56 protein-coding genes (2 of these 56 cut by a window edge) are annotated in these 56,347 nt (G+C 65.0%); 41 read left to right on the top strand and 15 right to left on the bottom strand.

Features of this window, described 5'->3' with window-relative positions; translation table 11 throughout:
* The 18 genes from B3098_RS07305 to B3098_RS07220 form a co-directional block, all read left to right on the top strand.
* Positions 1-501, top strand: partial view of a YceD family protein gene (locus tag B3098_RS07305; protein ID WP_286894245.1) — the 3' portion only. Its footprint begins 174 nt before the window's first position; only the last 501 of its 675 coding nucleotides appear in the window; the start codon falls outside the window, past its left edge; the stop codon is at positions 499-501.
* 52 nt (positions 502-553) lie between these two features.
* Positions 554-736 (top strand): 50S ribosomal protein L32, encoded by a 183-nt coding sequence (gene rpmF / locus B3098_RS07300; RefSeq protein WP_006218037.1) that lies wholly within the window; start codon positions 554-556, stop codon positions 734-736.
* A gap of 59 nt (positions 737-795) precedes the next feature.
* Positions 796-1,863, top strand: a complete 1,068-nt coding sequence (gene plsX / locus B3098_RS07295; RefSeq protein ID WP_286894242.1) for a phosphate acyltransferase PlsX — start codon at positions 796-798, stop codon at positions 1,861-1,863.
* Positions 1,863-2,849 carry a beta-ketoacyl-ACP synthase III gene (locus tag B3098_RS07290; protein ID WP_175122955.1) on the top strand — a complete coding sequence of 329 codons (987 nt, stop codon included), beginning with the start codon at positions 1,863-1,865 and terminating at the stop codon, positions 2,847-2,849. The genes plsX and B3098_RS07290 overlap by 1 nt, the downstream gene beginning before the upstream one ends.
* A gap of 96 nt (positions 2,850-2,945) precedes the next feature.
* Complete coding sequence (gene fabD, locus B3098_RS07285) at positions 2,946-3,881, top strand: ACP S-malonyltransferase (protein WP_279971755.1); 936 nt, start codon at positions 2,946-2,948, stop codon at positions 3,879-3,881.
* A gap of 3 nt (positions 3,882-3,884) precedes the next feature.
* Positions 3,885-4,637 (top strand): 3-oxoacyl-ACP reductase FabG, encoded by a 753-nt coding sequence (fabG, locus tag B3098_RS07280; RefSeq protein WP_175122953.1) that lies wholly within the window; start codon positions 3,885-3,887, stop codon positions 4,635-4,637.
* Between the two features lie 191 nt (positions 4,638-4,828).
* Complete coding sequence (gene acpP / locus B3098_RS07275) at positions 4,829-5,068, top strand: acyl carrier protein (RefSeq protein WP_003813816.1); 240 nt, start codon at positions 4,829-4,831, stop codon at positions 5,066-5,068.
* 183 nt (positions 5,069-5,251) lie between these two features.
* Positions 5,252-6,481 (top strand): beta-ketoacyl-ACP synthase II, encoded by a 1,230-nt coding sequence (gene fabF, locus B3098_RS07270; protein ID WP_175122952.1) that lies wholly within the window; start codon positions 5,252-5,254, stop codon positions 6,479-6,481.
* A 492-nt stretch (positions 6,482-6,973) separates the two neighbouring features.
* Positions 6,974-7,573: an RNA polymerase sigma factor RpoE gene (gene rpoE, locus B3098_RS07265; protein ID WP_008161984.1), complete on the top strand. Its 600-nt coding sequence runs from the start codon at positions 6,974-6,976 to the stop codon at positions 7,571-7,573.
* 12 nt (positions 7,574-7,585) lie between these two features.
* On the top strand, positions 7,586-8,092 hold the full coding sequence (locus tag B3098_RS07260; protein WP_105237797.1) for a sigma-E factor negative regulatory protein: 507 nt from the start codon (positions 7,586-7,588) through the stop codon (positions 8,090-8,092).
* The gene (locus tag B3098_RS07255; protein WP_279971751.1) at positions 8,092-9,180 is read left to right on the top strand and encodes a MucB/RseB C-terminal domain-containing protein; all 1,089 of its coding nucleotides are present in this window, start codon (positions 8,092-8,094) and stop codon (positions 9,178-9,180) included. Before B3098_RS07260 ends, B3098_RS07255 begins: the two co-directional genes overlap by 1 nt.
* 38 nt (positions 9,181-9,218) lie before the next feature.
* On the top strand, positions 9,219-10,703 hold the full coding sequence (locus B3098_RS07250) for a DegQ family serine endoprotease (protein ID WP_286893472.1): 1,485 nt from the start codon (positions 9,219-9,221) through the stop codon (positions 10,701-10,703).
* 292 nt (positions 10,704-10,995) lie between these two features.
* Positions 10,996-12,789: a translation elongation factor 4 gene (gene lepA / locus B3098_RS07245; RefSeq protein WP_175122949.1), complete on the top strand. Its 1,794-nt coding sequence runs from the start codon at positions 10,996-10,998 to the stop codon at positions 12,787-12,789.
* Between the two features lie 22 nt (positions 12,790-12,811).
* Entirely contained in the window at positions 12,812-13,699 is an 888-nt protein-coding gene (gene lepB / locus B3098_RS07240; RefSeq protein WP_218345225.1) for a signal peptidase I, read from the top strand.
* Between the two features lie 2 nt (positions 13,700-13,701).
* Positions 13,702-14,463 carry a ribonuclease III gene (gene rnc, locus B3098_RS07235; protein WP_175122947.1) on the top strand — a complete coding sequence of 254 codons (762 nt, stop codon included), beginning with the start codon at positions 13,702-13,704 and terminating at the stop codon, positions 14,461-14,463.
* The gene (gene era, locus B3098_RS07230; RefSeq protein WP_056321933.1) at positions 14,460-15,350 is read left to right on the top strand and encodes a GTPase Era; all 891 of its coding nucleotides are present in this window, start codon (positions 14,460-14,462) and stop codon (positions 15,348-15,350) included. Before rnc ends, era begins: the two co-directional genes overlap by 4 nt.
* Positions 15,343-15,930 carry a DNA repair protein RecO gene (gene recO / locus B3098_RS07225; RefSeq protein ID WP_175122946.1) on the top strand — a complete coding sequence of 196 codons (588 nt, stop codon included), beginning with the start codon at positions 15,343-15,345 and terminating at the stop codon, positions 15,928-15,930. The genes era and recO overlap by 8 nt, the downstream gene beginning before the upstream one ends.
* Positions 15,931-15,946: 16 nt before the next feature.
* Entirely contained in the window at positions 15,947-16,855 is a 909-nt protein-coding gene (locus tag B3098_RS07220) for a LysR family transcriptional regulator (RefSeq protein WP_286893466.1), read from the top strand.
* A gap of 8 nt (positions 16,856-16,863) precedes the next feature.
* On the opposite strand, the gene B3098_RS07215 is transcribed toward B3098_RS07220, so the two are convergent.
* The 9 genes from B3098_RS07215 to B3098_RS07175 form a co-directional block, all read right to left on the bottom strand.
* Positions 16,864-17,964, bottom strand: a complete 1,101-nt coding sequence (locus tag B3098_RS07215) for a pyridoxal-phosphate dependent enzyme (RefSeq protein WP_286893465.1) — start codon at positions 17,962-17,964, stop codon at positions 16,864-16,866.
* Positions 17,965-17,967: 3 nt separating this feature from the next.
* Positions 17,968-18,957 carry a succinylglutamate desuccinylase/aspartoacylase domain-containing protein gene (locus tag B3098_RS07210; RefSeq protein WP_286893463.1) on the bottom strand — a complete coding sequence of 330 codons (990 nt, stop codon included), beginning with the start codon at positions 18,955-18,957 and terminating at the stop codon, positions 17,968-17,970.
* 31 nt (positions 18,958-18,988) lie between these two features.
* A complete protein-coding gene (locus B3098_RS07205) occupies positions 18,989-19,945 on the bottom strand; it encodes a Bug family tripartite tricarboxylate transporter substrate binding protein (protein ID WP_175122942.1) in 957 nt (318 codons plus the stop codon).
* 90 nt (positions 19,946-20,035) lie between these two features.
* Complete coding sequence (locus B3098_RS07200) at positions 20,036-21,325, bottom strand: NTP/NDP exchange transporter (RefSeq protein WP_279971738.1); 1,290 nt, start codon at positions 21,323-21,325, stop codon at positions 20,036-20,038.
* Between the two features lie 4 nt (positions 21,326-21,329).
* A complete protein-coding gene (locus tag B3098_RS07195; RefSeq protein ID WP_286893460.1) occupies positions 21,330-22,247 on the bottom strand; it encodes an aldo/keto reductase in 918 nt (305 codons plus the stop codon).
* 158 nt (positions 22,248-22,405) lie between these two features.
* Positions 22,406-23,116, bottom strand: a complete 711-nt coding sequence (locus tag B3098_RS07190) for a Bax inhibitor-1/YccA family protein (RefSeq protein WP_175122939.1) — start codon at positions 23,114-23,116, stop codon at positions 22,406-22,408.
* A 145-nt stretch (positions 23,117-23,261) separates the two neighbouring features.
* A complete protein-coding gene (locus B3098_RS07185) occupies positions 23,262-23,729 on the bottom strand; it encodes a hypothetical protein (protein ID WP_286893458.1) in 468 nt (155 codons plus the stop codon).
* A 52-nt stretch (positions 23,730-23,781) separates the two neighbouring features.
* On the bottom strand, positions 23,782-24,243 hold the full coding sequence (locus B3098_RS07180; RefSeq protein WP_191576738.1) for a DNA polymerase III subunit chi: 462 nt from the start codon (positions 24,241-24,243) through the stop codon (positions 23,782-23,784).
* Positions 24,244-24,265: 22 nt separating this feature from the next.
* The gene (locus B3098_RS07175; RefSeq protein WP_218345216.1) at positions 24,266-25,774 is read right to left on the bottom strand and encodes a leucyl aminopeptidase; all 1,509 of its coding nucleotides are present in this window, start codon (positions 25,772-25,774) and stop codon (positions 24,266-24,268) included.
* Positions 25,775-25,831: 57 nt separating this feature from the next.
* Here B3098_RS07175 and lptF point away from each other — a divergent pair, with 57 nt between their 5' ends.
* Positions 25,832-26,935 (top strand): LPS export ABC transporter permease LptF, encoded by a 1,104-nt coding sequence (gene lptF / locus B3098_RS07170; protein WP_286893455.1) that lies wholly within the window; start codon positions 25,832-25,834, stop codon positions 26,933-26,935.
* A 27-nt stretch (positions 26,936-26,962) separates the two neighbouring features.
* Here the strand turns inward: lptF and B3098_RS07165 are convergent, their stop codons facing one another.
* On the bottom strand, positions 26,963-27,883 hold the full coding sequence (locus B3098_RS07165) for a LysR family transcriptional regulator (RefSeq protein WP_175122934.1): 921 nt from the start codon (positions 27,881-27,883) through the stop codon (positions 26,963-26,965).
* A 214-nt stretch (positions 27,884-28,097) separates the two neighbouring features.
* On the opposite strand from B3098_RS07165, the gene B3098_RS07160 reads away from it, so the two are divergent.
* From B3098_RS07160 to B3098_RS07145, 4 genes are all read left to right on the top strand, one after another.
* Positions 28,098-29,315, top strand: a complete 1,218-nt coding sequence (locus B3098_RS07160; RefSeq protein WP_286893452.1) for an ABC transporter substrate-binding protein — start codon at positions 28,098-28,100, stop codon at positions 29,313-29,315.
* 93 nt (positions 29,316-29,408) lie between these two features.
* Entirely contained in the window at positions 29,409-30,902 is a 1,494-nt protein-coding gene (locus tag B3098_RS07155) for a CoA-acylating methylmalonate-semialdehyde dehydrogenase (protein WP_218345215.1), read from the top strand.
* A 95-nt stretch (positions 30,903-30,997) separates the two neighbouring features.
* Positions 30,998-31,942 (top strand): CysB family HTH-type transcriptional regulator, encoded by a 945-nt coding sequence (locus B3098_RS07150; RefSeq protein ID WP_008161940.1) that lies wholly within the window; start codon positions 30,998-31,000, stop codon positions 31,940-31,942.
* A 214-nt stretch (positions 31,943-32,156) separates the two neighbouring features.
* Complete coding sequence (locus tag B3098_RS07145) at positions 32,157-32,480, top strand: DUF2325 domain-containing protein (RefSeq protein WP_035212827.1); 324 nt, start codon at positions 32,157-32,159, stop codon at positions 32,478-32,480.
* A gap of 189 nt (positions 32,481-32,669) precedes the next feature.
* Here B3098_RS07145 and B3098_RS07140 read toward each other — a convergent pair whose 3' ends face one another.
* A complete protein-coding gene (locus B3098_RS07140) occupies positions 32,670-33,329 on the bottom strand; it encodes a C40 family peptidase (protein ID WP_286893428.1) in 660 nt (219 codons plus the stop codon).
* 248 nt (positions 33,330-33,577) lie between these two features.
* On the opposite strand from B3098_RS07140, the gene B3098_RS07135 reads away from it, so the two are divergent.
* The 6 genes from B3098_RS07135 (at position 33,578) to ltaE (ending at position 41,623) form a co-directional block, all read left to right on the top strand.
* A complete protein-coding gene (locus B3098_RS07135; RefSeq protein WP_286894706.1) occupies positions 33,578-35,506 on the top strand; it encodes a propionate--CoA ligase in 1,929 nt (642 codons plus the stop codon).
* Positions 35,503-35,910: a heme-binding protein gene (locus tag B3098_RS07130; protein ID WP_056567970.1), complete on the top strand. Its 408-nt coding sequence runs from the start codon at positions 35,503-35,505 to the stop codon at positions 35,908-35,910. The genes B3098_RS07135 and B3098_RS07130 overlap by 4 nt, the downstream gene beginning before the upstream one ends.
* Positions 35,907-37,247 (top strand): MFS transporter, encoded by a 1,341-nt coding sequence (locus B3098_RS07125; protein WP_175122929.1) that lies wholly within the window; start codon positions 35,907-35,909, stop codon positions 37,245-37,247. The genes B3098_RS07130 and B3098_RS07125 overlap by 4 nt, the downstream gene beginning before the upstream one ends.
* A 327-nt stretch (positions 37,248-37,574) precedes the next feature.
* Complete coding sequence (gene acs, locus B3098_RS07120) at positions 37,575-39,554, top strand: acetate--CoA ligase (RefSeq protein ID WP_286893424.1); 1,980 nt, start codon at positions 37,575-37,577, stop codon at positions 39,552-39,554.
* A gap of 167 nt (positions 39,555-39,721) precedes the next feature.
* Complete coding sequence (locus B3098_RS07115; protein ID WP_239213130.1) at positions 39,722-40,570, top strand: DMT family transporter; 849 nt, start codon at positions 39,722-39,724, stop codon at positions 40,568-40,570.
* Positions 40,571-40,612: 42 nt separating this feature from the next.
* Positions 40,613-41,623, top strand: a complete 1,011-nt coding sequence (ltaE, locus tag B3098_RS07110; protein WP_286893421.1) for a low-specificity L-threonine aldolase — start codon at positions 40,613-40,615, stop codon at positions 41,621-41,623.
* Between the two features lie 38 nt (positions 41,624-41,661).
* Here the strand turns inward: ltaE and B3098_RS07105 are convergent, their stop codons facing one another.
* The 3 genes from B3098_RS07105 to B3098_RS07095 form a co-directional block, all read right to left on the bottom strand.
* Entirely contained in the window at positions 41,662-42,006 is a 345-nt protein-coding gene (locus B3098_RS07105; protein WP_175122926.1) for an antibiotic biosynthesis monooxygenase family protein, read from the bottom strand.
* Between the two features lie 192 nt (positions 42,007-42,198).
* Positions 42,199-43,050, bottom strand: coding sequence for an NAD-dependent epimerase/dehydratase family protein (locus B3098_RS07100; protein WP_286893419.1), 852 nt, complete (start codon positions 43,048-43,050; stop codon positions 42,199-42,201).
* 76 nt (positions 43,051-43,126) lie between these two features.
* Positions 43,127-44,773: an electron transfer flavoprotein-ubiquinone oxidoreductase gene (locus B3098_RS07095; RefSeq protein WP_286893417.1), complete on the bottom strand. Its 1,647-nt coding sequence runs from the start codon at positions 44,771-44,773 to the stop codon at positions 43,127-43,129.
* A gap of 110 nt (positions 44,774-44,883) precedes the next feature.
* Here B3098_RS07095 and B3098_RS07090 point away from each other — a divergent pair, with 110 nt between their 5' ends.
* From B3098_RS07090 to B3098_RS07070, 5 genes are all read left to right on the top strand, one after another.
* Positions 44,884-45,336 carry an acyl-CoA thioesterase gene (locus B3098_RS07090; protein WP_255596284.1) on the top strand — a complete coding sequence of 151 codons (453 nt, stop codon included), beginning with the start codon at positions 44,884-44,886 and terminating at the stop codon, positions 45,334-45,336.
* A gap of 285 nt (positions 45,337-45,621) precedes the next feature.
* Entirely contained in the window at positions 45,622-46,320 is a 699-nt protein-coding gene (locus B3098_RS07085) for a CoA transferase subunit A (protein WP_175122922.1), read from the top strand.
* A gap of 12 nt (positions 46,321-46,332) precedes the next feature.
* Positions 46,333-46,986, top strand: coding sequence for a CoA transferase subunit B (locus tag B3098_RS07080; protein ID WP_056567942.1), 654 nt, complete (start codon positions 46,333-46,335; stop codon positions 46,984-46,986).
* 216 nt (positions 46,987-47,202) lie between these two features.
* Positions 47,203-47,688, top strand: coding sequence for a PAAR domain-containing protein (locus tag B3098_RS07075; protein WP_286893413.1), 486 nt, complete (start codon positions 47,203-47,205; stop codon positions 47,686-47,688).
* Positions 47,664-48,071, top strand: a complete 408-nt coding sequence (locus tag B3098_RS07070; protein ID WP_286893411.1) for a hypothetical protein — start codon at positions 47,664-47,666, stop codon at positions 48,069-48,071. The genes B3098_RS07075 and B3098_RS07070 overlap by 25 nt, the downstream gene beginning before the upstream one ends.
* Before the next feature lie 30 nt (positions 48,072-48,101).
* Here B3098_RS07070 and B3098_RS07065 read toward each other — a convergent pair whose 3' ends face one another.
* Positions 48,102-48,563 carry a GNAT family N-acetyltransferase gene (locus tag B3098_RS07065; RefSeq protein WP_279971968.1) on the bottom strand — a complete coding sequence of 154 codons (462 nt, stop codon included), beginning with the start codon at positions 48,561-48,563 and terminating at the stop codon, positions 48,102-48,104.
* A gap of 202 nt (positions 48,564-48,765) precedes the next feature.
* Between B3098_RS07065 and B3098_RS07060 the strand changes: the two genes are divergently transcribed.
* From B3098_RS07060 to B3098_RS07030, 7 genes are all read left to right on the top strand, one after another.
* Positions 48,766-49,641, top strand: coding sequence for a MurR/RpiR family transcriptional regulator (locus B3098_RS07060; protein WP_279971709.1), 876 nt, complete (start codon positions 48,766-48,768; stop codon positions 49,639-49,641).
* Positions 49,638-50,618, top strand: a complete 981-nt coding sequence (locus tag B3098_RS07055) for an isoaspartyl peptidase/L-asparaginase family protein (RefSeq protein WP_279971707.1) — start codon at positions 49,638-49,640, stop codon at positions 50,616-50,618. The genes B3098_RS07060 and B3098_RS07055 overlap by 4 nt, the downstream gene beginning before the upstream one ends.
* A gap of 44 nt (positions 50,619-50,662) precedes the next feature.
* Positions 50,663-52,549 carry a dipeptide ABC transporter ATP-binding protein gene (locus tag B3098_RS07050; RefSeq protein ID WP_175122916.1) on the top strand — a complete coding sequence of 629 codons (1,887 nt, stop codon included), beginning with the start codon at positions 50,663-50,665 and terminating at the stop codon, positions 52,547-52,549.
* A gap of 37 nt (positions 52,550-52,586) precedes the next feature.
* Complete coding sequence (gsiB, locus tag B3098_RS07045) at positions 52,587-54,140, top strand: glutathione ABC transporter substrate-binding protein GsiB (protein ID WP_191576724.1); 1,554 nt, start codon at positions 52,587-52,589, stop codon at positions 54,138-54,140.
* A gap of 89 nt (positions 54,141-54,229) precedes the next feature.
* Complete coding sequence (gsiC, locus tag B3098_RS07040; protein WP_056322028.1) at positions 54,230-55,150, top strand: glutathione ABC transporter permease GsiC; 921 nt, start codon at positions 54,230-54,232, stop codon at positions 55,148-55,150.
* 7 nt (positions 55,151-55,157) lie between these two features.
* Positions 55,158-56,057 (top strand): glutathione ABC transporter permease GsiD, encoded by a 900-nt coding sequence (gene gsiD / locus B3098_RS07035; RefSeq protein WP_175122914.1) that lies wholly within the window; start codon positions 55,158-55,160, stop codon positions 56,055-56,057.
* A 145-nt stretch (positions 56,058-56,202) separates the two neighbouring features.
* On the top strand, positions 56,203-56,347 hold the 5' end (the start) of the coding sequence (locus B3098_RS07030; protein ID WP_286893399.1) for a P1 family peptidase. It continues 950 nt past the right edge of the window; the window shows 145 of its 1,095 coding nt (coding positions 1-145); it begins with the start codon at positions 56,203-56,205; its stop codon lies beyond the right edge, outside the window.

The raw sequence follows: 56,347 nt of genomic DNA, 5'->3' as shown, positions 1-56,347 counted from the left end.
GGCCTGCCCGAGCAACCGCTGGGCGAAGCCGGACTTGTGACCTGGTCCGTGCAAGGCGAAGAAGGCAAAACTGGCTTGCTGATGGACCAACCGCTTTTGCGCCTGCATGTGAAGGCGAATCCGGTGGTTGTGTGCCAGCGGTGCAATGCGCCGTTTGCGTATCCGGTCGACAGCGAAGTCGTGCTGCAACTGGTCAAATCCGAAGACGACCTCGACGATGATCATTCCTTTGCCGATCAAGGCGACGATGACGACGACGAGGACGACGAAGGCGTAGGAAGGGATTCTGTGGCCCAGCTACCTGAAAAGGTGGTGGGTTCGCATCATTTTGATCTGTTGGCCCAGATCGAAGATGAGCTCATTCTGAGCATTCCGTATGTGCCCAAGCATGATGTATGCCCGGGCGCGCAGGCCAAGGCCAGCGAAGCTTCTGAAGAGGAGCCCGCTGTCAAGCGTCCGTCGCCGTTTGCGGTGCTGGAACAACTGAAGCACAAAGATTGAGATCAACATCGGGCCGCATCGCGTACAATGCGCCCCGTTTCTAGGAGTCATCATGGCCGTTCAACAAAACAAGAAGTCCCCCTCCAAGCGCGGTATGCACCGTTCGCACGATTTTCTGGTGGCCCCGTCGACCGCCATCGAACCGAACACCGGTGAAACGCACCTGCGTCACCACATCAGCCCCAACGGCTTCTACCGTGGCCGCAAGGTCCTGAAGACCAAGGCCGACGAATAAGGCCCCCGGGCCGAACTCGTACTCGGACCATTTCGGCTGAGCGCTGATACCTGGCACCCGTGATACGCATCGCCATAGACTGTATGGGCGGAGACTTCGGTCTGCCCGTCACGATTCCGGCTGCGATCGAGTTCGCCCGGCAATTTCCGGACACCCGGCTATTGCTGGTCGGGCTTCCCGACGCTATCGAAGCGGCGCTCTCCGAGCACCGCAACGTGGCGCGCGATCGCTTTGAGATCGTGGCGGCTTCCGAAGTCGTCGCCATGGACGACCCGGTCGAGGTCGCCCTGCGCCGCAAAAAAGACTCCTCCATGCGCCTCGCTGCCCAGTCCGTCAAGGACGGGCGGGCGGACGCCTGCATTTCCGCGGGCAACACGGGCGCCTGGATGGCCATCTCACGTTATGTGCTCAAGACGCTGGATGGCATTGATCGCCCGGCGATCGCCACGTCCATTCCGAACCAGACGGGCCGCGCCACCACGGTGCTGGACCTTGGCGCGAATGTGGACTGCACGGCCGAGCACCTGCTGCAATTCGCCATCATGGGCGCCGCGCTGTCGCAGGCGGTGGACCATCGCGACAACCCCACCGTGGGCTTGCTGAACATTGGCGAAGAAGTCATCAAGGGCAACGAAGTCGTCAAGGAAGCCGCCGAGCTTCTGCGCGGCAGCCCGCTGAACTTCTACGGCAACGTCGAAGGCAATGACATCTTCAAGGGCACGGTCGACGTCGTCGTCTGCGACGGCTTTGTCGGCAACGTCGTGCTCAAGTCCGTGGAAGGACTGGCGAAGATGCTGTCCAGCATCATTCGCGAAGAGTTCAAGCGCAACCTGATCACGCTGATCGCCGGCGCGGTGGCCAAGCCCGTGCTGAACCGCCTGCGCAACCGCGTGGACAACCGCCGCTACAACGGCGCGGCTTTGCTCGGCTTGCGTGGCGTCGTCATCAAGAGCCACGGATCCGCGGACGTTTACGCCTTCGGTTTTGCCTTGCAACGCGCGCGCGAAGCCGTAGTGAGTAAACTGCTGGAGCGCACCGCGCAGACGGTCGCTCAAATTACCAAGCGCGTTCAATCCGGCGATCGCCCATCGGCGGCGTCGCCCAACGTGGCTGGGGATACCGCTTGATGGATACCGCAATGAAATACTCCGTGATCGCGGGCACCGGCAGCTTCCTGCCGGAACGCGTGGTTTCGAATGACGAACTGGCTGCGGAACTGGCGACGCGCGATATCGCCACCTCCGACGAATGGATTGTCGAGCGCACGGGCATCCGTCAGCGCCATCTGGCCGAGCGTGGCGTGACCACCAGCCAGCTGGCCACCGAGGCCTCGCGCCGCGCGCTGGCCGATGCGGGCGTGGATGCTTCCGAAATCGATCTCGTCATCGTGGCCACGTCCACGCCCGATTTTGTGTTTCCCAGCACGGCCTGCCTGGTGCAGGCCAACCTCGGCGCCAAGGGTTCGGCCGCGTTCGACGTGCAGGCCGTGTGCAGCGGCTTCGTCTACGCGCTCACCACCGCCGACAGCTTCATCCGCGCGGGCCGCGCGCGCTGCGCGCTGGTGATCGGCGCCGAAGTGTTCTCGCGCATCCTCGACTGGAACGACCGCAGCACCTGCGTGCTGTTCGGTGACGGCGCCGGCGCTGTTGTGCTGAAGGCCTCCGACACGCCCGGCATCCTGGCCGCGCAACTGCATGCCGACGGCAGCCAGATGAAGATCCTCAGCGCCGCGGGCAACGTGGCCTACGGCGACGTCACGGGCGATCCCTTCCTGCGCATGGACGGCCAGGCCGTCTTCAAGCAGGCCGTCACCGTTCTGGACCGCTCGGCGCGCGACACCTGCGCCGAAGCCGGCGTCACCGTTGCCGACGTCGATTGGCTGATCCCGCATCAAGCCAACGTGCGCATCCTGAATTTCCTGGCTCGCAAGCTGGACGTGCCCGTCGAGAAGGTCGTCATCACCGTCGACAGCCACGCCAACACGTCCGCGGCCAGCGTGCCGCTTGCGCTCGATGCTGCGCGCCGCGACGGCCGCGTCAAGCCGGGCCAGCTCATCCTGATGCAGGGCGTGGGCGGCGGATTCACCTGGGGCTCGGTACTGGCTCGCATGTAAGGGTGTGCCCTGGCCGCGGCGGCACGTGTGCCGCGGGCGGCCGGAGAGCGCGCCTGGCATTCCACACAGACACTGAATCAATCCACACGCTCAATCATGAAAATCGCTTTTGTCTTTCCTGGCCAGGGTTCGCAAGCTGTCGGCATGCTGGACGCCTGGTCCGGCGTGGCGGCGGTCACCGACACCGTCGCACGGGCCTCGCAGGCGCTGGGTCAGGACCTGGGCGCGCTGATCGCGCAGGGTCCCCTCGAACAGCTCAACCTGACCACCAATACGCAGCCGGCGATGCTGACCGCCGGCGTTGCCTTCTACAACGCCTGGATCGCCGCGGGCGGCCGCAAGCCTGATGTCGTGGCCGGCCACAGCCTGGGCGAATACGCCGCGCTGACCGCTGCCGGTTCGCTGGCGCTGGAAGATGCCGTGCGCCTGGTGCGCGTGCGGGCCGACGCCATGCAGGCCGCGGTGCCGGTCGGCACCGGCGCCATGGCCGCCATCCTGGGCCTGGACGACGACGCTGTGCGCACCGCGTGTGCGCAAGCCGCACAAGGCGAAGTGGTCGAAGCCGTCAACTTCAATGCGCCCGCGCAAGTCGTGATCGCCGGCCACAAGGCCGCGGTCGAACGCGCCTGCGAACTGGCCAAGGCTGCCGGCGCCAAGCGCGCCTTGCTGCTGCCCGTATCCGCGCCGTTCCACTCCAGCCTGCTCAAGCCCGCCGCCGACGTGCTGGCTGGCGCGCTCGCTGGCGCCGCTGTGTCCGCGCCGCAAGTGCAGGTCATCAACAACGTCGATGTGGCTTCGCCCACCGATCCCGACGCGATCCGCGATGCGCTGGTTCGTCAGGCGTGGCATCCTGTGCGCTGGGTCGAAACCCTGCGCGCCATGAAGGCGCAAGGCGTCACGCACGTCATCGAATGCGGTCCGGGCAAGGTCCTTGCGGGTCTGACCAAGCGCATCGACCCCGAACTCACCGGCCTGGCCATCACCGATCCTGCTTCGCTGGAAGCGGCGATGGCAGCCGTAAACGGAAACTGATCAATGGACAACACCTCGACCGAACTGCAGGGCAAGATTGCGCTCGTCACGGGCGCGACCCGCGGCATTGGCCGCGCGATCGCCCTGGAACTGGCCGGGCGCGGCGCAACCGTCGTCGGCACCGCCACGTCCGAATCGGGCGCGGCTGGCATCACTGAAGCGCTGGCGCCGTTCGGCGGCCGCGGTGTGGTGCTGGACGTGACCGACGCCGCTGCCTGCGATGCGCTGATCGACGCGCTGGGCAAGGAAGGCGGTGGTCCGCACATCCTCGTCAATAACGCCGGCATCACCCGTGATACGCTGGCGATGCGCATGAAGGACGACGATTGGTCGGCCGTCATCGACACCAACCTGGCTTCGGTCTTCCGCCTGTCGCGCGCCGTGTTGCGCAGCATGATGAAGGCCCGGTGGGGACGCATCATCAACGTGACTTCCGTGGTGGGTTCCAGCGGCAACGCGGGCCAAGCCAATTACGCTGCCGCGAAGGCGGGCGTGGCGGGCATGGCGCGTGCTCTGGCTCGTGAACTGGGCAGCCGCAACATCACCGTGAACTGCGTGGCGCCTGGCTTCATTGACACCGACATGACGCGTGCGCTGGGTGAAAACCAGACCGCGGCGCTGCTGCAACAGATTCCGCTGGGCCGTTTGGGCTCGCCGGCTGACATTGCGCATGCCGTGGCCTTTTTGTCCGGACCGCAGGCGGGTTACATTACCGGCACCACCCTGCACGTCAACGGCGGGATGTACATGCAATAAATCACGAATCACGCGCCGCCGCCGGGCAGCCGGCAAGGCGGCGCGCGATTCTCCGGAAACGCCGCACATGGTCAACCTGCGCCGGTCTCGGCGACAGAACAAATGCGCGGTGTTATTTTTGTCACGGTCAGGCGTTGCATCACTCCGCGCTTGGCTATAATTCGCGGGATTTTTCCCAATTGGAGATCTGCATGGAAAGCATCGAACAGCGCGTCAAGAAGATCGTCGCTGAACAACTTGGCGTCAACGAAGCCGAGATCAAGAACGAGTCCTCCTTCCTTGACGACCTCGGTGCCGATTCGCTCGACATGGTCGAACTGGTCATGGCCCTCGAAGACGAATTCGAGACCGAGATCCCCGACGAAGAGGCCGAAAAGATCACGACCGTGCAACAAGCGATTGACTACATCAATTCGCACGGTAAGCAGTAAGCTCAGCCTATATCGTCCTGGTTGCCCGATTTCGTCGGCCAACCTGGAATCAGGGCGGTTTCAGGAGTGCCGTGTGGTCCACCGGCAGGTCGGGCGTTGTAATGCCTCACCTGCCTTCATGTGGTCCACACGCGCAGCGCATCCCGAAAACCGCCTTTCTTTTGTCTGTTTGAGGAGTCATCCGTGAAGCGACGTGTCGTCATCACCGGCCTGGGTATCGTTTCCCCCGTAGGAAATGATCTGACCACCGCTTGGGACAATATCGTCAACGGACGTTCTGGCATCAGCCGCATCACCCGTTTCGATCCCTCGGCCATCACCACCCACATTGCTGGCGAAGTCAAAGACTTCGACATCAGTACCTATATTTCGGCCAAGGAAGCCCGCCAGATGGATACGTTCATCCATTACGGCCTGGCTGCCGGAATGCAGGCCTGGCGCGATTGCGGCCTGGAAGTCACCGAAGAAAACGCCGAGCGTATCGGCGTGATCGTGGGCTCCGGCATCGGCGGTCTGCCGCGCATCGAAGAAACCCAGGTCGATTACCTTGCCAAGGGACCTCGGCGCATTTCGCCGTTCTTCGTGCCGGGTTCGCTGATCAACCTGATTTCCGGGCATCTGTCGATCGCCTACGGCATGAAGGGCCCCAGCTACGCCGTGGTGTCGGCTTGCACGACCGGTCTGCATTGCATTGGCGATGCCGCACGCCTTATCGAATACGGCGATGCCGACGTCATGGTGGCTGGCGGCGCCGAATCCACCGTGTCGCCGCTGGGCATTGGCGGCTTTGCCGCCATGCGCGCGCTGTCGACCCGCAACGATGATCCTCAGACCGCATCGCGTCCCTGGGACCGCGACCGCGACGGCTTTGTGCTGGGCGAGGGCGCTGGCGTCCTGGTGCTGGAAGAGTACGAGCACGCCAAGAAGCGCGGCGCGCGTATCTACGGTGAACTGGCTGGCTACGGCATGAGCTCCGATGCCCACCACATCACCGCACCGGACAAGGACGGCCCGCGCCGCGGCGTGATCAACGCGCTGCGCAACGGCGGCCTGAATGCCGAAGACGTCCAGTACGTCAACGCGCATGGCACGTCCACCCCGCTGGGCGACAAGAACGAAACCGACGCGCTGAAGCTGGCGTTCGGCGACCACGCCAAGAAGCTGGTGGTCAACTCGACCAAGTCGATGACCGGCCACCTGCTGGGCGCGGCCGGCGGCATCGAAGCCGTGTTCACGACGCTGGCTGTGTACAACCAGGTCTCGCCTCCGACGATCAACATCTTCAATCAGGATCCCGAATGCGATCTGGATTACTGCGCGAACGAAGCGCGGCAGATGAAGATCGACGTGGGTCTGTCCAATTCGTTCGGCTTTGGCGGCACCAACGGCTCGATGGCCGTTCGCCGGGTCTGATTTGGACGACTTGGTCGGGGGGCGTTGGTCGTTCCGCCTACCTGTCTCGCAGCCCAGGGGAGCCGTCGCGCTTTTCGGGCTGGCGCTGGCCGCTGCGGCGGCCAGCGTGCTGACAGCGGCAGCGTGGCATGGTTATGCCTGGGCTGCGGCCGCGCTCCTGGCCCTTCTATTCCTCTTGGCCGGGCTGTTACACTCGGCTCGGAACGCCCCGTCCCCGGTAACGGCGCTACGTACCGCGACCGGGACTGGCCACTGGCAGCTACGCCGGCCGCAAGGCTGGCAGGACGCGCTGCTCCTGGACCAGCAACGGGGCCCAGCGTGGCTGACGCTTATCCTGCAGCCCTTGCCCACCGGGAGTACGGCCTTTACCACTAGCAAAATCACCCTCACCGTCTGGAAGCACACGCTGCGACCCGAATCCTGGCGCCGTCTGCGCCTCGTCGCTGGCACGGCGCGGCAGGCACGCCCGGCGCGTCCTTTGCGGGAGGCCTCATGAGCGAGCGCGAAGTCGACGCCGAGCTTGTCGCCCGCGTGCAGCGGGGCGACAAGAAGGCATTTGATCTTCTGGTGCTCAAGTACCAGCGCAAGATCCTCCGTCTGCTGGCCCGGATGATCCGCGATCCCGCCGAAATCGAGGATGTGGCGCAGGAGGCCTTCATCAAGGCTTACCGCGCCTTGCCCCAGTTCCGCGGCGAAAGCGCCTTCTACACCTGGCTGTACCGCATCGCCATCAATACGGCGCGCAACTGGCTTGCCTCGCAGGGGCGGCGCCCCAGCGCGCCCAACGCGATTGAAACGGAAGACGGTGAAACTTTTAACGAAACCGACAACCTAACGGATATAAGCACGCCGGAATCCATGGTTGCCAGCCGCGAAATCGCCGAGACGGTGAACGCGGCCATTGAGGAACTACCTGAAGAATTGCGCACCGCAATTGTCCTGCGTGAAATCGAAGGTATGAGTTACGAAGACATCGCCCAGAGCATGGATTGCCCGATCGGTACGGTGCGCTCCCGCATTTTTCGTGCGCGTGAAGCCATTGCGACCAAGTTGCGTCCGTTGCTCGACACCGATGTCGAGCGTCGCTGGTAAGGAGTGGCAGTCATGCAAACAGCAGCCAAATCCGTTGAGATCGCCGAGTCCTCCTGGGAGGAATCGGTCTCCGCCTGGATGGACGGAGAAGATTCCGACGATATTCTTCCCAGTCTGTTGTCCAAAGAGGGACGTCAGACCTGGGACACCTATCATTTGATTGGTGATTCCCTGCGCAATTCCGATCTGGCGCTGACGCCCAGCGCGGCCTTCTCGGCCCGCCTGGCGCGCGCGCTGGACGCGGAACTGCCCATCGTAGCGGCGCCTCGGCGCCGCTCGCCGTTGCGCATGGGCCTGTCCGGCCTGGCCGTTGCCGCCGCAGTGGCCACGGTCGCGTGGGTGGCGCAGCCGTACGTCACCGGCTCGCCGGCGACGGATGTGCGCGTGCTGGCCGACGCCAGCTCGCCGGCTTCGGCCTCCGACGACTCGGGCCTGCGCGACTACCTGGAGGCCCATCGCCAGATGGCCGGCCCCAGCGCGGTCCGGCAGGTGTCGTTCGATGTCGGAGCGGGACGTTGATGGCGCTTGTGCTTCCATCACGCTGGCCGGTGCTGGGACGTGCTGCCTCGTGGCAGGCTCACCGCGCTGGCTGGTTCGCCGCCACGCTCCTCACCGCTTTCCTTGCCGCGCACGGCCCCGCGGCCGCCGCTGGCGCCACGCCGGCCGGCCAGACCGAAGACGTCGTGCAGCTGCTCACGCGCATCCAGCAGGCGGCCCGCAAGCAGGACTACGCCGGCGTCTTCATGTATCAGCAGGGCGACGTTATCCAGTCCTCGCGCTTGGTGCACGTCCTGGATGGCACCGGCGAGCGCGAACGCCTCGAGATCCTTGACGGCCAGCCGCGCGAATACCTGCGTCACAACGACGACGTGCAGTGCCTGATCCCCGAACGCAAGACCGTGCTTGTCGAGCGCCGCCGCGGAGATCGCTTCCCCGGCTTGTTGCTGGGCGATCCGGCCAACCTGTCGGAACACTACAAGATCCGCACGGAACCCACGCCGCACCGCGTTGCTGGCCGCGAATGCCGGCTGATCACGATCGAACCGCTGGACAAGCTGCGTTACGGCTATCGCCTGTGCGCGGACGTCGAAACCAATCTGCTGCTGAAGGCCCAGACGCTCAATGCCGCGCGTGGCGTGGTCGAGCAGGTGTCGTTCACCTCGCTGCGATTGGGCTCCGAAGTCGATCCGCAATCGCTGTCCTCGCGCTGGAATACCCGCGACTGGAAGGTGCTCGAGGCCAACATGCAGCCCGTGGACCTGGCGGCTCAGGGTTGGCGCATTCCGGCGCCCGACGGCTTCAAGACGATCATGCAGGTCTCGCGTGCCATGAAGCGCGGATCGCCGGTCAGCCAGATGGTGCTGTCCGACGGCTTGGCGGCAATCTCGGTCTTCATCGAGCCCTATGACAGCCAGCGCAATCACCAGCCGGCGCACGGCGCGTCCCAGCGCGGCGCGATCAATGTATATGGCGCGCGCATTGCGGATTTCTGGCTGACCGCGGTGGGCGAAGTGCCCGCCGCCACGCTGGAACAACTTGCGCAGGCCACTGAGTACGTGCCTCCCGCACCCGCGGCATCCGCACCCGCGGAGGGCGGGGCCAAATAATTCCCGCCGTTCCGCAAGCAGCAATTTCGGAGTGACATATGAAAGCAATGACGGTCTCGAACGCTTTTTTCCGGCGCTTTCTGGCGGCTGTCGCGGCGGGGGCCATGCTGTCCACCGCCTACGTGCCGGTGACGGTGGCGCAGACGGCGCCTGCCGCGGTTGGATTGCCCGACTTCACGGCCATCGTTGAAAAGGCCGATCCGGCCGTCGTCAACATCCGCACGACCGCCACGGTTCCGGTGCGCGGCGGCGGCAATGGTCCTGGCGGCAGCGATCCCTACGAACTGTTCCGCTGGTTCTTCGGTCCCGAATTCCAGCCGCCCGGACAGCAATCGCCCAATCCGCGCCAGCGTCCGCAGCCGACGCCGCCTGAAGAGCGCACCGTGCCGCGCGGCGTGGGTTCGGGCTTCTTCGTGTCGGCCGACGGCTACATCCTGACCAACAACCACGTGGTCGTCGACGCGACGGACATCTACGTCACCCTGACCGACGGACGCGAATTCAAGGCCAAGGTCATCGGCACGGACGAGCGCACGGACGTGGCGCTCATCAAGATCGAAGCCAAAGACATGACGCCGCTGGTGATCGGTGATCCCAAGAAGCTCAAGAAGGGTCAGTGGGTGCTCGCCATCGGCTCGCCGTTCGGCCTGGATTCCACCGTCACTTCCGGCATCGTCAGCGCCATCGGCCGCGATACCGGCGAATACCTGCCGTTCATCCAGACCGACGTGGCGGTCAACCCCGGCAATTCGGGCGGCCCGCTGATCAACCTGGACGGCGAGGTCGTGGGCATCAATTCCCAGATCATCTCGCGCAGCGGCGGGTTCATGGGCATCTCGCTGGCCATTCCGATCGACGAAGCCATGCGCGTGGTGGACCAACTGCGCACTACCGGCAAGGTCACGCGTGGCCGGGTTGGCGTGCAGATCGGTGAAGTCGGCAAGGATGTGGCCGAGGCCATCGGCCTGCCCAAGGCAGAAGGCGCGCTGGTCAGCAGCGTTGAAGCCGAAGGCCCTGCCGAGCAGGCGGGTGTGCAGCCGGGCGACGTGATCCTGAAGTTCAACAAGGAACCGATCAAGCGCTGGTCCGACCTGCCGCGCATCGTCGGCGAGACCAAGCCGGGCACGCGCGCCGACATGGAAATCTGGCGCAAGGGCAAGAGCATGACGCTGTCGGTCAAGGTGGGCGAGATCCCCACCGAGAAGGCCGCTGCCGCGGGCAAGAAGCCTGCGCCGGAACCCGAGGTCACCAACGCGCTGGGCCTGGGCGTCATCGACGTCCCCGCCGATATCCAGAAGAAGCTGCGCATCAAGGGCGGCGTCCAGGTGAAGGTTGCCGATGGCGCGGCCGCGAAGGCGGGCCTGCAGGAAGGCGACATCGTGTTGGCGCTGAACGACACCGATGTCACCGGCGCAAAGCAGTTCGGCGAACTGGTCGCCAAGCTGGACAAGAGCCGCGCGACGGGCCTGCTGGTGCGCCGTGGCGACCAGACGCAATGGGTAGCGGTGCCTGCGTCCAAGTGATGACGGCCCGGACCGGCGGGCGCCTGTCCGGCGCCGCCACCAGGCAGCCAGCATGGCGGGAAACCGCCAGGTGCGGCCACCCTAGGGCGCTTTTTGTCCCGGGGCGCGCCCCGGGCAAAAAAAATGGCTCAAGACCGGCTAAAATGGCTGGTTGCCGCAAGAGGGGGCGCTTGGCGCCCCCTCAGTTTTGTACGGGCCTAGCCCGTCAGCGCCTCACACGTCGGCCGTGCACATTCCGGCGGCGGTGTCTCCCGGCCGTGTGCCGTCTGTTCCGTCCCTTATAAATTCAAGCATGCAGCATATCCGCAACTTTTCCATCATTGCCCACATCGATCACGGCAAGTCGACCCTGGCCGATCGCCTGATCCAGCGCTGCGGCGGACTGGCGGATCGCGAGATGTCGGCGCAGGTCCTCGATTCCATGGAAATCGAGCGCGAGCGCGGCATCACCATCAAGGCCCAGACGGCCGCCCTGCACTACAAGGCGCAGGACGGCAAGATCTACAACCTGAACCTGATCGACACCCCGGGGCACGTGGACTTCTCGTATGAAGTCAGCCGGTCCCTGTCCGCCTGCGAAGGCGCACTGCTGGTGGTGGACGCATCGCAGGGCGTGGAAGCGCAGACGGTGGCCAACTGCTACACCGCCATCGAACTGGGCGTGGAAGTCGTGCCGGTGCTGAACAAGATGGACCTGCCGCAGGCCGATCCCGAAGGCGCCCGCCAGGAAGTCGAGGACGTGATCGGCATCGACGCCTCGGACGCCGTGCTGGCCAGCGCCAAGACCGGCATGGGCATCGACGAAATCCTCGAAACCATCGTGGCCCGCGTGCCCGCCCCGGAAGGCGATCCCGAAGCGCCGCTGCAGGCGCTGATCATCGATTCGTGGTTCGACAACTACGTCGGCGTGGTCATGCTGGTGCGCATCATCAATGGCGTGCTCAAGCCCAAAGACAAGATCCTCCTGATGGCGTCCGGCGCCACCCACCTGTGCGAGCAGACCGGCGTGTTCACGCCCAAGTCGCAGCAGCGTCCACATCTGTCGGCGGGCGAGGTGGGCTTCATCATCGCCGGCATCAAGCAGCTTGAAGACGCCAAGGTCGGCGACACCGTCACGCTGGCCAACAAGCCCGCCGCCAACCCGTTGCCGGGCTTCAAGGAAGTCAAGCCGCAGGTGTTCGCCGGGCTGTATCCGGTCGAAAGCTCCGAATACGACCAACTGCGTGATTCGCTCGAAAAGCTCAAGCTCAACGACGCCGCGCTGATGTTCGAACCCGAAGTCTCGCAAGCGCTGGGCTTCGGTTTCCGCTGCGGTTTCCTTGGCCTCTTGCACATGGAAATCGTGCAGGAGCGCCTGGAACGCGAATTCGACATGGACATCATCACCACCGCGCCGTCGGTGGTGTACGAAGTCGAGCAGCGCGATGGCTCCGTGATCACCGTGGAAAGCCCGTCGCGCATGCCCGAGATCGGCAAGATCCAGGACATCCGCGAACCCATCGTGAAGGTCACGCTGTTCATGCCGCAGGACTACGTCGGTCCGGTCATGACGCTGTGCAACAACAAGCGCGGCGTGCAGGTCAACATGAGCTATCACGGCCGCCAGGTTCACCTGGTGTACGAGATTCCGCTGGCCGAGATCGTGCTGGACTTCTTCGACAAGCTGAAGTCCGTGTCGCGCGGCTATGCCTCGATGGACTACGAGTTCCTGGAATACCGCTCCGCTGACGTGGTGCGTGTCGACCTGCTGATCAACAACGACCGCGTCGACGCGCTGGCCGTCATCGTCCACCGCAGCAACGCGCGCCACCGCGCGCGCGACGTGGTGACCCGCATGCGCGGCCTGATTCCGCGCCAGATGTTCGACGTGGTCATCCAGGCGGCCATCGGCGCCGAAATCATCGCGCGCGAGAACGTGAAGGCGCTGCGCAAGAACGTGCTGGCCAAGTGCTACGGCGGCGACATCTCGCGCAAGAAGAAGCTGCTGGAAAAGCAGAAGGCGGGCAAGAAGCGCATGAAGCAGGTGGGTAGCGTGGAAATTCCGCAGGAGGCGTTCCTTGCCATCCTGCAGGTGGAAGACAAATAGAACCCCAGAAGGCGATTAGCTGATGAGTTGGAACTTTGCCCTGATCCTTTTTATTCTGCTGGTGGTTACCGGCGTTATCTGGGTGCTCGATCTGGCCGTATTGCGCAAGGGGCGCGAGCGCCGCGCTCAGGCCGCGATGGCGCAATACGACGCGGCACTGGTGGGCGATGCGCAAGAGGCCGAGCGCCTGCGGCGCGAAGCCGGCGACGCCGCGCGGCGCGTGCCCTGGTGGGTCGAATACGCGGTCAGCTTCTTTCCCGTCATCCTGTTCGTGTTCATGCTGCGCTCGTTCGTGGTCGAGCCGTTCCGCATTCCGTCCGGCTCGATGCTGCCCACGCTGCAGTCCGGCGACCTGATCCTCGTGAACAAGTTCAGCTATGGTCTGCGCCTGCCGGTGATCGACAAGAAGGTCATCCCCGTCGGCGAGCCGAAGCGCGGCGACGTGTTCGTGTTCCGGTACCCCGTTGATCCGAACGTCGACTACATCAAGCGCGTTGTGGGCCTGCCGGGCGACGAAGTCGCATACATCGACAAGAAGCTTTATGTCAATGGCGAACTGGTCCCGCACGTGCGTGATGGTGACTATTTCGAGCCGGATCGTGTTTCGTACATCGCGCAATATAAAGAGAAGTTGGGCGACGTTGAGCACAAGATCCTGCTGGAAGAGAAGGTCCCGCAGGTATATTCCCCGGAAAGGTGGACTTTTCCATACCGTGAAAACTGCCAATACAGCCACAATGGGGTACGCTGCAAAGTACCCGAGGGCAATTATTTCGCCATGGGCGATAATCGGGACAACAGCGCGGACAGCCGGTATTGGGGCTTCGTTCCGGAAGCCAACATCGTCGGCCGTGCTTTCTTCATCTGGATGAACTTCAGCGATCTGAGCCGTATCGGCCGATTCAACTGATTATGTCGCTAGCCACGCTAGAAAACCGCCTGGATTACCACTTCGGTGATGCGGCCTTGCTTGAACAGGCGCTGACGCACCGTAGCCACGGTGCGCGCCATAACGAGCGGTTGGAATTCCTTGGGGATTCCGTGCTGAACTTCGTCGTGGCGGCGATGCTGTTCGAACGCTATTCAAAAATCGACGAAGGCGATCTGTCGCGTTTGCGGGCCAACCTGGTCAAGCAGGCGTCGCTGGCAGATATCGCCCAGCGGCTGGAACTGTCCCAGTACCTGCGTCTGGGCGAAGGCGAACTCAAGAGCGGCGGATTCCGCCGCCCGTCCATTCTGGCCGACACGGTCGAAGCGATCTTCGGCGCTGTCTTCCTGGATGCGGGTTTCGAGGCAGCGCGCCGCGTGATCGTGCGCCAGTACCAGCCGGTGCTGGCATCCGTGGATCCCAAAACACTCGGCAAGGACGCCAAGACCTTGCTGCAGGAATTTTTGCAGGGCCGCAAGCTGGCCCTGCCGCTGTATACGGTGGTGGCCACGCACGGCGCGGCCCACAGCCAGCAGTTCGAAGTCGAGTGCGCCATTCCGGCGCTCGATATCAAGGTAATGGCGCCCGGCGCCAGCCGCCGCGCCGCCGAGCAGTCGGCCGCCAAGCTGGCGCTCGAGGCCGCGCTGGCCGTCAGCCCGGCCACCAAGGCTGCCCGCAAGTCGGGCAAGGCGCGCAAAACCGCGCAATTGTCGCTGCCCGTGGCAGTGGCTCAAGAGACTAAATGAGCGATACCCCTTTTCGTACCGGCTTCGTTGCCATCGTCGGCCGCCCCAACGTGGGCAAGTCCACGCTGACGAACGCCCTGATCGGTTCCAAGATTTCCATCGTGTCGCGCAAGGCGCAGACCACGCGCCACCGCATCCACGGTGTGCTGACGCGCGAGCACGAGCAGTTCGTGTTCGTCGACACCCCGGGCTTCCAGACGCGCCACGGTGGCGCGATGAACCGCATGATGAACCGCGTCGTCACGCAGGCCCTGGCCGACGTGGACGTGGTGGTGCATGTGGTTGAAGCGGGCAAGTGGTCCGAAGGCGACGCCAAGTTGCTGCCGCTGTTGCCCAACCCCGAACGCACGATCCTGGTCGTCTCCAAGATCGATGCGCTGAAGAACCGCGACGATCTGTTCGCGTTCGTGTCCAAGATCATGGCGCAGCATCCGTTTGGCGCCGTGGTGCCGGTCAGCGCCACCAAGAATCAGCAACTGGACCAGTTGCTCGACGAAATCGCATCGCGCCTGCCGGAAGGCGAGCCGATGTTCGAGGAAGACACGCTGACCGACCGTCCCATGCGCTTCATCGCCGCCGAACTGGTGCGCGAGAAGATCTTCCGCCTGGTGGGCGACGAACTGCCTTACGGCTGCACGGTCGTCATCGAGCAATGGGAAGAGACCGCCAAGGGCGCCACCATCAACGCCTGTGTCGTCGTCGAGCGCGACAGCCACAAGCCCATCCTGCTGGGCACGGGCGGCATGCACATGAAGCGGATCGCCACCGAGGCGCGGCAGGACATTGCCAAGCTGCTGGACAAACCCGTGCATCTGGAGGTCTACATCAAGGTGCGCAAGGGCTGGTCCGACCGCGAGGGTGCGCTGCGCGACTTGGGTTATGAGTAGACGGGCGCCACGCGTCCAGGATCGACCGGGGTTCATGCTTCACGCCACCGCGTGGCGTGAAACCTCCCTGATTGTCCAGACTTTTTCTCGCGATCATGGCTGCGTGGCCATGGTCGCCAAGGGCGCCAAGCGCCCTTATTCCGTCTTGCGCCCCGTGTTGTCGGCTTTCCAGCCGCTGCTGCTGTCCTGGACGGGCAACGGCGAGGTCAAGACGCTGACGCGCGCCGAGATCGCCGGTATCCGGCCGCTGGCCGGCGCCGCGCTGATGTCGGCGTGGTACATGAACGAACTGCTGCTGCGCCTGCTGCCGCGCGAGGACGCGCATCCGCTGTTGTTCGACGCATACGACATGGCCTTGCAGCAACTGTCTGCCGGCACCCGCGCGGCCGGGGCGCTGCGCCGCTTCGAATGGACCTTGCTGCGCGAAACGGGTTACGGCGTCGACGAGGCGCCGCCCGATTTCGACGATCCTGCCATCGAGCCCGCCTTGCGCACCGACTTGCGCGCGCGACTGGCCGAGATTCTGGCGGGCCGTCCGCTGTCCACGCGGCGCGTGCTGCTGGATCTGCAACGCATCTGATTGCGGCGCCGGCCTCATGACGTTCACGCTCAAACAGGTCGAAACCTTCCGCACCGTCTACGAGACGGAAAGCGTCACCGCCGCCGCACGGCGCCTGGACGTGTCGCCTGCGACCGTCAGCGCAACACTGGCCGCACTGGAAGCCAGCATCGAGCTGCGCCTTTTCGAGCGCGTCCGCCAGCGGATGCAGCGCACGCCTGAAGCGACCCTGCTGTATGAAGAGATCCGCCGCTTGAATGTGGGCCTGGAAAGCCTGGGACGCAAGATCCGGGCGATCCGCGGCGCGGCGCAGCCGCGGCTGCGCATCGGCTGCATCCACGCCTACAGCGGCGCGATCGTCAGCGATGCGATATCGCGTTTTCGCGTGCGCTATCCGGATACGCCGCTATACCTGCAGATCCGCGATTCCAACACCCTGCGCGACATGGTGGTGTCCGGGGAATTGGATCTGGCGGCGGTGGCCGATGAATCCGAACTCGAAGGGCTGCGCGGGCATCGTCTGGCCAGCTTGCGCGCGGTGGCCGTGTTTCCCGCCAGCCATGCGCTGGCCCGCCTGGAATCGGTGAATTTCTCCCATCTGGCCGAAGTCGATGTGATTGCGCTGAACGCCGAAGACGGATCGCGCAAGCGGCTGGATGCGCTCTTGCACCAGGCCGGCCAAAGCCTGCGCGTGGCGATCGAGACGCCGTATTCCAGCACCGTGTGTCAGCTTGCGCTGGCCGGGCATGGGGTGGGTATCGCCAACCCGGCTACGGCGCTGGGCATGGAGGCCATGGGCCTCACCTACCGGCCGCTCGAGGCGCCCGTGCATTTCGAATGCCACATGATCGTACACGGCAGCCGCCCGTTGTCCGAAGCCGGCAAGTTCTGGGCGACGTGCCTGCGCGGCGCACTGGCGCCGCTGGTCGAACGGTTTGGTGTGTAGCCCGGGAATCAGCCCCGGCGGCCGTCGGACGTCAGCATCAGCACCACGTTGGATTCCGCATCCAGCTTGCCTGCCCGCCTGAGCCGCGCGACGGCCGCCAGCGCGGCGGCCGACGACAGTTCCGCGCCCAGTCCCATGCGCTCCAGGCGTTGCCGAGCCTGCGCGGCCTGCGCGTCGGAGGTCTCCACCGGCATGCCTTCCGACCGCGACAGGGCTTCCAATGCTTGCAGCGTGCACGTGCCGCCCGCAATGGAATACTGCTGGGTCGCGCTTTCCCATTGGCCACGGGCATCGCCGGTTTCCAGCGCGCGCGACAGGCGGGCGTAGGGTTCCACGGCGTGCAGCCGGGGCAGTCGGGCGATGCGTCCGGTCTGAAGCAGGTGCTGCCAGCCCAGGAAGATGCCCCACAGCAGGTCGCCGCGCGCGGTCGGGACGATGATGTCCGTGGGCAGGCCGCAGTCGTCCAGGATTTCCTGAGCGATCGGCTTGTAGCCCTCGACGCCGTACGGATGCGTGCCCACCGGCGGATTCAGGTAATTGGTGCCCGCGAACGCGCCGTGGTTGCGGCACAGGTCGGCCACGTACGGCCAGCGGCCCAGGCTGTCTTCGAAGGCGCGCAGCCGTGCGCCGAAGCGCTCCATCGCCTCGCGCTGCAGCGGGGGGCAGTTATGGGTGATGGCGATGTCGGCCTGCAAGCCGGCCGCCGCGCAGTAGGCAGCCAGCGACACGCCCGCATTGCCGCTGGAGGCCGCCGCGACGCGCGTGGCGCCGGCCAGCCGAGCGCGCGAGACCAGTTGCGCCGACATGCGGTCCTTGTGGCTGCCGGTGGGATTGGCGCTTTCGCACTTGAGCCACAGCGTGCCCACGCCTTCTTCAAGCGCCAGGTCGGGCGCGGACAGGCATGGGGTGCCGCCTTCGCCCAACGTCACGGCCGACAGCACCGGCAGGGGCATGGCGCCGTCCCGCGACGGCGCGTCGTATTGGCACTCCAGGGTGGCGGGGTGCCCAGCCGCCAGGCACGAAGGGCAGCCTTCGGGATAGTCGCCCGCGGGCCAGAGGGTTGCGCAGCGGATGCAGCGCAGGCCGGACAATCTGGGGTTCATCTGCATGGGTCAGTATCTTGAAGCAAGAGATTCCAAGGAAAGAGCGGGCGCGACCTGCAGCAGGCAATCGCCGTCGTCACTGCGCGCGATGGGACGCAGGCAGACTACGGTGCCCGCCTGTGGGCTGAGCAATGGGCGCGGAGGGACGTCGGGCCGTGCCGGTTCGATCAGGCGGCCGATGGGCTGCTGCGCGGCCACGGATTGTCCCAGCTCCACGGCGGGAACGAATACGCCGGACTCGCGGGCACGCAGCGTCGCGGCGGGGGGGGCCAGGTCGTAGAGGCGGACCTGCGCATCCTGGGCGGGGTGTGCAGACTCGGGACGGGACAGCAACCCCAACTCTGCCAGGCAGCCCAGCAGCCCGTCGCGGCAGCTGTCCGCCAGCGATTGGCTCGTTTCCCGGCCGCCGCCGATCTCGGCCGAAAGCCGCAGCACGCCGTGACGGCTGGCCGCCGCCGGCATGGAACCGGCCTCGCCACCGCGAAAGAACACGCAGTCGGGCAGTCCGAATGCCCGCGCGAGCGCCGGCAGACGCTCGTCATACGCATCGTCGCCGTAGCGGGTGATGACCGATGACGGCAGGTAGCGCAGCGACGCGCCGCCGCTGTGCACGTCCACCATGGCCTGCACCCGGGGAAGCAGCCGCGCCTCCAAGGCCGCCGCGATGCTTTCGGTGTAGCCGCGCGCCGGTTCGCCCAGGAAAGCGCGGTTCAGGTTGCCGCCATCAGATGGCGACAGCCGCGTGCCGGACAGCGACGCTTCCGCATTGACGGCGGGAAGCAGATAGACCGTGCCGCGTTGCAGAATCTCCGGCAACTGATGCCACAGATCCAGAATGGCGGCCTGGCCTTCCCATTCGTCGCCGTGCACGCCTGCGATGAGCGCGACGGCAGGCCCCGGGCCCGCCTCGATCCGCAACATCGGGATCGTGACGCGCCGGTAAGCCGACGCATTGGTAGCGGCGGCCACGGAGAAATCCTCGCGGGTTACGTTGGCCATGCGCGGGCTCCGTCGGGTGTTCGGGCGCGGTTCAATCCAGCGTGGCGGCCTTGATGATGCTTTCCCACTTGGGCAGCTCCTTTTTGATCTGGGCCTGGACATCCTGCGGCGTGCCACCCAGGGGTTCCTGCGAGCGGCTGCGCAACTCGCGGCTCACCGCGTCCGAGCGCAACGCCTGATTCATCGCGGCGTTCAACCGCGAGATCGCGGCAACGGGCGTGCCTGCCGGTGCAACCAGGGCGCTCCACGCGGACTGCTCGTACTCCGGATAGCCTTGTTCGGCGACCGTCGGCACGTCCGGGTTGGACGCGGCGCGCTTGCGGGTGGTGACGGCGAGCGCGCGCAGGCGGCCGTCCTTCAGGTTGCCGATCAAGGGCGGCAGGTTTTCCATCATGGAGTCCACGTGGCCGCCCAGCAGGTCCGAGAGCTGCGCGGCCGTGGCCTTGTAGGGGATCTGCCGAACCGCGGCGCCGGTCTGGGCGATGAACAGCTTGACGCCGACTTCGCTGGTCGTGCCCGGATCGGCCGAGGTCATGGTCAGGCGGTCCGGCTGCGCCCGGCTGGCTTCGATGAATCCTTTCAGATCGCGGTACGGCGACGCGGCATTCACGACGATCACATTCGGGGTCTCGGCGACCAGGCCGATGGGCTTGAGGTCACGGTCCAGGTCGTAGAGCTGCTGCTTGAACAGGTACCGATGCAGCACCAGCGTGCCGACGTGGGCATAACCGATGGTGTAGCCGTCCGCGGGGGCCCGGACCACGGCCTGCGTGCCGATGCGGCCGCCGGCGCCCACGCGGTTTTCGACGACGACTGGCTGGCCGAGCAGCCGGCTCATCTCCTGACCGATCAGGCGGGCGGTGATGTCGGCATTGCCGCCCGCGGCGGCCGGCACGATCAGCGTGATGGCGCGTTCGGGGTAATCGGCTTGCGCGTGCGGCGCGGCAAGGCAAAGCAACAGGGCGGCAAGGCAGGCAGAGCGTTTCATGACGATTCCCGAGGCGTTGAGGGCTGCGCCATTGTGCGTCCGGGAATCGGCGTTTCCGTTTGGATGAATAAGATGGTTATTCAGAAAAAGTTAAGGCAAGTCGCCGTTGCGCCGATCAGCCTGCTTGCCCAATCCATAGCCGACGGCGGCCGCACCCAACGCCACCACGGCGCCCAGCAGCGCGATCAACGCCGCGCCGTAGCCCAGCATGTCGATGCCCGCCTTCACCCAACCGCTGGCGGCATCGCCGCCGCGATAGACCACGGTGTCGATGACGTTCTTCGTCTTGTACTTGTCTTCCGGCGTGACGGCCGTGAACAGCATTTCGCGCCCTGGACGGATCAGCGCGTACTCGCCGGCGCGGCGCAGGATCATGGCGGCCGCCAGCACGGCGAACACGGGGAACGCGGCCAGCGCCAGGAACGCCAGCGCCACCGCAAGCGGCACCGCGGTCAGCAGGAACCGCAAACCCAGGCGTGCGGCCACGCGCCCGGTGATGAAGATCTGCGACAGCAATGCCAGCGTCTGCACGGTGAAATCCAGGGCGCTGAAAACCCGGATGCGCTGGGCGGTGTCGGGGAACGCATCGGCGACCAGCCGCGCCTGTTCCATGTACAAAAACGTGTTCAGCGTGGCGAGCAGCACGACCAGCAGCGAAATGCCCAACAGGTAGCGGGACTGAAAGATGCGCGCCAGCCCGGCAAGAATGCCGCCTTCGATGGGACGCTGCATGTCCTGCAGGCCCACTTCTGGCCGGGAAGCGGCGCGCCACGCCAGCAGCCATTGCTTGAGCGGCAGCGTGGCGGTCAGCAGCAGGGCCGACAACACCAGCAGGCCCGCCGGACCCAACACGCCAGCGAGCAGCGCGCCGAGCAGGGGGCCGCACAGGCCGCCCGCGCTGGCGCCCGCCGCGATCAGCGCGAAGAGCCGCTTGGCCGATTCCATGCGAAACACATCGGCCATCAGGCTCCAGGCGATGGACACGACGAACAGGTTGAACACCGACAGCCAGACATAGAACGCGCGCGCCGCCCAGACGCTACCGGGCTGCTGGTGGAGCAGGGCGGCAAAGCCCACCATGGTCAGGGCGAAGATGGCATAGACCCAGGTCACCAGCGTCGCGCGCGGCACGCGGGTGGAGATCCAGCCAAACAGCGGCACGACGGCCAGGGTGGCAAGAAACGTGGCGGTGAACAGCCATTGCAACTGGTTTACGCCCGCCTGGATCCCCATCGTCTCGCGGATCGGGCGCAGCATGAAATAGCCGCAAAAGAGGAAGAAGAAAAACGCGAAGCCGCAGGCGGCGGGAGCGAGTTCGTCCTCCTGGATGCCCAGCGCCCGCGACATGCGGGCGCGCCAGGACAGGGGGGCGGGCGCCATGGCGTCAGGCGAGCAGCGCGGCGATGCGGTCGCGCAGCGCGGCATCGGGCTGTCGGCCAAAGCCGGCGCGCGCGTTGTCCGCCATGTTGGCGGGCTTGGACGTGGCGGGGATGACGGCCGTGACGGCGGGGTGGCCGATGATGAACTTCAGGAAGATCTGCGCCCAGGAAGTGCAGTCGATCTCGGCGGCCAGCTTGGGCAGCGCCACCCCCTTGACCTGGCGGAACAGCGCGCCGTCCTCGAACGGCCGGTTGATCAGCACGGCGACGCCGTTGGCCTGGCACGCGGGCAGCAGCCGCTTTTCAGCGCTGCGCGAGGCGATCGACAGGTTCACCTGCAGGAAGTCGGGCTTTTCCTTTTCAACCAGCTCGGTCAGATCGTCGTGGGCATGGTCCGTGTAATGCGTGATGCCGATGTAGCGCGTCACGCCCTGCTGTTTCAGGTCGCGCAGCAGCGCGAGCTGGTTGCGCGTGTCGATCAGGTTGTGCACCTGGATCAGGTCCAGCTTGTCGCTGCGCAGCGCCTCCTGCGACTGCCGCACCTGGCGCATCGCGGATTCGTGGCCGCGCGTGCTGATCTTGGTGGCCAGGAACACGCGCTTGCGCAGGCCGCCCTCGCGAGCCAGCAACGCGCCTGTGACGGCCTCGGCCTCGCCGTAGCTGGGCGCCGTGTCGATCAGCGTGCCGCCCGCCTTCAGCAGCGTTTCAAGCACCTGGGCCAGCGGCGCCATGGCCATCGCATCGCTCGGGGATACGTTGAAGGTGTCCGCGGTGCCCAGTCCCACGACGGGCAGCATTTCACCCGTCGACGGGATCGCGCGTTTGAGCATGGCTTGCGCCGGCTCAGCCGCCCATGCCGGCCACACGGTTCCGAGGAGGGCGGCGCTGGCGGTGGTCTGGAGGAAGCGGCGGCGATCGGGCATGGCGTAGCTCCGGGCAGGAAAAAGGTGAACAGGCGGGCCAAAGGAAGAGGGCCAAAGGAAGAGGGCCAAAGGAAGAGGGCCAAACAAAGCTGGCCAAAGAAAAAGGGCCTACATGTTGTGCATGCAGGCCCTTTCGGTGCTGGTCTGGCGACGGCGCGTTACTCGCGGTTGCCGCCGAAGATGCCCAGCAGCATCAGCAGGTTCGAGAAGACGTTGTAGACGTCCAGGTAAATGGCCAGGGTGGCGGACACGTAGTTGGTCTCGCCGCCGTTGACCACGCGCTGCAGGTCAACCAGCATGAATGCCGAGAAGATCACGATGGCGAGCACCGAGATGGTCAGCATCAGGGCCGGCAGTTGCAGGAAGATGTTGGCCAGCGCGGCAACCAGGATCACGACGGCGCCGATGAACAGGAATTTCTGCAAACCCGACAGATCGCGCTTGATGGTCGTGGCGAGCGTGGCCATGGTGCCGAACACGATTGCGGTACCGCCGAACGCCGTCATGACGAGCTGCGAGCCGTTGCTCATGCCCATCACGAAGCCCAGCAGGCGCGACAGCATGACGCCCATGAAAAACGTGAAGGCCAGCAGCAGGACGACGCCCAGCGAGCTGTTCTTGTTCTTTTCAATGGCGAACATCAGGCCGAAGGCGCCGACCAGGAAGACGATGGCCGACAGGCCGGGGCTGGCGCCCATGACGCGGTTGATGCCGGTGTAGAGGCCGACCGCCGCGCCCAGCACTGTCGGGATCAGCGACAGGGCCAGAAGCCAGTACGTGTTGCGCAGGACCTGGTTGCGAGCGACCTCGCCCGGCGCGCCGGCGACAGAGCCGGAACGGTTAAAAGGGGACGGACGATATTCGTTCATGGAGAACTCCTGTATACGGCAAATATGGTGATTGCCTAGAAGGCTTAGATGCGAAGGATACCTTACAGTTCCCTGAAGAATCCAGTTTGAGAAAGAAGTAGGACTGCCCGTTTCAGGGCAAATTGATCCTGCGCATGGCGTAGGATCACCCTCGCCGAACCTCATTGAGCACGCGGGAAACAATAGCAGGCAATTCCGCGTCCATGCGCGCCTGAAGCTGCTGGACCGCATCGGCAAGCGCCTGCTGCATGAGCTGTTCGACCTCGGCCTGCAGGCGCGCGGCGAGGACGGTGGCGTCGGGCAGCGGGGCGGGGCGCACGGGGGCGGCGGCCGGTGAAGGCGCCGCCGGCGTGGCCGTTGGCGCGGCAAGCGGGGCCGCCGGCTCGGACGTCCGCGAAACCGGCAACACCGGCGGCTGGTCGTCGCCGGCCACGTCCGTCAGGACGGGAACCGGGTCATGTTCATAGGGGTCGTTTTCGTACACCGGACCCGCCTCGTCGGCCAGTTCGGTCAAGAGCGGCGCATCGGCGTCGTCGTCGGCCGGGTCGTGGAACGAGGGTTCTGCCCGATGGGTCAGGGTGGGGATGCCGGGGTCGGATGGGCGAGCGGGCATGGAAACTCCCGTAGTCTGGTGGAGCGCGGCGCGCGGGCGCGCGTGGGACGGTTCAGCCGCCTTGGGCCTTGCGGCTCAGGTCGTGGCTTTGCGGCGTATGACCGGCCGTCAGGTAGGTTCGCCAGCGCTGCCGGGCCGCCTGCTTGTCGTCGGGGTCGTCCGAGACGATTTCCAGCAGGCGCTCGAAAGCATCGAACCCGGGCGGACAATCGTCGTCGAGGTTCAGCAGCCAGGGCTGGGGCTGGTCGGGCTGCCCGGCCGCCTGCAGGGCCTGCAGCGGATCCCCGGCGGTGAGCACCACCGGAGTTTCAGCGGCCAGCGAATCATTTGCCAGCACGTGCGGCACGAAAGCCGTGTCGTCGAACGCCCACAGCATCCGGTCGAAGGCGGACAGGCGCGAACCGTCTTTACAGTACACCACCAGCCGCTGCCCGGCCAGGACGCGCTTGCGCACGACCTGGCAGGCCATGCGCAGGCGGTCCGGCGCGCCGAAGGCGAAGTCGATGCGCGTCATGGCGCTGTCGGCGTCCGGCGCTTCAAGCCTGGTCCAGCAGGTATTGCATCAGGAGCGGCACCGGACGGCCCGTTGCACCCTTGTCCTTGCCGCCGCGCCAGGCGGTGCCGGCGATGTCCAGGTGCGCCCAGGGGTATGCCTTGGCGAAGCGGGACAGGAAGCAAGCCGCCGTGACGGCGCCGGCCGGAGGCCCGCCGATGTTGGCGAGGTCAGCGAAGTTGGACTTGAGCTGTTCCTGGTAGGCGTCGTCCATGGGCATGCGCCATGCGGTGTCGAGCGAACGGCGGCCGGCCGAGGCCAGAGCGTCCGCCAGCGCGTCGTCCTTGGAGAACAGGCCGGTGTTGACGTTGCCCAGCGCGACGACGCACGCGCCGGTCAGCGTGGCGATGTCGATCACGGCCGACGGCTTGAAGCGTTCGGCGTAGGTGAGGGCGTCGCACAGGACCAGTCGGCCTTCGGCGTCGGTGTTCAGGATTTCGATGGTCAGGCCGGCCATGCTGGTGACCACGTCGCCCGGCTTGTTGGCCTTGCCGCTGGGCAGGTTCTCGCACGCGGGAATGAGGCCGACGACATCCAGCGGCAGTTCAAGTTCGGCCAGGGCGCGGAACGAGCCGAGCACGCTGGCGGCGCCGCACATGTCGTACTTCATTTCGTCCATGGTGGCCGCGGGCTTGAGCGAAATGCCGCCCGCGTCGAATGTGATGCCCTTGCCGACCAGCACGATCGGACCCTGCGCCGCCTTGGCGCCCTTCTTGGCAGCCTTGGCGCCGGCGTGGCGCAGCACGATGAAGCGCAGCGCTTCCTCGGAGCCGCGCGCAACCGACAGGAACGAGCCCATGCCCAGCGCCTCGACCTGCTTGCGGTCCAGGACCTCGACCTTCAGGGACTTGAATTCGCGCGCCAGACGCTTGGCGGTGTCGCCCAGGTAGGTCGGCGTGCAGATGTTGCCCGGCAGGTTGCCCAGCGTGCGGGTCAGCTCCATGCCGTTGGCGATGGCGCTGCCTTCGCGCAGGCCCTTCTGGGCCTGTGCCGCGTCGGCGCGCTCGACGACCTGCACGATCTTCTTGAGCTTGGGGCGCGCGTCGCGGTCGGGTTTGCCGAAGCTGGCGTCGTAGTGGTAGACCGCGCTGCCGGCCGCGATCGCGGCGCTGCGGGCGCGCGCAATGAGGTCGGTGTCGGCGATGGGATTGGCGAGCAGCGTGGACACGCCTTCGGCAAGCTGGGCGGCGACGCAGGAAGCGGCGAATGCCTGCTCGGCCGACGCGTGGGTGCGGGCCGAGTATTCTTCCTGCTTGCCCAGACCGACCAGCACCACACGCTGCGCGGCGACACCCGGCAGCGTACGCAGGGTCAGCGTCGCGCCGGCGCGGCCGCGGAATTCGCTTTTGACCACCGCACGCACGGCGCCGTTGGAAGCGCGGTCGATGATGTCGGCGGCGGGGCTCAACACGCCGTCCGCGAACACGCCGACGGCGAGGGCCGCGGTTTTGACCTGGTGCAGGGAAGCAGTGGTCTGTGTGCTAAATTCCATGAGGGTTTCCCGTGTGCGTCTGTGTATGATGCGGTCGATTATCCCGCATATTCTCCCATGTCTCTATTCAAACGCTCTGTCGTCAGCGAGATCACCAGTCACGCTGGCGTTGTCTTTTCCACGTTGCTCGTCGTGTGGCTCAGCGTGCTTCTCGTGCGCCTGCTCGGTGAAGCCGCGGGAGGCAACATCGGAGCGGACGTGGTGGTCGTGCTTGCCGCGCTGTCGACCATCACCGCGCTGCCGACCATTCTGGCGGTCTCGATCTTCATCGCGGTGCTGACCACGGTCACGCGAAACTACCGCGAATCCGAAATGGTCGTGTGGTTCGCCAGCGGCCTGTCGCTGGCAGACTGGCTCAAGCCCGTGCTGCGCGTGGCGGTCCCCGTCGCGATTGCCGTGGCAGGCCTGACGCTGGTCGCGTCGCCCTGGGCCTACCGCCAGATCGGCGAATACCACGAACGCTTCGAACAACGCTCCGACCTGTCCAAGGTCACGGCCGGCCAATTCGCTGAATCCTCCGGCGGCAGCCGCGTGTTCTTTGCTGAAGACCCCGTCAATCCCAGCGACGAACTCGGCAACGTCTTCGCGCGCGAGATCGGTCCTGAATGGCTCAGCGTGCTGACCGCAAGCAGCGCGCACAGCGAAACCCTGCCCAACGGCGACCGCTTCCTGGTGCTGGGCGAGGGCCATCGTTACGACCTGAAGCCGGGTACCCCCGAGCTTCGGCTGGTGCACTTCGAAAAATACGGCCTGCGCCTCGAAAGCAAGTCGGGTGGCGATCCGGTCGCCGAGGCCCGTGCAGCGGCAGAGCGGTCCTCCAAGGCGCGCAGCACGCCGCAGCTGGTTGAAGACAACACCAACAGCAGCTGGTCGCAGGTCATGTGGCGGATTTCGCTGCCGCTCGCCGCGCTGAATCTTGCGCTGCTGGCCATTCCGCTGGGCGCGGTAAATCCGCGGCTTGGGCGTTCGGGCGACCTGCTCATCGCCGGTCTGGTCGGTCTGCTCTATATGAACCTGATCAACCTGTCGCGCGCCTGGATCTCCAACGGCAAGCTCAGTTTTGGTCTGGGCGTGTGGCTCATCCACGGCGCCGTCGCGCTGCTGACCGCCTTCCTGCTGATGCGCCGCCTGCGCGTGAAGGCGCCGAAGAGCAGCGCTTAGCGTAGCGGGCGCCGCCGGCCGGCGCGCTCAGGGCAGATACTTCATCGTTCCACGCCGGCCTGCCAACAGGTCGGCGTTTTTCAATACCGATTTGCGGATGAACTCCCACAGCACCGTTACGCGCTTGAGCTTGCGCAGGTCTTCGTGGCAGTACATCCAGAACGAGCGCGTGATGGCGATCTCGTCCTGCAGCACGGGTTTCAGCCGCGGATCCTGGGCCGCGATGAAGCACGGCAGGATCGCGAGCGACTGGCCCTGCAGCGCCGCGTGGTACTGGGCCACGACGCTCGTGCTGCGCAACACCACCTTGCTTGCCGGCAGCACGTCTTCCAGATAGCGCAGGCGCTCGCTGAATAGCAGCTCGTCCACATAGCCAATGAACGTGTGATCCGCGAGGTCCTCGCGGCGCGTGATGGGCGCATGGTTCGCCAGATAGCCAGGTGTGCCGTACAGCCGCAGCGTGTAATCGCAAAGCTTGCTGCACACATAGGGACCGCGCTGCGGGCGCTCGATGGTGATGGCCAGATCGGCCTCGCGCTTGGACAGGCTGACAAAGCGCGGCACGGGCAGGATATCCAGCGTGATGTGCGGATAGCGCCGCTGGAAGTCTGCGGCAAGCGGGGTGAGCACATAGCTGCCGAAGCCTTCGGTGGCGCCGATGCGCAGATGCCCCGACAGCGCCTGCCCGATGCCGGACAGGTTCTCGCGCGCGGTGTGCACGACGCTTTCCATCTGCTCGGCATGGACGAATAGGCGCTGGCCGTCGTCCGTCAGCACGAAGCCCGCGCTGCGGGATTTTTCAAAGAGCAGGGTGTCCAGTTCCGTTTCCAGCGCCCGGATGCGGCGCGACACCGTGGTGTGTTCCACGCCCAGCTTGCGTGCCGCTGCGCTGACGCGCTGCGTGCGCGCCACTTCCAGGAAATACCGCAGGCTGTCCCAATCAAGCAAGATCCATCGCTCCAAGGCCCCGGCAGCACGCTGCAACGCGGGTTTTTTTGTGTGTGCATGAATGCACAAGGAATGTGCATTTCTGGTGTTGCTTGTTGATTTTCACACATCTACACTGGATCGGCTGGCCTTGGGCTATGCCCTGGGACCGCAGGCCGCGAAGACGGCGCCACAACGCTAACACTCAGCGCATAAAAACTCAGGAGACAAATCCATGAAATTGCACGCACGCGGGCTCGCCGCAGGCTTATGTCTGGGCGCCGGTTTGCTTGGGCAGGCCCATGCGGCGGATAAGCCGCCAGTGAAGATCGGCATTCTGACGGATATGTCCGGCACCTATGCCGGCATGGGGGGCGCAGGTTCGGTCGCCGCGGCGCAGTTGGCCATCGACGACTGCCTCGCGGCGGAATGCAAAGGCATGAAGATCGACCTGGTGTCCGCGGACAACCAGAACAAGGCGGACGTCGGCGCCGCGCGCGCCCGCGAATGGTTCGACCGCGACGGCGTTACAGCCATCGCAGACCTCACCAATTCCGCCGTGGCGCTGGCCGTACAGGGCATCGCCCGCGAAAAGAACAAGGTCGTGATGTTCTCCGGTCCGGCCACCACGGCCCTGACCAACAAAGAATGCTCGCCGGTCGGCTTTCACTGGATGTTCGACACCTACTCGCAGTCTGCGGGCGGCGCCAAAGCCACCGTGCGCGAGGGCGGCAAGTCCTGGTTCTTCATCACCGTCGACTATGCGTTCGGCCACTCGCTGGAAGCCGACACGGCCAAGGCGGTGAAAGCGTTGGGCGGCACGGTGGCGGGCAGCGTGCGGCATCCGCTGAACGCACCCGACTTCGCGTCCTATCTCTTGCAGGCGCAAAGCTCCAAGGCGCAGGTGGTGGCGCTGGCCAACGGCGGCCAGGACACCGTCAACGCGGTCAAGCAGGCGCGCGAGTTCGGCATTGTGGCCGGCGGCCAGCGCCTGGTTTCGCTGCTGATCTTCCTGTCCGACCTGCGTGCGCTCGGCCTGGAGAACGCCCAAGGGTTGTCCTACGTGGACGGTTTTTACTGGGACTACGACGACGCCACGCGCGAGTGGTCCGGCCGTTTCGAGAAGGCCTTCCGCGGCCTGAAGCCCACCATGACGCAGGCCGGCGTGTATTCCAGCGTGCTGCATTACCTGCGCGCCGTGGCCGCCGTCAACAGTACGGATGGCAAGGTCGTGGCCGACAAGATGCGCGAGATTCCCATCAAGGATCCCATCATGCGCAACGCGTCGATCCGCCCGGACGGCCGCGTGATCCACGATATGTACCTGTACGAAGTCAAGAAGCCCGCGGACTCCAAGGGCGGCTGGGATTATTCGAAGCTGGTGGCCACCATTCCGGCGGCCGAAGCCTTCCAGCCCCTGGCCGATTCGAGCTGCCCGCTGGTGAAGAAATAATCCGAGGCCCGCGGGCGTTGTCCCGCGGGCCCGGTTCGATCCAAGAACGCGGACGACCATCCGCATCGACTACGCAGTGTGAGGAGCATCAAAATGAGTGAAGTCCCGCGCGTTCCGCTACTGATCGGCGGCAAGCTTGTGCAGTCCAAAACCACCGAATGGCGAGACGTGATCAACCCCGCCACCCAGGAGGTCGTCGCCAAGGTGCCCTTCGCCACGCGCGAAGAACTGGACCTGGCCGTCTCCAACGCCAAGGAGGCTTTCAAGACCTGGCGCAACGCCGGGCAGGGCGCACGCATGCGCGTCATGCTCAAGTTCCAGGAGCTGCTGCGCGCCAATACCGGCAAGCTGGCCGAGATGATTACCCGCGAACACGGCAAGACGCTGCCGGACGCCGAGGGTGAAGTCGGCCGCGGTCTGGAAGTGGTCGAGCACGCCTGCTCGATCGCCAACCTGCAATTGGGCGAATACGCGGAAAACGCGGCGTCCGGGATCGACGTCTACACGCTGATCCAGCCGCTGGGCGTGTGCGCGGGCATCACTGCGTTCAATTTCCCGGTGATGCTGCCGTGCTTCATGTTCCCCATCGCCGTGGCCTGCGGCAATACGTTCGTGCTCAAGCCCTCCGAGCAGGATCCGACCTCGTCGCTGTTCCTGGCGGAACTGGCGCTGGAAGCCGGCCTGCCGCCTGGTGTGCTGAACGTGGTGCACGGCGGCCCGGAAACGGCCAACGGCCTGTGCGAGCATCCGGACATCAAGGCGGTTTCGTTCATCGGCTCGACCCGCGTGGGCACCGAGATCTACAACCGCGCATCGGCTGCCGGCAAGCGCTGCCAGTCGATGATGGGCGCCAAGAACCACTGCGTGGTTCTGCCGGACGCTGATCCGGAAGTCGCATTGAACCAACTGCTCGGGGCCGCCTTCGGTGCGGCCGGCCAACGCTGCATGGCGTCGTCCGTGGCCGTGCTGGTGGGCGAGGCCCGCAACTGGCTGCCCGATTTCGTCGAACGCGCTAAGAAGCTCAAGGTCAACGCCGGCACGGACCGCCAGGCCGACCTGGGTCCGCTGGTGTCGCCCAATGCGAAAAAGCGCGTGGAAAGCCTGATCCAGAAGGGCGTGGACGAAGGCGCCAAGCTGCTGCTCGACGGCCGCAACCTGAAGGTGGCGGGTTTCGAGGAAGGCAACTTCGTCGGCCCGACCGTTTTCGACGGCGTTGCCGAGAACATGACGATCTACACCGAGGAGATCTTCGGACCGGTCCTGTGCTGCGTTGGCGTCGAGACGCTGGAAGACGCGGTGGAATTCATCAACCGCAACCCCAACGGCAACGGCGTCGCCCTGTTCACGCAGGACGGGGGCGCCGCGCGCTACTTCCAGAACAACATCGACGTGGGCCAGGTCGGCATCAACGTGCCGATTCCGGTGCCGGTGGCGTGGTTCAGCTTCACGGGTTCGCGCGGTTCCAAGCTGGGCGACCTGGGCCCCAACGGCAAGCAGGCGGTGCAGTTCTGGACGCAGACCAAGACGGTCACCGCACGCTGGTCGGCGCATGCCAAGACCGTCAATACCACGATCTCGATGCGCTAAAAGAGGGGACGCCTTGCTCCTAAGCTTATACGAATAATTCATATAGCAAGGCGTTCTTATTACTTATAATTGGCCCGTCTATCAGGGGCCAATTAATGAACCTCCAGCAATTTCGTTTCGTGCGTGAAACCATCCGGCGCGACTTCAACCTGACCGAAGCCGCCCGGATGCTCTACACGTCGCAGCCCGGCGTTTCCAAGGCCATCATCGAGTTCGAAGACGAGCTGGGCATCAAGATCTTCGAACGCCACGGCAAGCGCATCAAGGGGCTGACCAAGCCGGGTCTTGCCGTGTCGCAGGTGATCGACCGCATCATGCGCGAAGTCGACAACCTGAAGAAAGTCAGCGACGAATTCGCGCGCCGCGATGAAGGCGGCCTGGTTATTGCCTGCACCCACACGCAGGCGCGCTATCTGCTGCCGCGCGTCATTCCCGCGTTCCGCAAGCAATTCCCCAAGGTTCACCTGTCGCTGGCCGAGGGCAGCCCCGCCCAGCTTGCTGAAATGGTCTTGCATGAACAAGCCGATCTGGCGCTGGCCACCGAATCGCTGGCGTTGACGCCGGGCCTGGCCACCTTGCCGGTCTATGCGTGGGAACACACCGTGGTGGTGCGGCCCGATCATCCGCTGGCCGAACTGACCTCCAGCGCCGCCAAGCGTCTGTCGCTGGCGCAACTGGCCGAGTACCCCATCGTGACCTACGACCGCGCTTTTACCGGCCGCAGCACGATCGACGAGATCTTTGCCAACCAGGGCATTCATCCGGACATCGTGCTGGAGGCCATCGACGCCGACGTGATCAAGACGTATGTGGACGTGGGCCTGGGCATCGGCATCATCGCGGGCGTCGCCTATGACCCGCGACGTGATTCAAATCTGGTCGGCCTGCCGGTGGGGCACCTGTTCGGCACGCATACGACCCGCGTGGGCGTGAAAGCGGGTGTGTTCCTGCGCGACTACGTCTACACCTTCCTGGAAATGCTGGCGCCTTCGCTGACCCGGGCGGTGGTGACCGATGCGGTGCAGGGCGCGCCGAAATAGCCTCTGCCGGCTGCCGGCGCCTGCCTCGACAACACGCGACGTCCTTTCGACGTCGCGTTTTTTTTGCCCGATGACCCTGTGGAAAGCGTGAGACGGCTATCCCTTTCCCTAAGCTCATAAAAATAATTAAATAAGAACCGATCTCATTTGAGTTGACGAAAAAATAGGAATCATTATCATTACATCCAGGCTCAACGACCCAGTGAGGTAAATCATGACGGCAGGACTTAGTGCAGTGGTAGTGGGCGCCGACCGCCTCGGCAATATTCCCGATCTGCTAAAAGGACACAACATCTCGATCACGCACCACATCAGCGGGCGCGATCCTTCACATCAGAAGAAGACCCTGCAACTGCCCTCGGGCACGCAACTGGTCATCCTGCTTACCGATTTTCTTGGCCACAACGTCATGAAGACGTTCCGCAACGCCGCGCAGCGCGGTGGCATCCGGGTCGTCGCTTGTCGCCGTTCCGTGTGCAGCATGCAGCAGGCGCTGCAGCAATGCGGCCTGTGCCCGCGCGCCGGTACCGTTCATTGATGGGACGCGTCTTGCCGCGCATCCACGACAAACTGGGGAGGCCGATACGGCCTGCGGTCTGAACGCCGCGAAGAGAACAAACAAAAACGCCGCCGGACGAAAGTCTGGCGGCGTTTTGCATTTTGGACGATGGCGGCAGGTAGGCCTGCGTGCGACTATGTTGCCTTGAGCCTGGACAGGGCAGGGCGGTCAGTTTGCCGCGCGGGCCGAAGCCATCAGGGTGTTGTCGAGGCGGCGGGCGCCGTTGTAGCGCTTGGACCAGTAGGCCATGGTCATGTTTTCGACACGCACCACGCCGCCGGCGCTGGGGGAATGCACGAAGCGGTCGTCGCCCAGGTAGATGCCAACGTGGGAATAACGGCGGCCCATGGTGTTGAAGAAGACGAGGTCGCCGGCCTGCAGTTCGTTCTTGGCGACGGCCACGCCTTGCTGGGCGATTTCGGCGGCGTTGCGGGGGAGCTTGAGGCCCAGGCCGCGTTCGGCCGAGTATGCGACGAGGCCGCTGCAGTCAAAGCCGGTGTCGGGGGAACTGCCGCCGAAGCGGTAGCGGATGCCCAGGTGATTCAGGGCTTCGCTGACCATGCCGTTGTCGGTGCCGACACCCGAATGGGTACGCTGGCGTTCACGCTTGAATTTCTGGACCACCAGCATGCCGATGGGATCATCGGCGGTGGCAACCCACTCCGTTTCGTAAGGATCGATCTCGGACGTATGGGCGGTTGACTTTTGACTAGTGCTTGCACAACCCGCCAGACCCGCAAAGCAAGCAATCAACGCGAGCATGCGCAGACCGCGCTTTGCATGGCCAGTGGTTGAATTGAATCGCGCGGGTATGGAGTGTCGATGCATTCGCCTGGGGATGATTCACTGAACACAGCAAAAACCGCGCATTAGCCGCGGTTGGGGCCGAAATGTCAGCAAATTCAACAATCATGTGCAACTTCGCGGGGATTCTACCAAACTTTTAGTGCCGGTTCGTTACGTATCGGCCCTAAAGATCCATGCAGCGTGGACATCTGGAAGAATTTTTTGACGTGCGGCAAGTCTCGTGCAAGGTTTGCCTACCAGAATGACCGAAATGATTAGACAAAAAATCAATCAGCCTTAAGGCCTATGAACAATACCAGGAGACAGACATGCAAAGAACCCGGGATTTCCACTATCGCTCGGTGAATGACCGCGACGCCTTCTGGCGCGAAGAGGCCACGCGCATCCACTGGGAAACGCCTTTTGACAATGTGCTGGACTTCTCCCGTCCGCCCTTCGCCAGGTGGTTCGTGGGCGGGCGCACCAATCTTTGCTACAACGCCGTGGACCGCTGGCTGCCGACACAGGCGGACAAGCCGGCGCTGATCTGGGTGTCCACCGAGGTGGACCGTGAGCAGGTCTACACGCGGCAGGACGTCTTCGAGGAAGTGAACGCGGCAGCCGCCATGCTGCGCGAGTTGGGCGTGGAACGCGGCGACCGGGTGCTGCTTTACATGCCGATGGTGCCGGAAGCCGTGTTCACCATGCTTGCCTGCGCGCGCATCGGGGCAGTGCATTCGGTGGTGTTCGGCGGGTTTGCATCCGTGAACCTGGCGCAGCGCATCGACGATGCGTCGCCCAAGGTAGTGGTGTGTACGGACGGCGGCTCGCGGGCCGGCAAGGTCGTGCCGTACAAGCCGCTCCTGGATCGCGCCTTGAGCCTGGCCAAGTCGCCACCGGGCTCGGTGGTGGTGTTCGACCGCGGCCTGGCCCCGTTCGAACCGGTGGCGGGTCGCGATCTGGATTACGCGACGCTGCGCGAACGCCACCGCGGCGCGCGGGTGCCCGTCGAGTGGCTGGAATCGTCCGAGCCCAGCTACATCCTCTACACCTCCGGAACCACCGGCCGCCCCAAGGGCGTGCAGCGCGACACGGGCGGATACGCCGTGGCGCTGGCGTCGTCCATGGAATATTTGTTCGATGGCAAGCCCGGCGACACCTATTTCTGCACCAGCGACATCGGCTGGGTGGTCGGGCATTCCTACATCGTCTACGGACCGCTCATCGGCGGGCAATCGACCATCCTGTACGAGGGAACACCCGTGCGCCCGGACGGCGCGATTCTCTGGAAGCTGGTCGAGCAATTCGGCGTGAACACGCTGTTTTCGGCGCCGACGGCAGTGCGCGTGCTCAAGCGCCAGGATCCCGAGCTCCTGAGGCGGCACGATCTGTCCACGCTCCGCGCCGTCTATCTGGCCGGCGAACCGCTCGACGAGCCGACGGCGCAATGGATCTCGGAAGGCCTGGGCAAACCCATCATCGACAACTACTGGCAGACGGAATCCGGCTGGCCGATCCTGTCGGCGCAGCCGGGCGTGGAAAAGGTCGCCACCCGGTTCGGCAGCCCGTCGTTCCCGGTCTACGGCTTTGACGCGCGCATCGTCAGCGAATCCACCGGCGAAGACCTGGGTCCGGACGAGAAGGGCGTGGTCGCCATCGTGCCGCCGCTGCCGCCCGGCGCCATGTCCACCATCTGGGGCGACGACGCGCGCTTCGTCGAAACCTACTTCACGTCGATTCCTGGCCGGCAGGTGTATTCGACCTTCGACTGGGGGCGGGTGGACGCCGATGGCTACTGGTTCATCCTGGGCCGCACGGACGACGTGATCAATGTGGCGGGCCACCGGTTGGGCACGCGCGAGATCGAGGAGTCGGTCAACAGCCACAACGGCATCGCGGAATGCGCGGTGGTGGGTGTGTCCGACCCCCTAAAGGGGCAGGTCGCCATGGCGTTTGCCGTGCTGAAGAATCCCGCCGGCGCCGACACGCCGGAAGCGGCAAAGGCGCTGGAAGCGGATATCATGCGGCTGGTGGAAGAACAGCTTGGGGCGGTGGCAAGGCCGGCCAGGATCCGGTTCGTGGGCGCCCTGCCCAAGACCCGTTCCGGCAAGGTGCTGCGCCGCGCGATCGTCGCGGTATGCGAGTCGCGCGATCCCGGCGAACTGACCACCATGGAAGACCCTAACGCCCTCGAACAGATCAAGGAGTCACTGCAATGAAAACCAAACCCGTGCTGAGCGCCGACGACGTCAAAAAGATCCTGGCCGCGGCCGAAGCACACGCCTTGCAGAACAAGTGGGCCGTCACCATTGCCGTGACCGACGATGGCGGCCATCTGCTGGGCATGCTGCGCCTGGACGATGCGGCGCCGATCTCGTCGCACATCGCGCCCGCCAAGGCCAAGACGGCCGCGCTGGGCCGCCGCGAATCGCGCATCTACGAAGAACTGATCAACAACGGTCGCTACTCGTTCCTGTCGGCGCCGCTGATCGAAGGCATGCTCGAGGGCGGCGTGCCGGTCGTCGTTGACGGCCAGGTCGTCGGCGCGGTGGGAGTTTCGGGCGTCAAGTCGACCGAAGACGTGCAGATCGCGCAAGCAGGCATCGCCGCGCTGGGCCTATGAGCCAGGCGCTGCCGCCGGAAACGCCGGCTGGCGTTTCCGCGCAGGACACCCGGGGGGCGGACAGCGGTCCGCTGAACCCCGGCGTGAAACGGCGCGAAGTCTGGGCCTGGGCCATGTACGACTTCGCGAACTCCGGATACACCACCGTGATCCTCACGGCGGTTTTCAGCACCTATTTCGTCGGCGTCGTCGCCGGGCGTGCCACATGGGCCACGCTCGCGTGGACGTCCGCGCTGTCGCTGTCGTACCTCGTCATCATGCTGACCATGCCTACGCTGGGCGCCCGCGCCGATGCACGGGCCAGCAAGCGGCGGCTGCTCTACACCAGCACGGCCGGCTGCGTGGCGGGCACGCTGGTCCTGACGCAAGCGGGGCCGGGCGACGTCTGGCTGGCGCTTGCCGCCATCGTCGTGTCCAACTACTGCTATTGCGTTGGCGAATCCGTGGTCGCGGCGTTCCTGCCTGAACTGGCCAAGCCGCAGGCGTTGGGCCGCGTCTCGGGTTGGGGATGGAGCTTTGGCTATTTCGGCGGCATGCTGACGCTGGGGTTGTCGCTTGTCGTGGTGACGCTGGCCGAAGGGCGAGGCGAGACCGCCGAGCAGTTCGTGCCCTGGGTCATTGTGGTGACAGCCTCGGTATTTGCGCTGGCCGCGCTGCCGTCGTTCTTCATGCTGCGCGAGCGCGCCAAGCCGCAGCAGGGCAATCCGCCCGCACTGCACATGCTCAAGCGCCTGGCCTACGCCTGGCGCGAAACGGGCCTGCATTTCCCGGAATTTCGCCGCCTGTTGATGTGCATTGCCTGCTACCAGGCCGGCATCTCGGTCGTGATCACGCTGGCCGCGGTGTATGCCTCGGAAGTCATGGGTTTCACTACGCCGCAGATCATGCTGCTGGTGTTCACCGTGAACATCGGCGCGGCGGCGGGGGCGTTTTCGTTCGGCTACGTGCAAGACCGCATCGGCCACAAGCCGGCGCTGGCCATCACGCTGGTCGGATGGATCGTGATGGTGCTGACGGCTTACGCGGCCGTGACCGCGCCGGTGTTCTGGGTGGCGGCAGTGCTGGCCGGCCTGTGCATGGGCACGACGCAGAGCGCGGGCCGTGCCATGACAGGCGCGCTGGCGCCGGCGGGCCGGCTGGCCGAGTTCTATTCGCTGTGGACCTTTTCCGTGCAGCTTGCCGCCGTGATCGGCCCGTTGACGTACGGGCTGGTGACGTGGGCCACGGAAGGCAATCATCGCCTGGCCATCCTCGTCACGGGGCTGTTCTTCGTCGGCGGACTGGTCCTGTTGTCGCGGGTGGACATGAAGCGCGGCCTCGCCCGGCAGGCCGCCTGAATGCGGTATACGCCAAGCGGGAAGCGACTGCTATCCTTATGGACTGCCTTGTGCCGCCGCGTCCCGATGCGGCGGCACATGCTGATTGCTTGGCATTGTTGGCGCGTCGCCGTGCGGCGCGTCGTTGGCTTGTGCATGCTGCCCGGTTGGCGCCTTGCGGCGTCTTCCTGCCCGGATCCGGCGCAGACGCATCGCCTTGGGCCTCGTCAATCTGCGGGCTCCGGCCCGCATTTTGCGTAAGGTGCCCGTAAGAGCGCGGCGATACGGTTGCAGGTGGGTAATAAAAAAGCAGCATAAACAACAGAATCACCGATTGGAGACAAGATCATGTCGAACGCTATTGAGTCCGTACTGGTGGAAAACCGCGTGTTTCCGCCGCCCGAGCGCGCCGCGCAGGGCGCCGCGATTTCCAGCATGGACGCCTACAACGCGCTGTGCGCGCAGGTCGAGAACGACTTCGACGGATTCTGGGCCGGACAGGCCCGCGACAATCTGCAGTGGACCAAGCCCTTCACGCAGGTGCTGGACGAGTCCGATGCCCCGTTCTACCGCTGGTTCGGCGACGGCGAACTGAACGTCTCGGCCAATTGCCTGGACGTACACCTCACCAACGGCAACGCCGACAAGACCGCCATCATCTTCGAATCCGACGATGGCAAGGTCGACAAGGTCACCTATCGCGAACTGCTGGCGCGCGTCTGCCGCTTCGCCAATGGGCTGGCGGCGCTGGGCTACAAGAAGGGCGATCGCGCCATCATCTACATGCCCATGTCCATCGAAGCCGTGGTCGCCATGCAGGCCTGCGCGCGTCTGGGCGTGACGCACTCGGTGGTGTTCGGCGGTTTCTCGGCCAAGAGCCTGCAGGAACGCATCGTCGACGTGGGCGCATCGCTCGTCATCACGGCCGACGAACAGGTGCGCGGCGGCAAGACCATTCCGCTCAAGCCCGCCGTTGAAGAAGCCATCGCGATGGGCGGTTGCGAAGCCGTCACCAAGGTCGTCGTGTACCGCCGCACGGGCGGCAAGGTGCAGTGGAACGAAGGCCGCGATCTCTGGATGCAGGACGTCGAGGCCGGCCAGCCCGACACCTGCGAACCGGTGTCGGTCAACGCCGAACACCCGCTCTTCATCCTGTACACCTCAGGTTCCACGGGCAAGCCCAAGGGCGTGCAGCATTCGTCCGCCGGCTACCTGTTGTGGGCGCTCCTGACCGTGAAGTGGACCTTCGACGCGCGCAAGGACGACGTCTACTGGTGCACCGCCGACGTGGGCTGGGTTACCGGTCACACGTACATCACCTACGGCCCGCTTGCTGCTGGCCTGACGCAGATCGTCTTCGAAGGCGTGCCCACGTTCCCCAACGCCGGCCGCTTCTGGGACATGATTGCGCGCCACAAGGTCACCACGTTCTATACGGCGCCGACCGCGATCCGCTCGCTGATCAAGGCGTCTGAAGCCACGCCCGACGCGCATCCCAAGAACTACGATCTGGACTCGCTGCGCATCATCGGCACGGTGGGCGAGCCCATCAACCCCGAAGCCTGGATGTGGTATCACAAGAACGTCGGCCGCGAGCGCTGCCCTATTGTGGATACCTGGTGGCAGACCGAAACCGGCGGGCACATGATCACGCCGCTGCCGGGCGCCACGCCCACCAAGCCGGGTTCGTGCACGCTGCCCCTGCCGGGCATTGCCGCAGCCATCGTCGACGAGACCGGCGGCGACGTGGACAAGGGAAATGGCGGCTTCCTGGTCATCAAGCGTCCGTGGCCCGCCATGATCCGCAACATCTGGGGCGATCCGGAACGCTTCAAGAAGAGCTACTTCCCGTCCGAACTGCGTGGCTATTACCTTGCGGGCGACGGTGCGCAGCGCGACGCGGACGGCTACTTCTGGATCATGGGCCGTATCGACGACGTGCTGAATGTCTCGGGTCACCGCCTGGGCACGATGGAAGTCGAGTCGGCGCTGGTGGCGCACGAAATGGTGGCCGAGGCCGCCGTCGTGGGCCGTCCCGACGACACGACCGGCGAGGCCGTTGTGGCCTTCGTCGTGCTCAAGCGCTCGCGTCCGGAAGGCGAAGAGGCCCAGGCCATCGCCAAGCAGTTGCGCGACTGGGTGGCCCGCGAGATCGGTCCCATCGCCAAGCCCAAGGACATCCGTTTCGGCGACAACCTGCCCAAGACCCGTTCGGGCAAGATCATGCGCCGCCTGCTGCGCGTGGTCGCCAAGGGCGAGGAAGTGACGCAGGACGTGTCCACGCTGGAAAATCCCGCCATCCTGGAGCAGCTCGCCAAGCCGCTGTAAATGCAACCGGCCGGATTTCACCGGCCGTTTGCAGCGCGACAGGCGCATAATGACGACGCCCGTGCCGGCATGTAGCGGCACGGGCGTCGTCATTCCTGGATTGCCAAATTTCTTCGCATGGAGCCGCACCCGTGAGCAGCAGTTTCGATCGCGCAGGGCTTGCCCTGATGTTCAGCACCATCCTGGTCTGGGCGGGAAGCTGGATCGCGATGAAGCTGATCGTGCCCTACATCGGACCGTTCGACTTCGTGGCCCTGCGCTACGTGACGGGCAGCCTGGTGCTTTTCGCGCTCGCGTTCGCCACGCGCCGGCCGCTGGCGATGCCGCCCTGGAAACTGACCCTCTTGATCGGCCTGACCCAGACGGCGGGCTTTCAGGGCTTCGTCCAGACCGCGCTGGTGGACGGGGGCGTGGGCAAGGTGTCCCTCATGGCCTACACCATGCCGTTCTGGGTCGTGCTGTTTGCGTGGTGGTTGCTGGGCGAGCGGCCCACGGCCCGGCACGCGGCCGGCATCGCGCTGGCCGCCGTCGGCCTGATCTGTTTCGTCGAACCCTGGAACGGGCTGGGCGACATCCGCCCCGTGTTGCTGGGCCTGGGCAGCGGCCTGTGCTGGGGCGTGGGCACGGTGCTGTCCAAGCGCATGTTCGACCGCCATGCGCCGGACGTGATGACGTTCACCGCGTGGCAGATGCTGTTCGGCGGCCTGGTCATGGTGCCCATCGCCTATCTGGTGCCGCAGATGACCGCCCAATGGGGCTGGCCGCTCTGGACCGGCATGACCTACATTGTGCTGATCGCCACCGCGGCGGGCTGGCTGCTGTGGCTGCAGGTCGTGCGCCGCGTGCCCGCGTCGATCGCGGGACTGTCGAGCCTGGGCGTGCCCGTGGTGGCCATGCTGCTGGCATGGGCCATCCTGTCCGAGCGTCCCACGCCCGTCGAGGCAGGCGGGATGGTGCTGATCCTGGCTGGCATCTTTGTGGTGAGCCGTGCCGCGCCGGCCGCGCGCGCCGAATGACCTTTCCGAATTCCTGTCCTCTCCAATCCCCTGGAAACTTTCATGATTGATCTGCGTAGCGATACCGTCACCCGTCCCGATGCGGCCATGCTCCAGGCGATGGCCAATGCCCCGCTGGGCGATGACGTGATGGGCGACGATCCCACCGTGATCCGCCTGCAAAAGACGTTGGCCGAGCGCACCGGCAAGGCTGCCGGCCTGTTCTTCCCGTCGGGCACGCAAAGCAACCTGGCCGCGCTCATGGCGCATTGCGACCGCGGCGACGAGTACCTTGTCGGCCAGCTTGCGCATACCTACAAGTACGAGGGCGGCGGCGCAGCGGTGCTGGGCAGCATCCAGCCCCAGCCCATCGAACACGCGCCGGATGGATCGTTGCCGCTGGAAAAACTTGCCGCGGCGCTCAAGCCCAAGGGCGACCCGCACTTCGCGCGCACGCGCCTGCTGGCGCTGGAAAACACCTTCCACGGCAAGCTGATTCCGGCCGCGTACATCCAGGCCGCGACGTCCTGGGCGCGGGAGCAGGGCCTTGCCACGCACCTGGACGGGGCGCGCGTGTTCAACGCGGCTGTCGCCAGCGGCAAACCCGTGGCCGAGCTTTGCCAGCCCTTCGACTCGGTGTCCATCTGCTTTTCAAAGGGCTTGGGCGCGCCGGTCGGATCGGTGCTGGTCGGCAGCGAAGCATTGATCTCCCGCGCGCATCGCTGGCGCAAGATGCTGGGGGGCGGCCTGCGCCAGTCTGGCGTCCTCGCGGCCGCGTGCCTGTACGCGCTGGAGCACAACGTGGAACGGCTGGCGCAGGACCACGAGAATGCGCGCCTGTTGGCCGAAGGCCTGCGGGGCATTGCCGGCGTCAAGGTGCTGAGCCAGGACACCAACATGGTGTTCGTGGAATTCGAGCCGTCACGCTGCGATGCGCTGACGGCGGCGCTGGGCAAGGAAGACATCTTGATGCGCGCCGTCTATGGCGGTCCGACGCGTCTGGTCACGCATCTGAACGTGTCGGCCGACGACGTGCGGCGCGTGGTCGAGGCGGTGGGGCGGTTGTTGCGTTGAGCCGCCTCGGCGATCGCAATCGCGCCGTCGCCGCGAGTTCAGCCGTGGCGCGCGCGGCTGTCGGAGGGCGCCTCGTCGCGCTCCTGCATGCCGTAGTCGCGCAGCACCTGGGCGACGCGCAGACGGTAGTTCTGGAACACGCCGCCGCGCCCGGCCTCTTGTGCGCGGCGGTGCGATTCCAGCGAGCGCCAGCGCAGCACCGCGGCCTCGTCGCGCCAGAATGACAGCGACAGCAGCTTGCCGGGCGTGGACAGGCTTTGAAAGCGTTCGACGGAGATAAATCCGTCGATGGTGCGCAGTTCGTCGATCAGGCCGGCGGCGATCTCCAGATACGGGGCGGGGTCGCCATGGGCGGGCTCGACTTCGAATATCACGGCAATCATGGGTTGCTGTCCTTTTGATAATCAAACTGGGCATGCGCGCGTTGGAGAGCGCGCGATAGCGCAATCGCGTGGGTCTGGATGCGTGACGGCGTCCAGGGGATGGGGGCGGCATGGCGGGTGGGCGGTGACCGATGCGGGATTCGGCCGCCAGTATCCGCCAGCCCCGCAGGCAACGATTCGGTGTGAGCCGAACTATGCCTGCGCCGCGTCGTGGTCGGCCAGCAACGCCGCGTAGCCCTGCCGTGAATCGGGCCATTGCAGCGACAGGCCGCTGGCGCGCAGGCGCGCATTGCTGAGCTTCTTGCTGCCTACGTTGGCGGGCGCCGCCGCCTCGCGCGGGGCCGGGGCGCCGATCATCCGGGCCAGCTCGGCATACAGGACGTGCAAAGGCAGAGGCGTGTCGTCACAGCCGATGTACACCGGCGCAACCTCTGGCAGCAGCGCCAGGTGCACCACCGCGGCGGCCGCGTCGTCGATGTGGATGCGGTTGGCCCAATGCTCGGGCTGCACGGGCGCCCCTGCCGCGCCGCTGCGCAGGCGCTCGATGAGCTGCATTCGGCCCGGCCCGTACAGGCCCGCGAGCCGCAGCGCCGCCGAGGAAACCGGCTGTGCGGCGAGCGCGGCCTCGGCTTCGAGCAGCACTTTCCCATTGAAACCCTGCGGCGCGGGCGGCGTGTCTTCGTCCACCCAGCCGCCGTGATGTTCACCGTACACGGCGCTGGAAGAGACGAACACGATGCGCTTCAAGGCGGATCTATCCATCGCTTGCAACACGTTGGCCAGGCCATCCACAAACACGCCGCGGTACGCCTGCGGATCACGCGCACCGGGCGAGGGCAGGTGAATGAGCCGCGTGACGCCTCGCGGTAGCGAGGCAAGCGTGTCCGGGCGCGTGATATCGCCCTGCAGCCATTGAACGCCGCTGGCATCGCCGGCGGGCGGGTGGCGGCGCAGCGCATGGACCTCGTCGCCGCGCGCCAGAAAGCGCTGTGCCGCGCGCATGCCCAGGTCACCGCAGCCGATCAGAAGTACGCGTTCGCTCATGTTGTCGCTCCAGGCAGTCGGAAAAAAAAGGCGCCCCGCGGGGCGCCTTCTGGGCGGGCGCGGTGCGCCCTCAGTGTCACATGCCGCTGTAGACCGGTCCTTCGCCGCCTTGCGGCGCCACCCAGACGATATTCTGCGTGGGGTCCTTGATGTCGCAGGTCTTGCAGTGCACACAGTTCTGCGCGTTGATCTGCAGGCGGTCCTCGCCGTGGTCGTCCTTGACGAACTCGTACACGCCGGCCGGGCAGTAGCGCGACTCGGGGCCGCCGTACTTGGCCAGGTTCACCTTCACCGGCACGGACGGATCCTTGAGGGTCAGGTGGACGGGCTCGTTCTCGTCGTGGTTGGTGTTGGAAATGAACACCGAACTCAACTTGTCGAACGTGAGCTTGCCGTCAGGCTTGGGGTAGTCGATGCGCGCGCATTGCGACGCCGGTTGCAGACAGGCGTGGTCGGGCTTGTTGTGACGCAGTGTCCAAGGCATCTTGCCCTTGAGCAGCAGCTGTTCGATGCCGGTCATCAGCGTGGCGACCGTGCGGCCCTTCTTGAACCACTGCTTGAAGTTGCGCGCCTTGTTCAGTTCTTCGTGCAGCCAGGAGGCTTCGAAGGCCTTGGGGTAGGCGGTCAGTTCGTCCTGACGGCGGTCGGCAACGAGGGCGTCGAAGGCGGCTTCGGCGGCCAGCTTGCCAGACTTGATGGCGGCGTGGCTGCCCTTGATGCGCGAGGCGTTCAGGAAACCGGCTTCGCAGCCGACCAGCACGCCGCCCGGGAACGTGAGCTTGGGCAGGGCGAGCAGGCCGCCGGCGGTGATGGCGCGCGCGCCGTAGGCGATGCGCTTGCCGCCTTCGAACGTGCCGCGGATGGCCGGGTGGGTCTTGTAGCGCTGGAATTCGTCGAAGGGCGACAGCCACGGATTGGCGTAGTCCAGACCGACGATCATGCCCACGGCCACCAGATTGTTGTCCAGGTGATAAAGGAACGAGCCGCCGTAGGTGTCGGCATCCAGCGGCCAGCCGGCGGTGTGGATCACCAGGCCGGGTTTGGATTGGGCCGGATCGACTTCCCACATTTCCTTGATGCCGATGCCGTAGGACTGGGGGTTGCGGCCGTCGTCCAGCTTGAAGCGTTCGATGAGCTGGCGGCCCAATTGGCCGCGCGAGCCTTCGCTGAACACCGTGTAGCGGGCATGCAGTTCCATGCCGGGCTGGTAGTGGTCGGTGTGGCTGCCGTCGCGGGCCACGCCCATGTCGCCGGTGGCCACGCCGCGGACGGCGCCGTTTTCGTCGTACAGCACTTCAACGGCCGCAAAGCCGGGGAAGATGTCCACGCCCAGCGCTTCGGCCTGTTCGCCCATCCACTTGACGACGTCGCCCAGGCGGACGATGTAGTTGCCATCGTTGTGGAAGCACGGGGGCAGCAGCCAGTTCGGCGTGGCGCGCGCGCCGGTCTCGGACAGGAACAGGAACTTGTCCTGCGTGACGGGCACGTTCAGCGGCGCGCCTTTCTCTTTCCAGTCGGGGATGAGTTCAGTCAGCGCCAGCGGGTCCATGACGGCGCCGGACAGGATGTGCGCGCCAAGTTCCGCGCCTTTTTCCAGTACGCAGACGCCGATCTCCTGATTCTTCTCAGCGGCCAGCTGCTTCAGACGGATTGCTGTGGCCAGGCCGGCGGGACCACCGCCAACCACGACCACGTCATATTCCATCGACTCGCGTTCAGACATTTGCAAAGCTCCCCGTATGTATTCCATATATGGCTGGAAGTATTATCAGCGATTGTATTGCAGGCGAGGGTCCTGTACCCCTTCGCATTTCTTTTAGCCTTCAGGAGTTATTGGTGAACCCGGACAACCTGTCTGCGCGGCTGCTTTCGGTGGGCGACACCCATCAGCTCGAATTGCCCTTGCGCTGGGGCGATTCAGACGCCTTGAACCATCTGAACAACACGCTGTATTTCCGCCTCATGGAAGAGGCTCGCATGCAGATTCTGTATAACGCGGGCTTCAAGCTGCCGGCCGACGATGGCGCGATCCTGGCGCACGCGTCGTGCGATTTCCTGCGTCCGCTGACGTATCCGGCCACCGTCCGTGTGACGCATAAGGTGACGCGCATCGGCCGCTCCAGCGCCGAATTCGAGCTGCTGCTCGAGAAGGTCGGTGACGACGCGGGTCCCTATGCGCGCGGCCGGAATGTGCTGGTATGGATGGATTACGTGGCCAATACGTCCGCGCCGTGGCCGCCTGAAGTCCTGGCCCAAATGGCCACGCAGTTCACGCCGGCCCAATGAGCATGCGCGGCCGCGGGCCGCGTACCGGCCAAAATAGCGCGTGCTTTGACCGGTCATGTCGGTAAAATCTAGCGCAAAATCAGAAAAGCAATGAGGGCGCGCCACCCTCGGCGCCACCGCTTCACGGAAATCGGGCCTCGCCGCGATGCCCGCGTAGCCTGCGCCAACAGCCGCGCCCCAAGGAACGACTGGGCTTGTCCCGATTCCCCGATTTTTCCGGGACCCGTGCGCGGGTAGCGGCGGGGCGGGCTCACTTTGGTTAGACCTTAACTAGGAGTTGGAGCGATGGACAAGGTTTATGCAAGCGCCCAGGAGGCGCTGGCAGGCATCGTCAAGGACGGTCAGATGATCGCCGTGGGCGGTTTCGGCCTGTGCGGTATTCCCGAGGCGCTGATCGCCGCACTGCGCGATTCGGGCGTCAAGGATCTCACCTGCATCAGCAACAACGCGGGCGTCGACGGCTTTGGCCTGGGCCAGCTGCTCAACACGCGCCAGGTGCGCAAGATGATCGCGTCCTATGTCGGCGAGAACAAGGAATTCGAACGCCAATACCTGTCGGGCGAACTCGAGCTTGAATTCACGCCGCAGGGCACGCTGGCTGAAAAGCTGCGCGCCGGCGGCGCCGGCATTCCGGCGTTCTTCACCCGCACCGGTGTGGGCACCATCGTGGCCGAAGGCAAGGAAATCCGCGAGTTCGACGGCCATCAGTACGTGATGGAGCGTTCGCTGGTGCCGGACGTGTCGCTGGTCAAGGCGCACATCGCCGACCGCAGCGGCAACCTGGTGTTCCGCAAGACCGCGCGTAACTTCAATCCGAACGTCGCCATGGCGGGCAAGTTCACGGTCGTCGAGGTCGAACAGATCGTCGACACCGGCAGCCTGGACCCGGATCAGATCCATCTGCCCGGCATCTATGTGCAACGGATCGTGGTGAACGCCACGCCCGAAAAGCGCATCGAACAACGCACCACTCGCCCGGCCTAAGGAGAAGACGACATGGCATGGTCCCGCGATGAAATGGCGGCACGCGCCGCGCGCGAGCTGCAAGACGGCTTTTATGTGAACCTGGGCATCGGCCTGCCCACGCTGGTCGCCAACCACGTCCCCGCAGGCGTGGAAGTGTGGCTGCAATCCGAAAACGGCCTGCTGGGCATCGGCCCGTTCCCCACCGACGATCAGGTCGACGCCGACCTCATCAACGCCGGCAAGCAGACGGTCACGACGCTGCCCGGCTCGTCGATCTTCTCGTCGGCCGACTCGTTCGCGATGATCCGCGGCGGCAAGATCAACCTGGCGATCCTGGGCGCGATGCAGGTCTCCGAAAAAGGCGATCTGGCCAACTGGATGATCCCGGGCAAGATGGTCAAGGGCATGGGCGGCGCAATGGACCTGGTGGCCGGTGTTGGCCGCGTGGTCGTGCTGATGGAGCATGTTGCCAAGAAGAAGGACGGCTCCGAAGACATCAAGCTGCTTCCCGAATGCAACCTCCCGCTGACCGGCGTGGGCGTGGTTGACCTCATCATCACCGACCTGGGCGTGATGGAAGTCACCGAAAACGGCCTGAAGCTGCTGGAAACGGCGCCCGGCGTGACGGTGGACGAGATCAAGTCCAAGACGGCGGCGAAGCTGGACGTGTCGGCGGTGCAGTAGGCCGCACCCGCTTCACCTTGCATGAACTGACCCCCGAAGGTTGGACGAGATCCGGCCTTCGGGGGTCTTTTTGCGTGGCGAGGCGACTGTCCGCCAATCTCCCCGCACCGTCAAAGGCTGGGCTATTTCACGACTGTGGTTTCCGACTTTTCTGATTGATTGGTGGTCTGCGATACGTAGACTCAAGCGCACCCGAAAAATGTCAGGAGCCGCAGCATGGCAGGACGCGCCGTTGTTCGAATCGGCGACAAGACATCGCACGGGGGGACCGTGACGCAGGGGTTCCCCCAGTACACGATCGAGGGCAGGGCCGCTGCGGGAATGGGCCACCTGGTGGCCTGTCCGCAGTGCAAGGGCACGTATCCCATCGTCGAAGGTGTTTCCAGCTTCATCGTCGATGATGGTCTTGTGGCAATTGAAGGCATGAAGACAGCCTGCGGCGCTACGCTGATCGCCAGTCAGGCCTGGAAGCGAAAACCGCAACAGAATCACCCGCAGAATGGCCCGTGGCCGGCGAGCGCGGACGACGTGACGGATCACATTTCCATCAAGCTGGGGATCGATCTATATGGGGCAGCCAAGCCTCATGAACTGACGGCCAACATGCTTCTCCACCGTGTCAGCGCCGTGCCTCCACCCTGGGGGTATGGAAAGGATGTCGCCAAAGAACCGCACACATGCAGAAGAGAGCCAAAAAATTAACGGCGCCCCGTGGCGTCAGATTGGCTGCAATACTTCTGTGTGCAGCGCCGATTTTCTGGGTGCTCTTCCTGTACTTTTGCAGGCCCGTGGTCGCTTTGCACTACGCGCAGGATGCCCAGGCCGACCTTCTAGTCTTTTTCAATGACAATCACGACACGACCCGGTTTCTCCTGGCTCCCGGGCAGTCTGTGTCATCACCGACCGCGATGTTCCCGGCATCCGATATGTGGATGCTGATCTCGACCCCTCGCGAGAAGGGCGGCGCCCTTGAGATCACCAAACCGTTCAGCCGAATCGACGTTTACTTCGCCGCAGGCGGAAAAATCGATCATACGGAAATCCGCCAAGGCTTCTTTGCGCGGTTTCTTGAGCCCGGCGGCTGATGCGGTGGCCGCCGAATGTGTTTCGGCGGTTCAGGCCGATTCGCTCAGCAGCATCCCCACATGCGGGATGCCGTCCTCCATGTATTCCTCAGTCACCGGCACAAAGCCGTGGCCGCCGTAATAGCCTTTGAGCCGCGCCTGCGCACCCAAATAAACCGGCTTACCCGGCCACAACCGCTGCACTTCTTCCTTTGCGCGGCGCATCAGCTCATGCCCCAACCCTGTTCCACGCGCGGCCGGGGCGGTGATCACGCGGCCGATAATGGCGCGGCCGTCATTCAGGGCCGGCTCCAGCAGGCGGCAATAGGCCACCAGTTCGCCCTCGTGCCACGCCATGAGGTGTTCGGTCTGCCCCTTGAGATCCTTGCCGTCCATGTCCAGAAACACGCAGTTCTGTTCCACCACGAATACCTCGGAACGTAGCCGCAGGATGGCGTAGAGCTCGGCGGGGGTCAGATCGGCGTGGGGCTTGCAGGTCCAGGCGGGCGTCATGCGGGTCATTCCAGATATCGGGACAAGGTGGGCAATTCTGTAAGGGCACCAAGCGTAACGCAACCCGGCCCCGATTTTTAGACCCGGACTGTTACATCTATTCACGGGTATACCCTTAGTATGAAAATCTATTTTCTTAACTAAAATTTGTGTGTAAACAGATTTACATAAACCCGCCGCCTGATTTCCACCACGCTGTTCGATGACCAAGTCCGCCATTACGATCGCTGATCGGATCGCCCGGGCCCAGCCCGCGCTGAGCCGGACCCAGCACAAGATGGCCGAGTACGTGCTGGCGCATCAATTCCGCGTCGCCACCATGACCATCGACGAGTTCGCGCTGGCAGTGGGCGTGTCGGTGGCCACCGCCAACCGGTTTGCGCGTGCCCTGGATCTGCCGGGTTACCCGCAATTCCGTGCCGAGCTGGCGCGCGGCTTTGAAGCCGCGCTGGAACCGGTCGAAAAATTGCGCACCGAACTGGCCCACTCGGCCAGCGCCGTCCAGATCTTCGCCGCGACGCTTGAAGAAGACATTCGCAACGCGCAGCGCAACCTGCAGGCCCTGGATTCGGACGCCTGTGAAAAGGCGGTCGACACGATCCTGGCCGCCGAACGCGTTTTCATCATCGGTTTCGGCGCCAGCGGGTTCCTCGCGGGCCTCTTGCAGCGCGGCCTGTGCATGCACCTGCATTCCGTCGAGTCGCTGGCCGGTCCCGGCGGCGTGTCGCACGCGGCGCGGCAGATGTCGCGCATGACCAGCAAAGACCTGGTGATCGCCATCGGCTTTCCGCGCTATCTGGCTGACACCGTGACGCTGGCCGGCGCGGCCAAGCAGGCCGGCGTGCCGGTGCTGGTGCTGACGGACAAGCCCACGTCGCCGCTGGCGCCCACGGCCTCCGTCGTGCTGTATGCCTTCTCGGCACGCCAGCTCATTCCCAATTCCGAAACCGCCGCGCTCGGGCTCATTGAAGCCTTGTCCGCGGCGGTGGCCTATCGCGCCAAAAATTCCGTCGCGGCCGCCGCTGGGGTGACCCAGTCCGTCATGCCGTGGCTCATACATGGAGTAGGTAAACGATGATTCAGCCCGTGATTGCCATTCACGGCGGCGCCGGCGCGATGTCCCGCGCGGCCATGTCTCCCGAGAAAGAACAGGAATACCTCGCGGCCCTGGAGTCCATCCTGACCGCCGGCCAAGCCGTGCTGGCCAAGGGCGGCAGCGCCCTGGACGCCGTCACCGAGGCCGTGCGCCTGCTCGAGGATTGCCCGCTGTTCAACGCCGGCCACGGCGCCGTGTTCACCAGCGCCGGCACCCATGAGCTGGACGCCGCCATCATGGACGGCGCGACGCTGCGTTCCGGCGCCGTCGCCAATGTGAACCGCGTGCGCAATCCGATCTTTGCCGCGCGCAAGGTCATGGAAAACAGCAAGCACGTCTTCTTCGTGGGCGAGGGCGCCGAAGCCTTCGCCACTCAGGAAGGCGTGGAACTCGTCGACCCGTCGTATTTTTCGACCGAAGCCCGCCGCGAGCAGCTGCTGCGCGTGCAGCGCGAAACGCCGGACGCCGCCGTGCTGGATCACGACGGCCAGGCCATGGTCGCGCGCGGCCAGCCTGCACCGGCCGATCCGCTGGACGCCGACAAGAAGTTCGGCACCGTGGGCGCTGTGGCTGTCGATGCGCAGGGCAACCTGGCGGCTGCCACCTCCACCGGCGGCATCACCAACAAACAGGTCGGCCGCGTGGGCGATGCGCCCCTGATCGGCGCCGGCACCTATGCCAGCAACAAGACCTGCGCCGTGTCCACCACGGGCACGGGCGAAATGTTCATCCGCATGGTTGCCGCGTACGACGTGGCGGCCCAGATGGAGTACTGCGGCGCCTCGCTGGAAACGGCGGCGGACCGCGTCGTGATGGAAAAACTGCCCACCATCGGCGGCAAGGGCGGCCTCGTGGCCGTCGACGCCCAGGGCAATGTGGCCTTGCCGTTCAACACGGAAGGCATGTACCGGGGTTACGCCCGCGTTGGCGAAAAGCCGGTGACCGCCATCTACCGATGAGCGGCGGGTTTGGATCAGTAGGTTTATTTTGGGAATGAGAAGAGATGGTTGATCGCGCAAACAGCCTGGCGCTGCCGGATAACCGCGTGGTCCAGGTCGACGACCTGACGGTGCGCTTCGTGGGCTCCGAGCGCACGGTCGAAGCCGTGCGCAACCTGTCGTTCCATGTGGACCGGGGCGAAACCCTGGCCATCGTGGGCGAATCGGGTTCGGGCAAATCGGTGACGTCGCTGGCGCTGATGCGTCTGGTGGAACACGGCGGCGGCCGCATCGCCCAGGGTCGCATGGCCCTGCGCCGCCGCAACGGTTCCGTGATCGACCTGGCCAATTCCAGCCAGCGCGTCATGCGTGACGTGCGCGGCGCCGACATGGCGATGATTTTCCAGGAGCCGATGACCTCCTTGAACCCGGTGTTCACGGCCGGCGACCAGATCGCCGAATCGATCCGTGAGCACCAGGGCATGGACGGCGCCTCGGCGCGCGCCGAAGCGCTGCGCATGCTGGAACAGGTCCGTATTCCCGAAGCCAAATCGGTGCTGGACCGCTACCCGCATCAACTGTCGGGCGGCATGCGCCAGCGCGTCATGATCGCCATGGCGCTGGCCTGCAAGCCGGCGCTGCTGATCGCCGACGAGCCGACCACCGCACTGGACGTGACCATCCAGGCGCAGATCCTGCAACTGATCCGTCAGCTCCAGGAAGAGATGCACATGGGCGTGGTGTTCATCACCCACGACATGGGCGTGGTGGCCGAAGTGGCCGACCGCGTGCTGGTGATGTTCCGCGGCGACAAGGTCGAGGAAGGTCCGTCGGACCAGGTGTTCGCCGCGCCCCAGCACAGCTACACCAAGGCGCTGCTGTCGGCCGTGCCGAAGCTGGGCGCCATGCAGGGCACGGACCTGCCCGCGCGCTTCCCGCTGCTGCAGGTGGAAGGCCAGGCCCAGCCGGTGGCCGAGCCCGGCGCCGTCAGCACGCAGGAAGTGCCCAACGCCAAGCGCGAGCCCATCCTGAGCGTGCGCAATCTGGTGACGCGCTTTGACCTGCGCGGCGGCATCATGAGCCGCGTGCAGCGCCGCGTGCACGCCGTGGAAAAGGTCAGCTTCGACCTGTACCCCGGCGAGACGCTGTCGCTGGTCGGCGAGTCCGGCTGCGGCAAGTCCACGACGGGCCGCTCGCTGCTGCGCCTGGTGGAAAGCCAGGGCGGCGAGATCCGCTTCGGCGGCCGCGACATCGTGCGCCTGAAGAACAACGAACTGCAATCCCTGCGCCGCGACATCCAGTTCGTGTTCCAGGATCCGTTTGCGTCGCTGGATCCGCGCGTGACCGTGGGCTTCTCGATCATGGAGCCGCTGCTGGTGCACGGCGTGGCCAAGGGCAAGGATGCCGAGCGCCGCGTCGCCGAACTGCTCGAGCGCGTGGGCCTGCCGCCGGAAATGGCGCAGCGCTACCCGCACGAATTCTCGGGCGGCCAGCGCCAGCGCATCTGCATCGCGCGCGCCCTGGCCCTGAACCCGAAGGTCGTGATCGCGGACGAATCCGTGTCGGCGCTGGACGTGTCGATCCAGGCGCAGATCGTGAACCTGCTGATCGACCTGCAGCGCGACATGGGCATCTCGTTCCTGTTCATTTCGCACGACATGGCCGTGGTCGAACGCGTCAGCCACCGCGTGGCGGTGATGTACCTGGGACAGATCGTCGAAATCGGCCCGCGCCGCGCCATCTTCGAGAATCCGCAGCACCCGTACACCAAGAAGCTGATGTCCGCCGTGCCGATCGCCGATCCGGCGCGCCGTCACCTGAAGCGCACCTTGCTGTCCGATGAAATCCCCAGCCCGATCCGCAAACTGAACGACGAACCGGTGGTGCAGCCGCTGGTTCAGGTCGGTACGGATCATTTTGTAGCCCGCCATCCCGTCGGCGGCGCGTATTGACTCAGTAGTTGACCTTTTTTTGGAACCAGGAGTTGCAATGATGAAAGTTCTGCGCCCCACCAAGCTGATGGCCGCTGCCGCGCTGGCCTTCGGCGTGCTCACCGCGCCGATGGCCCACGCCGCCAAGGACGTGACGTTTGCCGTTTCCATCGCGCTGGAAACGCTGGACCCGTACAACACGAACAGCACGCTGAACCAGGCGGCTGGCAAGGCCTACTACGAAGGCCTGTTCGAATTCGACAAGGACCTGAAGGTTCAGAAGGTGCTGGCGACCGATTACACGGTCAGCGAAGACGGCCTGGTCTACACCTTCAAGCTGCGTCCCGGCGTGAAGTTCCATGACGGCACCGACTTCAACGCCGAAGCGGTCAAGGTCAACTTCGACCGTCCGGCCAATCCGGACAACCGCCTGTCGCGCTACATCCAGTTCAGCGTTATCGAAAAGACCGAAGTGGTCGACCCGATGACCGTCAAGATCACGCTGAAGAAGCCGTTCTCGGCCTTCATCAACGCGCTGGCTCACCCGGCCGCCATGATGATCTCGCCGGCCGCCCTGGCCAAGTACGGCAAGGAAATCGGCTTCCACCCGGTTGGCACGGGCCCGTTCGAATTCGTCGAATGGAAGCCGGCTGAATACCTGAAGGTCAAGAAGTTCGCCGGCTACTGGAAGCAAGGCTACCCGAAGGTCGACACGCTGACCTTCCGCACCGTGACCGACAACAACACCCGCGCCGCCGTGGTGCAGACGGGTGAAGCGCACTTTGCCTTCCCAGTGCCGTTCGAGCAGGCCGCCGTGCTGAAGAAGAACGACAAGCTGGACGTGGTCGATCACAAGAACTCGATCATGGCCCGCTACCTGTCGATGAACACGCAGCAAAAGCCGTTCGACAACGTCAAGGTGCGTGAAGCCATCAACTACGCCATCAACAAGGACGCCCTGGCCAAGGTCGCGTTCTCGGGCTACGCCACCGTCATCGACGGCGTCGTGCCGCAAGGCGTGGACTACGCGCACAAGATCGGCGCATGGCCCTACGACATCAAGAAGGCCAAGGCCCTGCTGGCCGAAGCCGGCTACCCCAACGGCTTCGAAAGCACGCTGTGGTCCGCCTATAACGACGGCACCTCGGTGAAGGTCGTTCAGTTCCTGCAGCAACAGCTCGCCCAGGTCGGCATCAAGGTTTCCGTGGAAGTCCTGGAATCCGGCCAGCGCGTGCAGCGCGTCCAACAGGTGCAAAAGCCTGAAGACGCCAAGGTCCGCATGTACTACGCCGGCTGGTCGTCCTCGACCGGTGAAGCCGACTGGGGCCTGCGTCCGCTGCTGACCACCGCCGCGTTCCCGCCGGTGCTGAACAACGTGTCGTACTACTCGAACAAGTCGGTTGACGAAGGCGTCCAGCAAGCGCTGGCCACCACGGACCGCGAGAAGAAGACCGAGATCTACAAGAACGTTCAGGAAACCATCTGGAAGGACGCCCCGTGGGCCTTCCTGGTGACCCAGAACAACCTGTACGTCAAGTCGAAGAACCTGTCGGGCGTGTACGTTGAGCCGGACACCTCGTTCTGGTTCGGCGACATCGACCTGAAGCAGTAAACCAAGCAGTAACTCTTGGGGCCTTCGGGCCCTTGTAAGGCCACATACGGCGGGGACGCGGTGTCCCCGCCGATGTTGCAGGAATTTCAATGCTGACCTACATCGTCAAACGTCTTCTGGGCATGATCCCCACGCTGCTGCTGGTAGCGGTGGTCGTGTTCCTGTTTGTGCACATGCTTCCGGGCGACCCGGCACGGCTGGCCGCTGGCCCCGAGGCCGACCAGCAAACCGTCGAGCTCGTGCGCAAGGAACTTGGGCTGGATCTGCCCCTGCCGCAGCAGTTCGTGCGCTACTTCAGCCACATGCTGCAGGGCGACCTCGGGACCTCGCTGCGCACCAAGCGCCCCGTCTCGACCGAAATCGCCGACCGTTTCATGCCTACCCTGTGGCTCACCCTTGCGAGCATGGTGTGGTCAGTCGGCTTCGGCATGATCATCGGCATCGTGTCGGCGGTATGGCGCAATCGCTGGCCTGACCGTCTCGGCATGACGCTGGCGGTGTCCGGCATCTCGTTCCCCGCGTTCGCGCTGGGCATGATGCTGATGCAGATCTTCTCGGTGAACCTGGGCTGGCTCCCCACCGTGGGCGCATCGACCTGGCAACACTACATTCTTCCTTCCATCACGCTGGGCGCCGCGGTGGCTGCCGTGATGGCGCGTTTCACGCGGGCCTCGTTCGTCGAAGTCGTACAGGAAGACTTCGTGCGCACCGCCCGCGCCAAGGGCTTGTCCGAGCGCCGCGTGATCATCAAGCACGCGCTGCGCAATGCGCTGATTCCCGTCGTGACCATGATGGGCCTGCAGTTCGGCTTCCTGCTGGGCGGCTCGATCGTGGTCGAGACCGTGTTCAACTGGCCCGGCCTTGGCCGCCTGCTGGTGGACGCCGTGACCCAGCGCGACTATCCGGTGATCCAGGGCCTCGTGCTGCTGTTCTCGCTGGAATTCATCCTGATCAACCTGATTGTCGACGTGCTCTATGGCGTCATCAATCCCAGCATCCGTTACAAGTGAGGCGGCCATGAGCAATACGACACCCGCCGCGACCATCGCCGCCGTCCCCAAGAACGACGTGCGCACGCCCGCCACCGAGTTCTGGCGCAAGTTCAAGAAGCAGAAGCTTGCCGTCGGCGCCGGCCTCTTCGTCCTGCTGCTGGTCATCGTCGCGGCCTTCGCGCCGTGGATCGTGCCGTTCGATCCGGAGAACTTCTTCGACTATGACGCGCTGAACGCCGGGCCGTCGCTGACGCACTGGCTGGGCGTGGATTCGCTGGGCCGCGACATCTTCAGCCGCATCGTCATGGGCGCGCGCATCTCGCTGGCCGCCGGCTTCCTGTCGGTCGCCATGGGCGCCATCGTCGGCACCTTCATGGGCCTGATGGCCGGCTACTACGAAGGCTGGTGGGAACGCATCACGATGCGTATCTCCGACGTGCTGCTGGCGTTCCCCGGCATGCTGCTGGCCATCGGCGTGGTCGCCATCCTGGGTTCCAGCATGGTCAACGTGATCGTGGCTGTGGCCGTGTTCAGCGTGCCCGCGTTTGCCCGACTCGTGCGCGGCAACACGCTGTCGATCAAGCAGATGACGTACGTCGAAGCCGTCAAGAGCGTGGGCGCGTCCGACTGGACGATCATCATGCGCCACATCCTGCCCGGCACGATCTCGCCGATCGTGGTGTACGGCACGATGCGGATCGGCACCTCGATCATCACGGCCGCCAGCCTGTCGTTCCTGGGCATGGGCGCTTCGCCTCCCACGCCGGAGTGGGGCGCGATGCTGAACGAAGCACGCGCCGACATGGTCATCGCACCGCACGTCGCGATCTTCCCGGCGCTGGCGATCTTCCTGACGGTGCTGGCGTTCAACCTGCTGGGCGACGGCCTGCGCGACGCGCTCGATCCCAAGATCGACCGCAAGTAAACCTGCCGCCGGGCCTCTTGCGAGGGCCGGCGTGGAGGGCGATTTTTCCGCCGCCGCCTCCGTCCGCCACGCGCCTGCCAGCGCGTGCCCCGGACCCAGGGTGGCGGCGTTTTGCATCCTGGAGCGTGGCGACACGTAGACGAACATGGACAAACAAGCGCTGGACATTCCGCGTATCGGCGTACTGCCGTCGGGGCCGCTGGACTCGATCTGCGACGTGGGCGACGTCACCGTTGGCCATTGCACGCTGGCCGAGGGCCCGCTGCAGACCGGCGTGACCGTCGTGCGCA

This window comes from Achromobacter sp. UBA2119 (assembly GCF_002331005.1).
GTDB classification, from domain to species: Bacteria; Pseudomonadota; Gammaproteobacteria; order Burkholderiales; family Burkholderiaceae_B; genus Achromobacter; species Achromobacter animicus.
The sequence above is the reverse complement of the archived record's forward strand: the minus strand, read 5'-3'. Positions and strand labels throughout refer to the sequence as shown.

What these genes read in the sequence shown, in the direction of transcription:
- rpoE (WP_008161984.1), top strand. Translation starts at nt 6,974, where the DNA reads ATGAGCGAGCGCGAAGTCGACGCCGAGCTTGTCGCCCGCGTGCAGCGG.
- B3098_RS07140 (WP_286893428.1), bottom strand. Translation starts at nt 33,329, where the DNA reads ATGCATCGACACTCCATACCCGCGCGATTCAATTCAACCACTGGCCAT.
- B3098_RS07255 (WP_279971751.1), top strand. Translation starts at nt 8,092, where the DNA reads ATGGCGCTTGTGCTTCCATCACGCTGGCCGGTGCTGGGACGTGCTGCC.
- recO (WP_175122946.1), top strand. Translation starts at nt 15,343, where the DNA reads ATGAGTAGACGGGCGCCACGCGTCCAGGATCGACCGGGGTTCATGCTT.
- gsiD (WP_175122914.1), top strand. Translation starts at nt 55,158, where the DNA reads ATGAGCAATACGACACCCGCCGCGACCATCGCCGCCGTCCCCAAGAAC.
- B3098_RS07115 (WP_239213130.1), top strand. Translation starts at nt 39,722, where the DNA reads ATGTTCAGCACCATCCTGGTCTGGGCGGGAAGCTGGATCGCGATGAAG.
- B3098_RS07220 (WP_286893466.1), top strand. Translation starts at nt 15,947, where the DNA reads ATGACGTTCACGCTCAAACAGGTCGAAACCTTCCGCACCGTCTACGAG.
- B3098_RS07155 (WP_218345215.1), top strand. Translation starts at nt 29,409, where the DNA reads ATGAGTGAAGTCCCGCGCGTTCCGCTACTGATCGGCGGCAAGCTTGTG.
- B3098_RS07195 (WP_286893460.1), bottom strand. Translation starts at nt 22,247, where the DNA reads ATGCCCGATCGCCGCCGCTTCCTCCAGACCACCGCCAGCGCCGCCCTC.
- B3098_RS07175 (WP_218345216.1), bottom strand. Translation starts at nt 25,774, where the DNA reads ATGGAATTTAGCACACAGACCACTGCTTCCCTGCACCAGGTCAAAACC.
- B3098_RS07180 (WP_191576738.1), bottom strand. Translation starts at nt 24,243, where the DNA reads ATGACGCGCATCGACTTCGCCTTCGGCGCGCCGGACCGCCTGCGCATG.
- lepA (WP_175122949.1), top strand. Translation starts at nt 10,996, where the DNA reads ATGCAGCATATCCGCAACTTTTCCATCATTGCCCACATCGATCACGGC.
- B3098_RS07095 (WP_286893417.1), bottom strand. Translation starts at nt 44,773, where the DNA reads ATGTCTGAACGCGAGTCGATGGAATATGACGTGGTCGTGGTTGGCGGT.
- B3098_RS07065 (WP_279971968.1), bottom strand. Translation starts at nt 48,563, where the DNA reads ATGACGCCCGCCTGGACCTGCAAGCCCCACGCCGATCTGACCCCCGCC.
- gsiC (WP_056322028.1), top strand. Translation starts at nt 54,230, where the DNA reads ATGCTGACCTACATCGTCAAACGTCTTCTGGGCATGATCCCCACGCTG.
- B3098_RS07190 (WP_175122939.1), bottom strand. Translation starts at nt 23,116, where the DNA reads ATGAACGAATATCGTCCGTCCCCTTTTAACCGTTCCGGCTCTGTCGCC.
- B3098_RS07210 (WP_286893463.1), bottom strand. Translation starts at nt 18,957, where the DNA reads ATGGCCAACGTAACCCGCGAGGATTTCTCCGTGGCCGCCGCTACCAAT.
- B3098_RS07200 (WP_279971738.1), bottom strand. Translation starts at nt 21,325, where the DNA reads ATGGCGCCCGCCCCCCTGTCCTGGCGCGCCCGCATGTCGCGGGCGCTG.
- B3098_RS07260 (WP_105237797.1), top strand. Translation starts at nt 7,586, where the DNA reads ATGCAAACAGCAGCCAAATCCGTTGAGATCGCCGAGTCCTCCTGGGAG.
- B3098_RS07150 (WP_008161940.1), top strand. Translation starts at nt 30,998, where the DNA reads ATGAACCTCCAGCAATTTCGTTTCGTGCGTGAAACCATCCGGCGCGAC.
- B3098_RS07145 (WP_035212827.1), top strand. Translation starts at nt 32,157, where the DNA reads ATGACGGCAGGACTTAGTGCAGTGGTAGTGGGCGCCGACCGCCTCGGC.
- B3098_RS07250 (WP_286893472.1), top strand. Translation starts at nt 9,219, where the DNA reads ATGAAAGCAATGACGGTCTCGAACGCTTTTTTCCGGCGCTTTCTGGCG.
- B3098_RS07080 (WP_056567942.1), top strand. Translation starts at nt 46,333, where the DNA reads ATGGCATGGTCCCGCGATGAAATGGCGGCACGCGCCGCGCGCGAGCTG.
- ltaE (WP_286893421.1), top strand. Translation starts at nt 40,613, where the DNA reads ATGATTGATCTGCGTAGCGATACCGTCACCCGTCCCGATGCGGCCATG.
- B3098_RS07050 (WP_175122916.1), top strand. Translation starts at nt 50,663, where the DNA reads ATGGTTGATCGCGCAAACAGCCTGGCGCTGCCGGATAACCGCGTGGTC.
- B3098_RS07070 (WP_286893411.1), top strand. Translation starts at nt 47,664, where the DNA reads ATGCAGAAGAGAGCCAAAAAATTAACGGCGCCCCGTGGCGTCAGATTG.
- B3098_RS07100 (WP_286893419.1), bottom strand. Translation starts at nt 43,050, where the DNA reads ATGAGCGAACGCGTACTTCTGATCGGCTGCGGTGACCTGGGCATGCGC.
- B3098_RS07060 (WP_279971709.1), top strand. Translation starts at nt 48,766, where the DNA reads ATGACCAAGTCCGCCATTACGATCGCTGATCGGATCGCCCGGGCCCAG.
- B3098_RS07105 (WP_175122926.1), bottom strand. Translation starts at nt 42,006, where the DNA reads ATGATTGCCGTGATATTCGAAGTCGAGCCCGCCCATGGCGACCCCGCC.
- B3098_RS07215 (WP_286893465.1), bottom strand. Translation starts at nt 17,964, where the DNA reads ATGCAGATGAACCCCAGATTGTCCGGCCTGCGCTGCATCCGCTGCGCA.
- B3098_RS07205 (WP_175122942.1), bottom strand. Translation starts at nt 19,945, where the DNA reads ATGAAACGCTCTGCCTGCCTTGCCGCCCTGTTGCTTTGCCTTGCCGCG.
- fabG (WP_175122953.1), top strand. Translation starts at nt 3,885, where the DNA reads ATGGACAACACCTCGACCGAACTGCAGGGCAAGATTGCGCTCGTCACG.
- gsiB (WP_191576724.1), top strand. Translation starts at nt 52,587, where the DNA reads ATGATGAAAGTTCTGCGCCCCACCAAGCTGATGGCCGCTGCCGCGCTG.
- B3098_RS07290 (WP_175122955.1), top strand. Translation starts at nt 1,863, where the DNA reads ATGGATACCGCAATGAAATACTCCGTGATCGCGGGCACCGGCAGCTTC.
- fabD (WP_279971755.1), top strand. Translation starts at nt 2,946, where the DNA reads ATGAAAATCGCTTTTGTCTTTCCTGGCCAGGGTTCGCAAGCTGTCGGC.
- acpP (WP_003813816.1), top strand. Translation starts at nt 4,829, where the DNA reads ATGGAAAGCATCGAACAGCGCGTCAAGAAGATCGTCGCTGAACAACTT.
- B3098_RS07130 (WP_056567970.1), top strand. Translation starts at nt 35,503, where the DNA reads ATGAAAACCAAACCCGTGCTGAGCGCCGACGACGTCAAAAAGATCCTG.
- B3098_RS07055 (WP_279971707.1), top strand. Translation starts at nt 49,638, where the DNA reads ATGATTCAGCCCGTGATTGCCATTCACGGCGGCGCCGGCGCGATGTCC.
- era (WP_056321933.1), top strand. Translation starts at nt 14,460, where the DNA reads ATGAGCGATACCCCTTTTCGTACCGGCTTCGTTGCCATCGTCGGCCGC.
- B3098_RS07185 (WP_286893458.1), bottom strand. Translation starts at nt 23,729, where the DNA reads ATGCCCGCTCGCCCATCCGACCCCGGCATCCCCACCCTGACCCATCGG.
- B3098_RS07125 (WP_175122929.1), top strand. Translation starts at nt 35,907, where the DNA reads ATGAGCCAGGCGCTGCCGCCGGAAACGCCGGCTGGCGTTTCCGCGCAG.
- B3098_RS07075 (WP_286893413.1), top strand. Translation starts at nt 47,203, where the DNA reads ATGGCAGGACGCGCCGTTGTTCGAATCGGCGACAAGACATCGCACGGG.
- rnc (WP_175122947.1), top strand. Translation starts at nt 13,702, where the DNA reads ATGTCGCTAGCCACGCTAGAAAACCGCCTGGATTACCACTTCGGTGAT.
- B3098_RS07085 (WP_175122922.1), top strand. Translation starts at nt 45,622, where the DNA reads ATGGACAAGGTTTATGCAAGCGCCCAGGAGGCGCTGGCAGGCATCGTC.
- rpmF (WP_006218037.1), top strand. Translation starts at nt 554, where the DNA reads ATGGCCGTTCAACAAAACAAGAAGTCCCCCTCCAAGCGCGGTATGCAC.
- lptF (WP_286893455.1), top strand. Translation starts at nt 25,832, where the DNA reads ATGTCTCTATTCAAACGCTCTGTCGTCAGCGAGATCACCAGTCACGCT.
- B3098_RS07160 (WP_286893452.1), top strand. Translation starts at nt 28,098, where the DNA reads ATGAAATTGCACGCACGCGGGCTCGCCGCAGGCTTATGTCTGGGCGCC.
- lepB (WP_218345225.1), top strand. Translation starts at nt 12,812, where the DNA reads ATGAGTTGGAACTTTGCCCTGATCCTTTTTATTCTGCTGGTGGTTACC.
- acs (WP_286893424.1), top strand. Translation starts at nt 37,575, where the DNA reads ATGTCGAACGCTATTGAGTCCGTACTGGTGGAAAACCGCGTGTTTCCG.